This is a genomic window from Kitasatospora sp. NPDC050463, from assembly GCF_040655255.1.
Lineage (GTDB): Bacteria > Actinomycetota > Actinomycetes > Streptomycetales > Streptomycetaceae > Kitasatospora.
Genome location: NZ_JBFAJO010000074.1, coordinates 1 through 42,929 on the forward strand (window position 1 = coordinate 1; position 42,929 = coordinate 42,929).

General features: G+C 73.4%; 49 protein-coding genes. 24 read left to right on the forward strand and 25 right to left on the reverse strand.

Translation table 11 applies throughout. The features are described 5' to 3' along the window. Positions 1–322 precede the first annotated feature (322 nt). A complete protein-coding gene (locus AB0J08_RS32840; RefSeq protein ID WP_360641514.1) occupies positions 323–601 on the reverse strand; it encodes a hypothetical protein in 279 nt (92 codons plus the stop codon). Between the two features lie 151 nt (positions 602–752). Between AB0J08_RS32840 and AB0J08_RS32845 the strand changes: the two genes are divergently transcribed. Further along, positions 753–1,070, forward strand: coding sequence for a cupin (locus AB0J08_RS32845; RefSeq protein WP_360641515.1), 318 nt, complete (start codon positions 753–755; stop codon positions 1,068–1,070). On the opposite strand, the gene AB0J08_RS32850 is transcribed toward AB0J08_RS32845, so the two are convergent. Next, a complete protein-coding gene (locus AB0J08_RS32850; protein ID WP_360641516.1) occupies positions 1,060–1,650 on the reverse strand; it encodes a TetR/AcrR family transcriptional regulator in 591 nt (196 codons plus the stop codon). The genes AB0J08_RS32845 and AB0J08_RS32850 overlap by 11 nt on opposite strands. A 123-nt stretch (positions 1,651–1,773) precedes the next feature. Here AB0J08_RS32850 and AB0J08_RS32855 point away from each other — a divergent pair, with 123 nt between their 5' ends. Together AB0J08_RS32855 and AB0J08_RS32860 are read left to right on the forward strand one after the other, a co-directional pair. Further along, a complete protein-coding gene (locus tag AB0J08_RS32855) occupies positions 1,774–3,321 on the forward strand; it encodes an MFS transporter (RefSeq protein ID WP_360641517.1) in 1,548 nt (515 codons plus the stop codon). A 111-nt stretch (positions 3,322–3,432) separates the two neighbouring features. Next, complete coding sequence (locus AB0J08_RS32860) at positions 3,433–4,077, forward strand: methyltransferase domain-containing protein (protein WP_360641518.1); 645 nt, start codon at positions 3,433–3,435, stop codon at positions 4,075–4,077. Here the strand turns inward: AB0J08_RS32860 and AB0J08_RS32865 are convergent. Beyond that, positions 4,074–4,967 carry a DUF3626 domain-containing protein gene (locus AB0J08_RS32865; RefSeq protein WP_360641519.1) on the reverse strand — a complete coding sequence of 298 codons (894 nt, stop codon included), beginning with the start codon at positions 4,965–4,967 and terminating at the stop codon, positions 4,074–4,076. The genes AB0J08_RS32860 and AB0J08_RS32865 overlap by 4 nt on opposite strands. A 316-nt stretch (positions 4,968–5,283) precedes the next feature. On the opposite strand from AB0J08_RS32865, the gene tatA reads away from it, so the two are divergent. Then, complete coding sequence (gene tatA, locus AB0J08_RS32870; RefSeq protein ID WP_360641520.1) at positions 5,284–5,604, forward strand: Sec-independent protein translocase subunit TatA; 321 nt, start codon at positions 5,284–5,286, stop codon at positions 5,602–5,604. A gap of 156 nt (positions 5,605–5,760) precedes the next feature. Continuing rightward, entirely contained in the window at positions 5,761–6,372 is a 612-nt protein-coding gene (locus AB0J08_RS32875; protein ID WP_360641521.1) for a potassium channel family protein, read from the forward strand. Positions 6,373–6,391: 19 nt separating this feature from the next. On the opposite strand, the gene AB0J08_RS32880 is transcribed toward AB0J08_RS32875, so the two are convergent. Beyond that, a complete protein-coding gene (locus AB0J08_RS32880; RefSeq protein ID WP_360641522.1) occupies positions 6,392–6,760 on the reverse strand; it encodes a VOC family protein in 369 nt (122 codons plus the stop codon). Between the two features lie 197 nt (positions 6,761–6,957). On the opposite strand from AB0J08_RS32880, the gene AB0J08_RS32885 reads away from it, so the two are divergent. Next, the gene (locus AB0J08_RS32885) at positions 6,958–7,143 is read left to right on the forward strand and encodes a hypothetical protein (RefSeq protein ID WP_360641523.1); all 186 of its coding nucleotides are present in this window, start codon (positions 6,958–6,960) and stop codon (positions 7,141–7,143) included. 49 nt (positions 7,144–7,192) lie between these two features. Here the strand turns inward: AB0J08_RS32885 and AB0J08_RS32890 are convergent, their stop codons facing one another. Genes AB0J08_RS32890 through AB0J08_RS32905 form a run of 4 tightly spaced genes read right to left on the reverse strand, consistent with a single transcriptional unit; the run spans position 7,193 to position 8,350 of the window. Further along, a complete protein-coding gene (locus AB0J08_RS32890; protein WP_360641524.1) occupies positions 7,193–7,471 on the reverse strand; it encodes a hypothetical protein in 279 nt (92 codons plus the stop codon). Continuing rightward, a complete protein-coding gene (locus tag AB0J08_RS32895) occupies positions 7,468–7,707 on the reverse strand; it encodes a hypothetical protein (protein ID WP_360641525.1) in 240 nt (79 codons plus the stop codon). Before AB0J08_RS32895 ends, AB0J08_RS32890 begins: the two co-directional genes overlap by 4 nt. After that, positions 7,695–7,910, reverse strand: coding sequence for a hypothetical protein (locus tag AB0J08_RS32900; protein WP_360641526.1), 216 nt, complete (start codon positions 7,908–7,910; stop codon positions 7,695–7,697). The genes AB0J08_RS32895 and AB0J08_RS32900 overlap by 13 nt, the downstream gene beginning before the upstream one ends. Positions 7,911–7,948: 38 nt before the next feature. Next, positions 7,949–8,350 (reverse strand): ATP-binding protein, encoded by a 402-nt coding sequence (locus AB0J08_RS32905; protein ID WP_360641527.1) that lies wholly within the window; start codon positions 8,348–8,350, stop codon positions 7,949–7,951. Between the two features lie 314 nt (positions 8,351–8,664). Between AB0J08_RS32905 and AB0J08_RS32910 the strand changes: the two genes are divergently transcribed. Then, positions 8,665–9,531, forward strand: a complete 867-nt coding sequence (locus AB0J08_RS32910; protein ID WP_360641528.1) for a helix-turn-helix transcriptional regulator — start codon at positions 8,665–8,667, stop codon at positions 9,529–9,531. Next, on the forward strand, positions 9,524–9,718 hold the full coding sequence (locus AB0J08_RS32915; RefSeq protein ID WP_360641529.1) for a DUF397 domain-containing protein: 195 nt from the start codon (positions 9,524–9,526) through the stop codon (positions 9,716–9,718). Before AB0J08_RS32910 ends, AB0J08_RS32915 begins: the two co-directional genes overlap by 8 nt. A 109-nt stretch (positions 9,719–9,827) precedes the next feature. On the opposite strand, the gene AB0J08_RS32920 is transcribed toward AB0J08_RS32915, so the two are convergent. Continuing rightward, complete coding sequence (locus AB0J08_RS32920) at positions 9,828–10,028, reverse strand: hypothetical protein (RefSeq protein WP_360641530.1); 201 nt, start codon at positions 10,026–10,028, stop codon at positions 9,828–9,830. Positions 10,029–10,259: 231 nt separating this feature from the next. Here AB0J08_RS32920 and AB0J08_RS32925 point away from each other — a divergent pair, with 231 nt between their 5' ends. From AB0J08_RS32925 to AB0J08_RS32940, 4 genes are all read left to right on the forward strand, one after another. Further along, positions 10,260–11,018, forward strand: a complete 759-nt coding sequence (locus AB0J08_RS32925; RefSeq protein WP_360641531.1) for a MerR family transcriptional regulator — start codon at positions 10,260–10,262, stop codon at positions 11,016–11,018. A gap of 674 nt (positions 11,019–11,692) precedes the next feature. Next, the gene (locus tag AB0J08_RS32930) at positions 11,693–12,781 is read left to right on the forward strand and encodes a histidine kinase (RefSeq protein ID WP_360641532.1); all 1,089 of its coding nucleotides are present in this window, start codon (positions 11,693–11,695) and stop codon (positions 12,779–12,781) included. Continuing rightward, entirely contained in the window at positions 12,769–13,422 is a 654-nt protein-coding gene (locus tag AB0J08_RS32935; protein WP_360641533.1) for a response regulator transcription factor, read from the forward strand. Before AB0J08_RS32930 ends, AB0J08_RS32935 begins: the two co-directional genes overlap by 13 nt. Before the next feature lie 11 nt (positions 13,423–13,433). Further along, entirely contained in the window at positions 13,434–13,859 is a 426-nt protein-coding gene (locus AB0J08_RS32940) for a peptidoglycan-binding domain-containing protein (RefSeq protein WP_360641534.1), read from the forward strand. A 168-nt stretch (positions 13,860–14,027) separates the two neighbouring features. On the opposite strand, the gene AB0J08_RS32945 is transcribed toward AB0J08_RS32940, so the two are convergent. After that, entirely contained in the window at positions 14,028–14,375 is a 348-nt protein-coding gene (locus AB0J08_RS32945) for an antibiotic biosynthesis monooxygenase (RefSeq protein WP_360641535.1), read from the reverse strand. Positions 14,376–14,646: 271 nt separating this feature from the next. On the opposite strand from AB0J08_RS32945, the gene AB0J08_RS32950 reads away from it, so the two are divergent. Continuing rightward, the gene (locus tag AB0J08_RS32950) at positions 14,647–16,746 is read left to right on the forward strand and encodes an ATP-dependent DNA helicase (RefSeq protein ID WP_360641536.1); all 2,100 of its coding nucleotides are present in this window, start codon (positions 14,647–14,649) and stop codon (positions 16,744–16,746) included. Here the strand turns inward: AB0J08_RS32950 and AB0J08_RS32955 are convergent. The 6 genes from AB0J08_RS32955 to AB0J08_RS32980 form a co-directional block, all read right to left on the reverse strand. Next, positions 16,736–18,193 carry an FAD-dependent oxidoreductase gene (locus AB0J08_RS32955; RefSeq protein WP_360641537.1) on the reverse strand — a complete coding sequence of 486 codons (1,458 nt, stop codon included), beginning with the start codon at positions 18,191–18,193 and terminating at the stop codon, positions 16,736–16,738. The genes AB0J08_RS32950 and AB0J08_RS32955 overlap by 11 nt on opposite strands. A 135-nt stretch (positions 18,194–18,328) precedes the next feature. Further along, a complete protein-coding gene (locus AB0J08_RS32960; RefSeq protein ID WP_360641538.1) occupies positions 18,329–19,819 on the reverse strand; it encodes a protein kinase in 1,491 nt (496 codons plus the stop codon). A 15-nt stretch (positions 19,820–19,834) separates the two neighbouring features. After that, a complete protein-coding gene (locus AB0J08_RS32965) occupies positions 19,835–22,327 on the reverse strand; it encodes a glycosyltransferase (RefSeq protein WP_360641539.1) in 2,493 nt (830 codons plus the stop codon). 142 nt (positions 22,328–22,469) lie between these two features. Beyond that, on the reverse strand, positions 22,470–23,054 hold the full coding sequence (locus AB0J08_RS32970; RefSeq protein ID WP_360641540.1) for a hypothetical protein: 585 nt from the start codon (positions 23,052–23,054) through the stop codon (positions 22,470–22,472). Between the two features lie 343 nt (positions 23,055–23,397). After that, the gene (locus AB0J08_RS32975; RefSeq protein WP_360641541.1) at positions 23,398–24,459 is read right to left on the reverse strand and encodes a hypothetical protein; all 1,062 of its coding nucleotides are present in this window, start codon (positions 24,457–24,459) and stop codon (positions 23,398–23,400) included. Further along, positions 24,456–25,361 carry an RNA polymerase sigma factor gene (locus AB0J08_RS32980; RefSeq protein ID WP_360641542.1) on the reverse strand — a complete coding sequence of 302 codons (906 nt, stop codon included), beginning with the start codon at positions 25,359–25,361 and terminating at the stop codon, positions 24,456–24,458. Before AB0J08_RS32980 ends, AB0J08_RS32975 begins: the two co-directional genes overlap by 4 nt. Positions 25,362–26,042: 681 nt before the next feature. Between AB0J08_RS32980 and AB0J08_RS32985 the strand changes: the two genes are divergently transcribed. From AB0J08_RS32985 to AB0J08_RS32995, 3 genes are all read left to right on the forward strand, one after another. After that, positions 26,043–26,807, forward strand: coding sequence for a VC0807 family protein (locus AB0J08_RS32985; RefSeq protein WP_360641543.1), 765 nt, complete (start codon positions 26,043–26,045; stop codon positions 26,805–26,807). A gap of 202 nt (positions 26,808–27,009) precedes the next feature. Beyond that, complete coding sequence (locus tag AB0J08_RS32990) at positions 27,010–27,777, forward strand: tyrosine-protein phosphatase (protein WP_360641544.1); 768 nt, start codon at positions 27,010–27,012, stop codon at positions 27,775–27,777. A gap of 453 nt (positions 27,778–28,230) precedes the next feature. Beyond that, on the forward strand, positions 28,231–28,701 hold the full coding sequence (locus tag AB0J08_RS32995) for a hypothetical protein (protein ID WP_360641545.1): 471 nt from the start codon (positions 28,231–28,233) through the stop codon (positions 28,699–28,701). Between the two features lie 231 nt (positions 28,702–28,932). Here AB0J08_RS32995 and AB0J08_RS33000 read toward each other — a convergent pair whose 3' ends face one another. Further along, positions 28,933–29,505, reverse strand: a complete 573-nt coding sequence (locus AB0J08_RS33000) for a GNAT family N-acetyltransferase (RefSeq protein ID WP_360641546.1) — start codon at positions 29,503–29,505, stop codon at positions 28,933–28,935. Positions 29,506–29,549: 44 nt separating this feature from the next. Here AB0J08_RS33000 and AB0J08_RS33005 point away from each other — a divergent pair, with 44 nt between their 5' ends. The 3 genes from AB0J08_RS33005 (at position 29,550) to AB0J08_RS33015 (ending at position 31,679) form a co-directional block, all read left to right on the forward strand. Beyond that, a complete protein-coding gene (locus AB0J08_RS33005) occupies positions 29,550–29,996 on the forward strand; it encodes a GNAT family N-acetyltransferase (RefSeq protein ID WP_360641547.1) in 447 nt (148 codons plus the stop codon). 124 nt (positions 29,997–30,120) lie between these two features. Then, the gene (locus AB0J08_RS33010; protein WP_360641548.1) at positions 30,121–30,828 is read left to right on the forward strand and encodes a class I SAM-dependent methyltransferase; all 708 of its coding nucleotides are present in this window, start codon (positions 30,121–30,123) and stop codon (positions 30,826–30,828) included. 92 nt (positions 30,829–30,920) lie between these two features. Beyond that, positions 30,921–31,679, forward strand: a complete 759-nt coding sequence (locus AB0J08_RS33015; RefSeq protein ID WP_360641549.1) for a Clp protease N-terminal domain-containing protein — start codon at positions 30,921–30,923, stop codon at positions 31,677–31,679. Between the two features lie 41 nt (positions 31,680–31,720). Here the strand turns inward: AB0J08_RS33015 and AB0J08_RS33020 are convergent, their stop codons facing one another. Then, positions 31,721–32,212 carry an NUDIX hydrolase gene (locus tag AB0J08_RS33020; RefSeq protein WP_360641550.1) on the reverse strand — a complete coding sequence of 164 codons (492 nt, stop codon included), beginning with the start codon at positions 32,210–32,212 and terminating at the stop codon, positions 31,721–31,723. Positions 32,213–32,277: 65 nt separating this feature from the next. Next, complete coding sequence (locus tag AB0J08_RS33025; protein ID WP_360641551.1) at positions 32,278–32,715, reverse strand: SRPBCC domain-containing protein; 438 nt, start codon at positions 32,713–32,715, stop codon at positions 32,278–32,280. A gap of 197 nt (positions 32,716–32,912) precedes the next feature. On the opposite strand from AB0J08_RS33025, the gene AB0J08_RS33030 reads away from it, so the two are divergent. Then, positions 32,913–33,266 (forward strand): STAS domain-containing protein, encoded by a 354-nt coding sequence (locus tag AB0J08_RS33030; RefSeq protein ID WP_360641552.1) that lies wholly within the window; start codon positions 32,913–32,915, stop codon positions 33,264–33,266. Here the strand turns inward: AB0J08_RS33030 and AB0J08_RS33035 are convergent. The 5 genes from AB0J08_RS33035 to AB0J08_RS33055 form a co-directional block, all read right to left on the reverse strand. Beyond that, positions 33,177–34,151, reverse strand: coding sequence for a sigma-70 family RNA polymerase sigma factor (locus AB0J08_RS33035; RefSeq protein ID WP_360641553.1), 975 nt, complete (start codon positions 34,149–34,151; stop codon positions 33,177–33,179). The two genes, AB0J08_RS33030 and AB0J08_RS33035, sit on opposite strands and share 90 nt — an antisense overlap. A gap of 123 nt (positions 34,152–34,274) precedes the next feature. Further along, the gene (locus AB0J08_RS33040) at positions 34,275–35,516 is read right to left on the reverse strand and encodes a serine hydrolase domain-containing protein (RefSeq protein ID WP_360641554.1); all 1,242 of its coding nucleotides are present in this window, start codon (positions 35,514–35,516) and stop codon (positions 34,275–34,277) included. Positions 35,517–35,744: 228 nt separating this feature from the next. Continuing rightward, positions 35,745–36,014, reverse strand: a complete 270-nt coding sequence (locus AB0J08_RS33045; protein WP_360641555.1) for a hypothetical protein — start codon at positions 36,012–36,014, stop codon at positions 35,745–35,747. Positions 36,015–36,229: 215 nt separating this feature from the next. Next, entirely contained in the window at positions 36,230–36,496 is a 267-nt protein-coding gene (locus tag AB0J08_RS33050) for a UBP-type zinc finger domain-containing protein (protein ID WP_360641556.1), read from the reverse strand. A 97-nt stretch (positions 36,497–36,593) separates the two neighbouring features. Further along, on the reverse strand, positions 36,594–37,436 hold the full coding sequence (locus AB0J08_RS33055; RefSeq protein ID WP_360641557.1) for a helix-turn-helix transcriptional regulator: 843 nt from the start codon (positions 37,434–37,436) through the stop codon (positions 36,594–36,596). A gap of 174 nt (positions 37,437–37,610) precedes the next feature. On the opposite strand from AB0J08_RS33055, the gene AB0J08_RS33060 reads away from it, so the two are divergent. After that, positions 37,611–38,372, forward strand: coding sequence for an SDR family oxidoreductase (locus AB0J08_RS33060; RefSeq protein ID WP_360641558.1), 762 nt, complete (start codon positions 37,611–37,613; stop codon positions 38,370–38,372). A 72-nt stretch (positions 38,373–38,444) separates the two neighbouring features. Continuing rightward, positions 38,445–41,081 carry a lysylphosphatidylglycerol synthase transmembrane domain-containing protein gene (locus AB0J08_RS33065; RefSeq protein ID WP_360641559.1) on the forward strand — a complete coding sequence of 879 codons (2,637 nt, stop codon included), beginning with the start codon at positions 38,445–38,447 and terminating at the stop codon, positions 41,079–41,081. A 60-nt stretch (positions 41,082–41,141) separates the two neighbouring features. Here the strand turns inward: AB0J08_RS33065 and AB0J08_RS33070 are convergent, their stop codons facing one another. Beyond that, the gene (locus AB0J08_RS33070) at positions 41,142–41,378 is read right to left on the reverse strand and encodes a hypothetical protein (protein WP_360641560.1); all 237 of its coding nucleotides are present in this window, start codon (positions 41,376–41,378) and stop codon (positions 41,142–41,144) included. A gap of 269 nt (positions 41,379–41,647) precedes the next feature. Here AB0J08_RS33070 and AB0J08_RS33075 point away from each other — a divergent pair, with 269 nt between their 5' ends. Both AB0J08_RS33075 and AB0J08_RS33080 read left to right on the forward strand, forming a co-directional pair. After that, positions 41,648–42,289 (forward strand): methyltransferase, encoded by a 642-nt coding sequence (locus tag AB0J08_RS33075; RefSeq protein WP_360641561.1) that lies wholly within the window; start codon positions 41,648–41,650, stop codon positions 42,287–42,289. Then, positions 42,286–42,867, forward strand: a complete 582-nt coding sequence (locus tag AB0J08_RS33080) for a TrmH family RNA methyltransferase (RefSeq protein ID WP_360641562.1) — start codon at positions 42,286–42,288, stop codon at positions 42,865–42,867. The genes AB0J08_RS33075 and AB0J08_RS33080 overlap by 4 nt, the downstream gene beginning before the upstream one ends. The last annotated feature ends 62 nt before the right edge of the window (positions 42,868–42,929 follow it).

The following is a 42,929-nucleotide window of genomic DNA, read 5'->3' on the forward strand; positions in this document are numbered from 1 at the left end:
GGAGCGCCGGGAGCGCCGGGAGCGCCGGGAGCGCCGGGAGCGCCGGGAGCGCCGGCGGGCCGCACCCCCATGGCGGCCCGCCGGCGCTCCCCTGCCCGCGCGCGCCTGCCCCCGCACGACTGTCCGCGCACGGTTGCGCCGCCCGGGTGAAGCCGGGCGGCGCGGCAGCGGACGGCGGGACGGCGGGACGGTCGGACGGTCGGACGGGCGTCGGGCAGCACAGCGGTGGAACGGCAGAGCGGTGGCCGGGCACCCGATCGGCCCGGCGGCGGGCCCGGGCGAGCCAGTCGGGCTGCTCGGGCCGGCGGCGGGCCGCTCGGGCTCAGTTGGGCGAGCCCTGCTCGGCCCGCCAGGCCTGCCAGCCCGCCGCCGAGGCCGCCGACGAAGCCACCTTGGCCTGGTGCAGCGCCCGCTGCGCCATGGCCGTCGGAGGGGTGTCCAGCTGTCGGACCCAACTGCGGCCGGCCGTGGCCAGCGCCACGCACACCATGACCGCCCCGGTCGCCCCGAGCACCGCGCCGATGCCCGTGAGGGCCGCACCGCCGGCCAGCAGCGGGCGGTTGACCTGGAAGCCGCTGAGGAAACTGTTATTGGTCGCCATGGGTCCACCATGGGCGCAGTCCGCGATCCCCGCACGCCGGGTTGCTCCGGGGTGCGCGAGCCGGGTGCGTCCGCGACGCTGGCCCCAGGGCCGCCGCGAGGGGCCCGGCAGGCAGGCCCAGGAGGCCACCCCCGGCCCAGGAGGACACCCGATGGTCGATCTCGAACAGCTCGCCGTGGAGCACGCGGCCAAGGCCACCGAGAGCCCGCACGGGCGCAGCGCCCATCTGGTGGTGCATGACGGCGTACTGCGCCAGACGGTGATCGCGCTGACCGCCGGGACGGCACTGGACGAGCACAATGCGCCCGCCGCCGCGAGCATTCAGGTGCTGCGCGGCCGGGTCTCGCTCACCGTCGCCGGGCATCTGCAGGAGTTGTCCGCGGGCCAGCTGCACCCGATCCCGCAGGACCGGCACGGGCTGCTGGCCCACGTCGACTCGGTGGTGCTGCTGACGGCGGTCACGGCGTAGCGGGCCGCAGGACGGCGTCGCCGACCAGCTGCAGTCCGCGCAGGAAGTCCCGTCCGGTCGGCGCCATCTCGGGCGCGGCCAGCCACTGCGCGGCCAGGCCCACCAGCAGGGCCTGGTAGAACATGCCGCGGGCCAGTTCGTCCTCGGTGTCCGGCACCTCGGTGAGCCCCTGGAACAGTGCCGCGAGCCCGAGCCTCCCTTCCTTCTGCGCCGCGGTGAGCGCCGCCGCCAGTTCGGGTGCCCGGTCGGTCTGCACCATCGCCTCGAACTGTGCCGCCCAGAGGCCGCGGTGTTCGACGAAGGTCTCCTTCACGCCGTCCCAGACCGCGACGAACCGTTCCTCCGGGCCGTCCGCGAGTTCGTTCGCGCGTGCCACCACGGCGCCCAGTGCCCCGCCCCACTCCCCCGTGGCCTCGATCAGCGCCACGTTGAGCAGCGCCTCCTTGGAGCCGAAGTGGTAGCCGATGGCCGCCAGGCTGACGCCGGAGGCGGTGGCGATGTCACGGGCGGTGGTGCGCCCGTAGCCCTTCTCGTACAGGCAGCGCTTGGCGCCGGCCAGCAGGTCCTCACGATTTCCCATGGCGCTGATGCTACGGCCTGTCTGGACAAATGTCTTGCACGTCCGTCTCACACGGAAGCCTGAGACAAACGATTTAGACGCTCGTACTAGACAAACGTCTGACACGCCCGTACCGTCTTCCTCATGACCGCAACCACCGGCCGCGCAGGCCGTCGCGAATGGATCGGCCTGGCCGTCCTCCTGCTCCCGACCCTCGTCCTGACCATGGACATGGGCGTGCTCTTCTTCGCTGTCCCGTACATCTCCACCACGCTGGCGCCGAGCGGCACCGAGCAGCTGTGGATCATGGACATGTACTCGTTCCTGCTGGCCGGCCTGCTGATCACGATGGGCTCGCTGGGCGACCGGATCGGCCGCCGCCGGCTGCTGATGATCGGCGCCGCGGGCTTCATCGGCGCCTCGGTGCTGGCCGCCTACGCGGACGGGGCGGGCCAGCTGATCGCCGCCCGCGCCGTGCTCGGCACCGCCGGGGCGACGGTGATGCCCTCGACCCTCGCGCTGATCCGCAACATGTTCCACGACCCCAAGCAGCGGCAGATCGCCCTCGGCGCCTGGGGCGGCATCCTCACCGCCGGCGCCACGCTCGGGCCGGTGGTCGGCGGCCTCCTGCTGGACCACTTCTGGTGGGGCTCGGTCTTCCTGGTCGCCGTCCCGGTGATGGCACTGCTGCTGATCGCCGCCCCCGTCCTGCTGCCCGAGTACCGTTCCCCGCAGCGCGGCCGCTTCGACCTGCTCGGTGCCGGCCTCTCGCTGGCCGCGATCCTGCCGCTGGTCTACGGCGTCAAGACCCTCGCGGTGGACGGCTGGAGCCCGCTCGCCGCCGCGGCCGTCCCGGTCGGGCTGCTCTTCGTCGGCCTCTTCGTATGGCGCCAGCGCACCGCCGCCGACCCGCTGCTCGACCTGAGCCTGTTCCGGATCCGCGCCTTCACCGGGGCGATCACCGTCAACACGGTGGCGATGTTCGCGATGATGGGCTTCACCCTCTTCACCTCGCAGTACCTGCAGCTGGTCAAGGGCATGAGCCCGCTGACTGCCTCGCTCTGGTCGCTCGTCCCCAGCGTGGGCGTCGGTGCGGCGGTCGGTGTCAGCTCGGCGCTCGCCGGGAAGGTCCGTCCGGCGGTGCTGATGGCCGCCGGTTTCCTGGTCGGCGCGGTCGGCTTCGCGATGATGACGCAGGTCGGCCCCGACTCGCCGCTCGCCCTCATCCTCACCGCGGCGGGCGTCCTGGCCGCCGGCACCGTCGGCACCATGACCCTCACCGCCGAGATGGTCGTCTCCGCCGCGCCGATCGAGCGGGCCGGCACCGCCTCCGCGACCTCCGAGACCGCGGTCGAGCTCGGCAGCTCGCTCGGCATCGCCCTGCTCGGCGCGGCCGGCGCCGCCGTCTACCGCTCCCGGCTGGACGGCGCCCTCCCGGCCGGTCTGGACGGCGAGGCCGCCCGCACCGCCCAGGACACCCTCGGCGGCGCGGTCACCGTCGCCGCCGAGCTGCCCGGCCGCCTCGGCACCGAGCTGCTCGGCACCGCCCGCGCCGCCTTCACCGACGGCCTGCACGTGGCCGCCGTGGTCGGCCTGGTCTTCGCGGTCGGCGCCGCCATCCTGGCCTACCGCCTGATGGCCCACCTCCCCGCACACACCGCGGAATCCGCCACCGAGCCGGCCGCCGTCTGACCGGAACCCCACCCTGCGCGTCATCAAGAGCCCCCGCCCATCCGGCGGGGGCTCTCGCACGCGTGCCCGGAGGCTGTCGCGGAGCGGCTGCGGCGTGCCAGGCTGCCGGGCATGTCGCACAGTGCTGAACACGGGCGGGTCCGGGCCGGTTACAACGCCGTCGCGGAGGACTACCAGAAGCAGATCGGGGGTGAGCTGGCCCACAAGGCGGTCGACCGGGCGTTGCTCGGGGTGGTGGTGGAGGCCGCCCGGGGCGGCCTGGTGGCGGACCTCGGGTGCGGGCCGGGGCACGTGGCGGGGTGGCTGGCGAAGCAGGGCGCTTCGGTCGTCGGGATCGACCTGTCGCCGGGGATGGTGGAGATCGCCCGGCGGGAGCACCCCGCGGCGGAGTTCCGCGAGGGGGACCTGCTGCGGCTGCCCGCCGCGGACGGGGAGTTCGCGGCCGCGGTCGCGCTCTACTCGGTGATCCACCTCGAACCCGGCGAGCTGCGGCCCGCCTTCGCGGAGATGCGGCGGGTGCTGCGGCCGTCCGGCACCCTGCTGGTCTCGTTCCACCTCGGCACCGAGGTGCGGCGGCTCGACGAGTGGTGGGGACACCCGGTCGCCATCGACTTCCACTTCCTGGAGTCGGAGCGCGTCGCCGCCCTGCTGGCGGAGGCCGGGTTCACCGTCGAGGCGCGGCTGGAACGGGAGGGCCTCCCGGAGGAGGCGGCCACCCGCCGCGGCTACCTGCTGGCCCGCCGGGACGCCGGCTAGACCAGTGCCCGCTCCTCGCGGGCGGGCTCCGGCCCCTCGACCGGTGAGCCGAAGCGGGCCAGGTAGTGCCAGACCCGCTTGAGGTCCTGCGGATCGTGCCGGCCGGTGCGGACGGCGTCGCCGATGATGCGCGGGTCGAGCAGGCCGTCCTCGGCGATCGCGATGCCGAGGGCGACGAACTCGGGGCCCCGGTACTCGGGGTGACGGCTCAGCTCCTCGGTGGTCAGGCGCAGGCCCGGGTGCCATTCCAGCGCGCAGGGCAGCCGGCGGGCCCGCTCCTCGACCGGGGTGCCCCGGAAGCTCGGGTCCAGGACCAGCGCCTCCACGTCCGTGTCGAGCCGGACGGGGCCGTGCACCTGGGCCTCGATGTAGTCGTCGAGCGGGTCCGCGTCGTCCGCTTCGGCGAGGGCGATCAGGGGCATCCGGTCGGCGGTGCCGAAGTCGGTCGGGTCGAGGTAGCTGTCCGGGTAGCAGAAGGTGGCGCGGGCGAGGGCCTGCGGGGCGAGCCGGACGTGGGCCGAGCCGAAGCGCGGCGCGGCGCCGAGCGCCTTGCGGCGGAAGTTCAGCGCGCCGTACACCGGGCGTTCCTCGGCCGGGGCCTCGTCGTACGCGCCGCCGAAGATCCGGCTCTCCCAGCGCCAGCGGTCGCCGCCGGGGTGGGCGGTCAGGCCGCCGTTGCCGGTGCCGGTGACGAACTGGGAGCGGTAGACGCCGTCCCGCGCGAGCGCCTCCAGGATGTCCCGGCCGCCGTCGGCCCGGTCGGGGTGGAAGTTGAGGGTGACGCGGAGGTCGCCGCCGAGCGGGCCCCCGGTGGCGAGGGTCGCGACGTGCCGCAGGGCTCGCCGCTGGGCGGGGCTGGGGGTCGCGGGGCCGGCCGTGTCGATGCTCATCCCGGCAGTCTGGCGGAGGCCGGCCGGTCGGCGCATCCGAGTTCCCGGGGCCTGAGCCGCGGGGTGGGGCGGGGCGGTGCTCGGGGTGCCGGCGGTGGTGTTCCGTGTCCTCATCATCGGTTATGCCAATTGAGCCCGATGGCCGGAATTCACCGCGTGTTCCACACCACTAATCGCCGTCCGCCTTGGCGGCACCTGGTTTTTGACCAGCGTTTCCCGGCCGGTGTATACGTTCGCCGCCACGGGCAGGCATACTGGCCAGGTCGGGCGCTTTGCCCTCCCGTGACTATAGACAAGAAGGGACCGGTGGCCAGGGATGCTGCGGAACGGTCTTGAGCCCTGGCACCTCCTGGTGGTGCTGGCGGTCGTCATCCTGCTGTTCGGATCGAAGAAGCTGCCGGAGATGGCCCGTGGCCTCGGCAAGTCCATGCGCATTCTGAAGGCGGAGACGAAGGCCCTGCGCGAGGACGAGGCTCCGGCCGCGGACGCCGCCGCTGCCGCCGCGCCGGGCACGGCGCAGAGCACCGCCGCCCCGCAGGCGCAGGCCGCGCCGCAGCAGCCGGCCGCCCAGCAGGCGGTCGCGCCGACCAACGTGACCAAGGCCACCGAGACCCCCCGGTCCACCACCACGGCCTGAGGTTCCTCTCCGACCGAGCCCCCACCGGAAACGGCGGGGGCTTCGTCGTGTCCGGGGCGCGGGCGGCGCATGCTGCGCGTGGGCCCTTTCGGCGTGTCGGCCCGTTCGGAGCAGCCCGCCGGGCGGGTCCGGCGCCGCTGCGGCAGGCTGAGCGAGATGTCCGCGCCCCCGCTCCCGCCGCCCGCCGAGACCCGCATCGACCTGCAGGCCTGGTTCCTGCTGCTGGGTTCGTTCGGCCTGCTGATGGTCGCGTACTTCACCCTGCCGCTGCGTTACTTCGGCGAACACCGCCCGGTGCTCAGCTGGTTGCTGTTCATCGCCGGCCTGACGCTGCTGAGCGGGCTCCTGCTGGGCCGGGTCCTCGACATCCTGCGCGGGACGGGACGGCGGCCCGGGGTGTGGCTGGTCTTCCTGATCTGTCTCTCGCTGACCCTCTTCGCCGCGACGTACTACGTCATGGCCGGGACGAGCGGCGAGTTCAACGGCCTGAGCACCCGCCTCGACGCGCTCTACTTCACCATCGTCACGATGGCCACCGTCGGCTACGGCGACATCACCGCGGTCGGCCAGTGGCCCCGGCTCATCGTGATCCTGCAGATCGCCTACAACTTCGTCTTCCTGGCGGCGGCCGCCGGGACACTGACGCAGCGGGTCCGCAGCGGGCTGGAGAGCCGGGTCCGGGAGCAGGACGGGAGCGGCCGGGGCCACCGGGGCGGCCGCCGCGGTGACGGCCACCGCGGCAAGCACGGCGGTGACCACGGCGGCTGACGCGGAGTCCGGCCGACCGTCAGCCGTGGGTGGTGTCGATCACGCAGAAGCGGTTGCCGTCCGGGTCGGCGAGGACGACGAAGTCCGGATCCTCCGGATAGCGGTCCCAGTCGACGGCGCGGGCCCCCAGCGCGACCAGCCGCTCGATCTCGGCCGCCTGCTCGGCGGCGTCCGCCACGTACAGGTCGAGGTGGACGCGCGGGTACTCCTGGACGGGCGACTCGCTGAGGCCGAGTGCCAGTTGCACACCGGGCCCCTTCGCGGGCACCAGGACCACCCAGTCGTCCGCGCCCTCGTCCCGGGGGACGTAGTCCAGCGCCTCCGTCCAGAAGGCGACCGCACGCCGCACGTCCGCGACGCCCAACACGATGGATCCGATGGTCAGCACGGGCCTGATTCTGCCCGGTCGCACGCCGTGGGCGGCGGGAATTCCGGGTCGGGACGGCGCCGGACGGGGGCACGCCACCGGGACCGCCACCACGGCGGAACACGGTTCCAGGGCCCAGAGGTGTCCACCGCAGCCCTGACGGGGCCGACGGCACCCCGTTCGACCTGCCGTTCTTCATCTTCCAGGGCGACCGGGACGTGCTCACCCCGGCGGACCGCGCCAAGCGGTACTTCGACGACGTGCAGGCCCCGATCAAGGACTCCGCCCTTATCGAGGACGCCGGCCACTTCGCGTCCTTCCGGCACCCCGACCGGTTCCTCGGCCTGATGCTGGCCAAGGTGCGGCCCGTGGTCACCGGCCGTACGCACGCCACCGCCCGGTAGCGGCGGCGAGGCCCCTGCCCTGGTGGGTAGGGGCCTTCGGGTTGCCGTGTCAGGTGGGTATGCGGTGGCGGCCGGGGTTGGTGTTGCGGTGGTGGGTTTCGGGGCCGTAGTGGCCGGCCTGGCGGGCGATCCAGGCGTATTCGTGGGTGCCGTCGGGGAGTTGGCGCAGTTCCCAGCGGCCGTGGCGGGTGATGGGCGGGGGTGGGGGGTGCTGGTCGTCGTTGACCTTGAGGGCGGTGAGGACGCCGAGGGCGACGGTGGTGAGGGCGAGGGCGAGGAGGGTGAGGAGGGCGGCGCCGACGAGGAAGTTGGCGGTGCCGGTTCTCATCGGCGGATCCCCAGGACGCGGTGGCCGAGGTGGGCGGCGAGGCCGTGGAGGAGTTCGTGGGCCTGGTCGTGGGTGAGGGGGAGGGCGAGCTGTTCGCCGGGGCCGGTGTGGAGGTCGAGGTCGACGGCGAGGCGGAGCTGGACGGTGGCGTCGGGGGCGTGCTCGACGCTGAGGTAGGCGACGGTGGTGCGTTCGATGTGGATCGCTTCGGTGATCAGGGGGATCAGGACTCCCACGGCTCGTTCCTCTCGGTGTCGCGCAGCAGGTGGAGGAGGTTGAGGAGGGTGGCGACGGGGGCGTTGCCGAAGTCGATGAGGATGCGGCCGTCGACGGTGCCGCCCACGGTGGTGGCGGAGCCCCACTGGATGCCGAACCTGGCGCCTCGGGTGTGGAGTTCGCGAATCAGGGCGGTGATCTGGGTGTCGGTGTAGTCGCTCATGCGGGGGTCGTCGGGCGCGATCGGGGTGCGGCGGGCGCTCACGCGGCGGCGTCCAGCTCGAACCAGACCCTTTTGCCGTTCTTGCGCGGGTCGGTGCCGAAGCGGTGGGTGAGCGAGCGCACGAGGTGCAGGCCCCGGCCGGACAGCTCGTAGGGGTCGGCACTCTGACGCGGCTCGGGCAGGGTGGGGCTGTCGTCCGCGACCGAGACCCGCAGGGTGCGGTTCGGGAGGAGGACGACGACCACGGTCGGGGCGGGGGTGGCGCCGTGGCGCCAGGCGTTGACGTACAGCTCACACAGGGCGAGTTCGGCGTCGGCGATCAGGTCGTCCGGCCAGGCCGCGAGGGCGAGGGCGTCACGCAGCTCCTCACGGGCGGCGGACCAGTCCGGCGGCAGGGCGGAGGAGGGGCCGGGGGTTTCGGGCAGCGTGAAGGCACACATGAGGGACCTCCGAGAAGAGGATGCAGTGGGGTGTCACCGGCGGATACGTCGCCGTGAGCCAAGCCAGAACGGGACCGGGATGCCACGCATGGCTGCTCTGCGGTGCGCGGGCAGCAGGCGCCTACTGCCCTGGAAACAGGCGTTACTGACGATCCATCGGATCGATGTGAGACGACCGTAGCGCACTCGACCACAAATTTGTGGCGGCCGTCGGAAAGTTCCCCCGATGGTGGCAGCCCGCATGATCCGAACCGCGATGGACCAGCGCACCGCCAACGCGGCAGACTGAGCCCGATACCCCTAGAGAGGACGACATGGCACTTCGCGTCAACCCGACTCTTCGCCAGCGTCGCCTGGGTGCCGAGCTGCGGAAGATGCGTGAGCAAGCCGGCTTCGGGGGCAGCCAGCTCGCCCGAGCGCTTGGGATCGGGCCTGCCCAGGTCACACAGATGGAAGCAGGAAGGACCGGTATCAGCGTTGACCGCCTGCGCACGATTGCCGCAACGTGCATGTGCGTCAACGAGCAGCTGATCGATGCCCTCGCCGACATCATCACGGAACGCGGGGAAGCCGGCTGGTGGGAGGAGTATCGCGGAACCCTGTCCACGGACTTCCTCGAAGTGGCGGAGCTTGAGGGTCACGCACGAAGGCTCTCGACCTACACGATCACCTTCATCCCGGGACTCCTCCAGACCGAGGCGTACGCGTCCGCCGTATTCTCTGGCGCGCTTCCACCTCTACCCCGCCAAGAGATCGCCCTCAGGACAGCCTTTCGCATTCAAAGGCAGCGCATCGTCCGTTCCGGCAAAACGCCGTACACCGCGTTCATCCATGAGGCCGCACTGCGGATGCAGTTCAGTGGACCAAAGATCCGGGCCGAACAGCTCGACGGGCTCGTGGAAGACTCCGAGATGCCGGGCATCTCCGTTCGGGTGATTCCATTCAGCGTAGATACTCTGCCGAGCGCCACTGAGAACTTCACCTATGCCGAGGGGCCGATCCCCGAGCTGGACACCACGCAGACCGATATGGCCCCTGGATGTCAGCTCTTCGATGCCCCCGCACACCTCGCGAGGTTCCGGGCCATCCTGACCAGGACGGCATCGAGCGCACTCTCCGAAGAAGAATCGCGGGAGTTCATTCGGGCCATCAAGAAGGAAATGGATAGTGAACATGCCTAGCTCCCCTTGGCAGAAGGCCAGTTACTCCGGCGCGAATGCCGATTGCGTCGAGGTGCGCACCCTGGACGGGGTGGTCGAACTCCGTGAGTCCGACGACGGCGACGTCGTCGTCCGCACCACCCCCACCAAGTTCGCCGCCTTCCTCCAAAGCGTCAAAGCTGGCGAGTTCGACCACCTCACCGCCTAGTACTCCAGCTGTAGATCTTGATCACGACTGTCGGAGGGCCTGACGTTGGTAGTGGCCGCTCCGTGCACGGGCCTGGTGTCGTCGGCGCCAGCATGACCAACTGAGCCAGTCACAGCCGGCTGACTTCAGCGAGCCGGTGCTCGACGCCAGTGCACAGGGCATCTCGAAGGGTGCCGGAGACGGCGAGGACGAGCGGACCCTCGCCGTCGTCCGGGTCGACAACAGTCTCGGGAACATCGTCGTCAAGGACTTCCTCAAAGCTCCGACCGGTGAAGATGCCCTCCCACTCGATAGGAGTGGCTCTGTTCACGAGAGAGGGCAGCGTTTCTAAAGGGATTTGGGAGGCACCGGGGTTCTGGCCTGGGTCCGAATGGTCACGAGTTTCGGCAGCGGGCGGAGTCCGTTCCGCTTGGGATGCAGACCATGCCTGTTCGATTGTTAGGAACATGGGTCTGGGGGTTGAAGTTGCCGCTGCGGCAGCTCCTACCGTCATGGCCAGGGCCGGAGAGACCGGCCCGGCGACACACGTGCAGGAGTCGTGATGGACTGGCCGATCTCAGAGGTGGCCCGGATGTCGGGCGTGACCGCCCGGACACTGCGCCACTACGACGAGACCGGCCTACTGCCGCCGGCCCGGATCGGCGCCAACGGCCACCGCTATTACGAGGAGCACCAGCTTCTGCTGCTGCAGCAGATCCTCGTACTGCGGGCGCTGGGCGTCGGGCTGCCGGAAATCGGCCGGATCCTTGCAGCGCGGGTCGACGAGGTGGACGCCCTCCGGAGCCACCACCAGCGGCTGCTCGCCGAACGGGACCGGCTCGATGCCCTGGCCGACACCGTCTCCCGCACAATCGCCGAACTGGAGCAGTCCAGGAAGGACGGCAACCCCATGAGCATCAACCGCCCGGAGAACCTCTTCGAGGGCGTCCAGCCCTCCCACTACGAGGACAGCCTGCGCGACTTCCCCGAGCTCGCCGAAGCGGCCACCCGGCGGACCGCCACGATGGATCCGGCCGAGGTCGAGGCCGGGCAGCGCGAGCGCACGGCACAGATGATCCGGCTCGCCGAGCTCCTGACCACCGGCCTCCCGGCCGACGCCGAACCCGTTCAGGCCCAGATCGACGCCCAGTACCGGGCCCTGATGGAACTGCGCGCCGTGTCCGCCGAGGAGTACCGCGCCATCGGCCGCTCCTGCGTGGACAACGACACCTGGCGCAGCGCCTACGAAGCGATCGCCCCGGGTCTGGCCGCGTACCAGCGCGACGCCATCGAGGCATACGCCGCCACCCGGCTGTCCTGAGCGCGGCGCAACCGCCATCCCGGGACAGGCCCGCGATGGCGGTTGCGCCGTGTCACGGCGGCTGGCGAAGTTCGATCCCGAAAACCGGCTGCGACCACCTCAACAGGGTGCCGCCCGTTCTCGTGAACAACGACTCCGCTCACGAAAGACCGCCTCCCGACGAGCTGAACAATCGCTGTCGGAAGTCGTGAACAAAGCCGATAAGAGCCTCCTCGACATCGAAGTTGCCGAAGGTCAGGGACTCGAAGACCCCGTCGGGACCACCCTCCGCGACAGCAGCGGCAGGCTTCGGCGTCCGGTGCCACGAAGAACGTGATGACGATGCTCACCGGGGCACAGTGCCTGTTCCACCGGGCCCGGTCTACCCGCCAGCGGCCGGCAGAGGCCGACCTACCGACCGGAGATGCTGTCCGCCCACAGGCCGAGATCTAGATCTACAGCTGGTACTAGGTTCACCATGAGATCGGGTACAGGTTTCATGGCACCGCCCTCCTGCGGTGCCCTAGCGTCGTGCCATGACGATTCCAGCTGGACTGAGACGCACGGTCCTCCGGGCACAGCGGGACACCGGCTTTCTTGCCGCTGGTGTGCTGCCGCACCTGGCGCTGGTGCCCGTGTGGGCCTGGGCGGCGGCGACTACCGCCAGGACGGGGAACTGGCTCCTTACGGTTTCCGTGTCGGCCGCCCTGGTCCTGCTCGGCACCCCGGTGCTGACGGCCGTTCAGCGGGCTCGCTACCGGGCGCTCATCGGTGTGGACGTCCCCCGGCTCACCCCCACCGCGCCGGAACAGTGGACGTGGGCCTCGACCGGTCGGTGGCTCGCGGCGACGCGGCCTTGGCGCAAGATCGGCTACCACCTCCTGCTGGGCCCGCTGCTCGCGCTGCTGGAGCTGCTGGTGCTCGCGGTGGCAGCGGCGTGCCTGGCGGGCGTCACCGCCTACGCCTGGTCATGGGCGCTGCCGACCGGAATCCGCCAGGACTGGTTCGGCTACCTGACCCAGCTGCCGGCTTACACAGCGGCTGGACTCCTCCTCCTGTACGCCCTGCCCTGGACGGCGCGGGCGATAGCCCGGACCGAGGCGCGGCTGACGTTGGTCCTGCTCGGGCCCAGCCGGGCGCAGCGACTCCAGGAGCGGGTCGATCAGCTGGCCGTGAGCCGGACCGACTTGATCGAGGCCGTCGACGGGGAGCGCCGCCGGATCGAGCGCGACCTGCACGACGGCACCCAGCAGCGGCTGGTGTCTCTCGCGGTCAACCTGGGTCTGGCCATTGCCACCCGCCCGGACCTGCCGAGTGATGCCCGCGAGGTGATCGCGAGAGCGCATCTGGAGGCGAAGGAGGCGATCACCGAACTCAATGACCTGGTGCGGGGGCTGCACCCGGCCGTGCTCGAAGACCGCGGTCTGGACGCGGCGTTGTCCGGGCTGGCTGCCCGCACGCCCCTGCCGGTGCGGCTGCGGGTCGATCTGGAGGAGCGGGTGGCGCCCAACGTGGAGTCGGTCGCGTACTTCGTGATCTCTGAGGCGCTGACCAATGCGACGAAGCACGCCAACGCGATGCGCGCGGAGGTGATGGTCCATCAGGTGGGCGAGGTGCTGCGAGTGCGCGTTACCGACGACGGGCTGGGCGGTGCCGACGCCGCCGCCGGCACGGGGCTGACCGGGCTGGCCAAGCGGGTCGGCTCCCTCGACGGGGCCTTCCACGTCAGCAGCCCCGTTGGCGGGCCCACCACCATCACCGCGGAGCTGCCGTGCGCGCGGTGATCGCCGAGGACTCGGTGCTGTTGCGGGTCGGCCTGATCAAGGTGCTGGAGATGGGCGGGTTCCAGGTCGCCGCGGAAGCCGGCGACGCGGAGGGGCTGTTGGCGGCGGTGGCGGAGCACCGGCCCGAACTCGCCCTGATCGACGTCCGGATGCCGCCGAACTTCACCGACGAGGGGGTGCGAGCGGCGATGGAGATCCGCCAGCGCTGGCCGGGGACGGCGGTGGTGTTGCTTTCGCAGTACGTGGAGGAGCGGTACGCGGCTGACCTGCTGTCCACGAACACCAGCGGTGTGGGCTACCTGCTCAAGCAGCGGGTTGCCGATGTCGCCGACTTCGTGGCGGCAGTCCGGCGAGTGGCGGACGGGGGCACGGCCCTGGACCCGCAGGTCGTCGCCCAGTTGCTGCTGCTGCGGCGCGACAGCGACCCGCTCGCGCGGCTGACCCCCCGCGAACGGGAGGTGCTCGGCCTGATGGCCGAGGGGCGCTCCAACGCCGGCATCGCGCAGGCGCTGGTGGTCAGCGAGAGCGCCGTGGCGAAGCACATCAACAACATCTTCGCCAAGCTTGACCTGCCCCTGGCCGACGCGGACCACCGCCGCGTCCTGGCCGTGCTGCGATTCCTCGGAGCGTCCCGGGCCTGACCTTCCCATCCGTGATCACGATCTACGGCTGGAGTACCAAGAGCTGCCCCGCAGCATCTCTCACGCCTGCGATCTACTCGGTGGTACGTCTCAACCTCACAGGGCGCCCGCGTCTCAGTACCCAGGCCACCGGCATGAGACGGCCCGGGCAGTACGCCGACTACATCCAGTACGGAGACAGCGGACAGGGCGTCAGGTGCGTTCAGGCGGGCCTGAACAACTGGAACGCCTCGGCCCAGACGCACACCCAGAAGCCGTCCCTTGTTGTGGACGGCGTGTTCGGCAACGCCACCCGCAACCTGCTGATGGAGTACCAGCAGTGGCGTTACCTGGGGGTCGATGGCGTCGTTGGCCCTGACACCGGCGACACCCTCTACTACACCTGGATCGCGCCGGTCCTTTCTGGCTGCTACTCGGTCATTCCCACCAAGTCGTAAGTAGCCAGGACGCCGCATCGCTCGGCGTCGCGGTTCGAAGTGTCGGTACCCCCGGAACGGGATACCGACACTTCTGCTGCCGGTGATGCAGGAGAGTGCACTCGGAATCGACATCCTCAGGGTCTCCGGCGGGCCGCGCGAGATCGTCCCGGTGTGCCCGGTACCTACCTACAGATCTGCCGGGCGGAGGAACCCGTAGGCGCGCTCGACCTTCGCCACGTGGACCGCGAACGAGGCATACCAGTGCTCGCGCCCGTGCGCACGGGTCAGCGCGTGCTCCGCGTGACCCCGCCAGGCCGCGATCGACTCCTCGTCGCTCCAGTAGGACACCGTGATCCCCAGACCGTCCGCGCCGCGAGCCGAATCGACGCCGAGGAAACCCGGCTGGTCGGCGGCCAGCTTCAGCATCTGCTCGGCCCTGTCCCCGTAGCCCTCGTCACCTGCGGTCCGCACGGAAGTGAACACCACCGCGTAGTAGGGCGGCGCGGGCAGCGATGCGGGCGCGAGATCGGCCACGAAGTCCTCCAACAGGCAGCGACGGGGGTACCGCCTCAAACGATCTCGCACACCCGCCCGACCCCACAACCCCGTTGCCCGTGACCGACCCACGCGCCGGGCCGGTGCCACGACCTCACCGCGGCCCGCGGCCCGCGCCCACCGGATCATCCGGATCTGCGAACGCTCGAAGGTCACATTCGACCCCGTTCGGTCAATATTTACTTTTCCGGAACACCTCTGCATAGTGGCGCCTCGACATAGGGGCGGGTCGAGCCGAGGGGGCCATTTTTTGTCTCAGATCAACGATGTCGCCGCACGCGAGATGGAACTCGAACGAGTCCAGGTCTCCGTCATAGGTGAGCTGTTCGACGAGCGACTGGCCGGGGCGCGGGAGCAGTTGGCGGGCGTGCTCGCGGCGTCGTCCGACGGCGCGGGCGCGGCGTACGAGAGGGACTTGGCGGCCGGGCGGCTGTCGGGGGAGATCCGTCGGCTGGAGGGGGCCGAGGACGGGTTGGTCTTCGGCCGGATCGACCTCGCGGACGGCACCGTCCTGCGGATCGGGCGGCTCGGGCTGCACCGGGACTCGGACGAGCTGCCGGTGCTGGTGGACTGGCGGGCCGAGGCCGCGCGGCCCTTCTACGAGGCGACGCCGATCCACCCCATGAGGCTGCGGCGCCGCCGCCATCTGCGGCTGGCGGGCCGCACGGTGGTCGGAGTCAGCGATGAGCTGCTCGACGGTTCCGCACCGACCGGACAGGACGTGATCGGTGACGGTCCGTTGACGGCGGCGCTCCAGGAGCGGCGCACGGGGCGGATGGGTGCGGCGGTCGCCACGCTGCAGACCGAGCAGGACGCCATCGTCCGGTCGCCGCACCGCGGGGTCACGGTGGTGCAGGGCGGTCCGGGCACCGGAAAGACGGTGGTGGCGCTGCACCGCGCCGCGTACGTGCTGTACGCGTTCCCGAAGGCGGCCGAGCGCGGCGTGCTCGTCGTGGGGCCGAACGCGCGGTTCCTCGACTACATCTGTCAGGTCCTGCCCTCGCTCGGGGAGAACGACGTCGTCCTGGCGACCTGCGAGGAACTGGCCGGCGTCACACCGGGCGCCGCGGACTCCTTCGAGGCGGCGCGTCTCAAGGGCAGTGCCGAACTGGCCGACGCGCTGGCCGCGGTGGTCCGCTCACGGCAGGCCCCGGACGACGACTTCGAGGCCCGGGTCGGGCAGGAGTGGATCCGTCTGGCGGACGAGGACGTCGCGCTGGCCCGGGAGGCGGCCCGGACCAGCGGTCTCGCGCACAACCGGGCGCGTCGGCTGTTCAAGGAGCTGCTGGTCGACGCCGTCGTCCGTGAACTCGCCCGCAGCGGCGCCGAGGCGCTCGAACAGATCGACGCCCAGGTCGCGCAGCTGACCGGCCTCGACTTCGACCGGATCGCGGCCGCGGACCTGCGCCGTCTCGGGGTCGACGACGTGCCCGCCACCGGCGGCGACGAGTTCGACGCCGATGCCATGCGCGCCGAACTCCTGGACGACGCCCTGCTCGACCGGGCCGTCGAGGGCCTGTGGCCGCGGCTCACGCCCGGCGACGTGGTCGACGCCCTGCTGACGGAAGCCGACGCGCTGGACGCGCACCTGCGGCAGTTCACCGACGACCAGCGGGCCCTGCTGCGGCGAACGCCCGGTGCCCCCTGGACGGACGCCGACGTGGCGCTCCTCGACGAGGCGGCGAGCCTGGTCGACGGCCCGCCCGAGCACACCTTCGGACACGTCGTCGTCGACGAGGCGCAGGAACTCACCGTCCTGCAGTGGCGGATGATCGTGCGCCGCTGCCCGGGCAGGTCGATGACCCTGGTCGGAGACTTCGCCCAGGCGGGCCCGGCGACGGCGGCCCGGGACTGGAAGGAGGCCCTCGGCCCGCACCTCGGACACCGCTTCGACCTGCGCACCCTGACCGTCGGCTACCGGACCACCCAGGAGATCCTCGCCACCACGGAGGAGTTGCTCGCCCGGATCGCCCCGGGCCGCCCACCGATCCGATCGATCCGGCGCGGCGAGGTGCCCCGCACCCTCGCCACGACCCCGGAGTCGCTCGTCACCGCCCTCCTGCGGGAACTGCGGGAACAGGGCGCCGCGTACCCCGGCGAGTTGCTCGGGGTGATCTGCGCCGACGACAGGACGGAGCGGCTCGCAGCCGCGGGGATCGAGCGGCATGCCCGCCTGGTGCCGGCCTCGCAGGCGCGCGGCCTGGAGTTCGACGCCACCGTCGTGGTCGACCCGGACGGGATCACCGCCGCCCGGCCCGGCGGTGAGCGCGACCTCTACGTCGCCCTCACCCGGGCCACCAAGCGACTGTGCACGATCACCGTCCCGCCCACCGTGGAAGTCACGGGCTGAGGACGGCCCGGGCGGTCGGCGCCGGCACCCCGGCGGCGGTCGTCGTCTCCGGCCGACGGGGCGCCGGCACCGCCCGGCCGGCGACGAGTGCGTCCCACTGGTCCCGGGTGGGGCCGTCGTGCTCCGGCTCGAAGTCCGGACGGCCTGCCAGCCAGGCGGTGACGTGCCGGTCCACCTCGTCGGTGCCGTAGGCGTCCTGGGCCGGTCGCACGAGATGGCGCACCTGGGCCCGGGCCCGCATGACGACGGGGTCCTCGAAGGCGCAGGCGGCCACGGCGGCGGCCCGCCGGTCCGTGAGCGGTGCGCTCTCGGCGAGGCGTTCCCCGTTGACGCGGTCGGCCGTCACCTGCGCGTCGAACCACGGGCGCAGGGCCTGCGCCGTCCAGGCGTGGTAGCCGGCGGGGTCCGCGGCCGTCTCGTCGGCATGGGCGGCGAGGTACTGGGCCGCCCGCAGGCCGAAGGACACGCCGTGGCCCGAGGTGGGGTTGGTGTGGATGAGGCTGTCCCCGGCGTTGACCAGCCCGGTGACGACGGGTCCGTCGTCGTCGACGAGGGAGGTCCAGCGGTTGTCCAGGCCGGCCATCGCCAGGACGGCCGACTGCGGTTCGGGGGCCAGGTCGAGCCAGGCGGCGCTGGCGGGGAAGAGGCGGGCGACGGCCTCGAACACGGCGGGGTCGGTGAGCGCGCCACGGGTCGGATCACCCGTGGAGAGCACCAGGTTCACCGCGAAGGTGTCGTTGTCGGAAGGGAAGACACCGGCGAACGCGAACGGGGCGGCCGAGCCGTTCTTCACCCGCCCGGGGTCGCGCGGGCCGTCCGCCCGCAGCCGGTACCAGCGGCACAGATAGGCGAGCCCGGTGCGGTGGCTCTCGACCACGGGCGGGCGGCAGCCGGCCGCGACCAGCCAGGCGGGGACCGGCGAGCGGCGACCGGACGCGTCGACGACGAGGTCCGCCCGGTGCGAGTCCCCGCCGACCCGCACGCCGGTGACCCGGGCCGGGCGGCCCTCCTCGACCGTGAGGGCGTCCACCCGGCGGCCCCGCCGCACCTCGACGGTGGGTTCCCGCCGGACGGCCGCGGTCAGGGCGGCCTCCAGCACGATGCGGCGGGTGCGCAGGGTCACCAGCTCCTCGTCGCCGGGCCGGTGCGGCGGATGCTCGTCGAACCAGTCGAAGTCGTGGTACTCCCGGGCCCCGCGCGCCAGCAGGTCCGCGTAGACGTCGGGGACCTCGGCGCGCAACACGGTGCGCACGGGCGCGAGGAGCGAGTGGGGCTGGACGGCCTGCGGGATCCGGGGCCTGGGCCAGTGGAAGAAGTCCTGGTGCGGGTCGTCCCCGGCCTGCCGCGCGTCCTGCTCGAACAAGGTCACCGCGTGACCCCGCCGACCGAGCATGAGCGCCGTCCCCAGCCCGCTGATACCTCCGCCGATCACTGCAACCCGCGCCACTGAGCTCCCCTTCGCGTCGTGTTGCGAAACGAGCCTACTGCCCGACGATCTTCGATCGGGCACCGGCACCGGCCGTCACGGCGCGGGCGGGGGGCGCGGGCGGGGGGCGCGGGGCGGTGCTCCCCCGTCCCCGGATCAGTCGTTCTGGTCGAGGGCGGCGGAGGCGTTGAGGGAGGTGATCAACGCGCTGAGGCGGGCGTTCCAGTTCTGGGACGTCGGCCCGTCGATCGCGTGCTTCTTGGCGAGGTCCCGGACCGTCTTCTGGGCGTTCTTCAACTCCTGCACGGCGTCGTCCTCCTTCCCCTGGTTCAGGCGCGCGGCGGCGTCGTCGAGGGTGTGCAGGAGGTCGATCTGGCGGTCGCGTTCCTTGGTCAGCTGGGCCTGGGCGACCACCTGGCGAAGCGCGTTGAGCTGAACGGCGGGGGTCTGACCGCGCGGCGGGGTCGGGGTCGCCGACGGGGTCGGGGTCGCCGGCGGGGTGGGAGTGACGGGCGCGGGAGACGTGGGCGTCGGGGCGGCCGAGGCGGTCCGGGTCGGCCTGGGCGGCGGCGCGGCGGTGGGGGTGCCCGGGTCGTCGAAGGCGGTGAGCGCGAGCATCGCCGCTCCCGCGACCCCCACCAGGCCCAGCGCGCCGAAGATCAACGGTTTGCGACGGCTCTCCCGGACGGGCTCGTCCACCACCGGGGGCGCGGACGGGACGGGCGCCATCACCGAGGTCGCGGCGGGGGCCGGCCGGCCGGGGACGGGCGGCAGCAGCTGGGTGGCCGCACCGGTGGCGAGCAGTTCACCGGTCGGGTCGGCGAACGCCAGCCCGGGTATGCAGGCGAGCAGTTCCGCACGGGCGACCGCGGCGTCCACCGGCCGGTCCGCCGGGTTCTTCGCGAGCAGGCGGAGCACCACCGCGTCCAGCGCCGCCGGCACGCCCGCCCGTCTCGCGGAGGGCGGCAACGGGGCCTCGCTGACGTGTTTGAACGCGATCGCCACCGGGGTCTCGGCCGTGAACGGGGTCGCGCCGGTGAGCATCTCGGTCAGCACGCAGCCGACCGCGTACAGGTCGGTGCGGCCGTCGAGTTCGGAGGCCGTCGCCTGCTCGGGCGAGAGGTAGGCCGCCGTGCCGAGGACGGACGCGGTCTGGGTGAGGTTGCCGGAGGAGCCTGCCCTGGCGATGCCGAAGTCGACGACCTTCACGCCGCCGTCGTTCGTGATCATGATGTTGCCGGGCTTGATGTCACGGTGCACCAGCCCGGCGCCGTGCGCGACGGTCAGCGCCTCGCAGACGGCCGCCGCGATGCCGACCGCCCGTTCCACCGGGAGCCCGGGCTGCTGGGCGAGCAGCGCGGCCAGCGAGAGGCCGTGCACCAGCTCCATGACGATGTAGGGCGAGCCCTGGTCCACGCCGGAGTCGAAGACCATCACGATCCTCGGGTGCACCAGCATGGCGGCGTGCTGCGCCTCCCGGGCGAACCGCTCGGCGAAGCGCGGATCGTCGGCGAGGCCCCCGTTGAGGACCTTGACGGCCACCTGGCGGCCCAGCACGTGGTCCACGCCCCGCCAGACGGTGGCCATCCCGCCGACGCCGATCGACTCGACGAGTTCGTACCGTCCGTTAAGCGCCCGTCCGATCACCTGGAACCGCTCCCCTCACGTGCCCTGCCCGGGGCCCCGGACCGCCTCGTGCACGTGTGCACGATAGCCCCCGGCGGCGACGTGCCCCGGTGGAGCGTGCGTCGGGGCCCCGTGGCCTGGGGCGTCGTACCCGGGGGCGTCGTACCCGGGAGCCCGGTACCCCGGGGCCTGGAACGCCGGGGCCTCGCCGTACGCCGGGGCCTGGTACTCCGACGCGCCGTAGCCCGGGGCCTCGTCGTACGCCGACGCGCCGTAGCCCGGGGCCTGGTCGTACGCCGGAGCCTCCTCGTACGCCGGGGCGTCGTGACGCAGGGCCTCCTGGGCCGTGCCCTCCTGGACCGGCACCCGCAGGCTGCCGTACCGCTGCATCCGCTGCCAGCGCAGCCGGGAACCCGCCAGCGCGGTGAACACCGACTGGATCACCACCAGGTACATCAGTTGCCGGTAGACGAACTGCTGCAACGGCAGGCTCCAGAGCGGGCCGAGCCGCTCCCGGTCCAGCCGGAAGGCGTAGACGCCCATCAGCAGCTGAAGCAGCAGGAACGCCAGCCAGAGCCCGACGATCCGCACCGGGTCGAGGAAGGCCAGCCCGTACAGCGCGAAGACGTCCACCACCGGGGCGAGCAGCGGCAGCAGCACCTGGAACATCAGCAGGTAGCCGAGGCCGCGCCGGCCCAGCTTGCCCGCCTGCCCGCGCTGGCGCAGCGCGCCCCGGTGCTTCCACATCGCCTGCAGGGTGCCGTAGCACCAGCGGTAGCGCTGCCGCCACAGGGCGCTCAGCGAGGCCGGAGCCTCGGTCCAGGCCTTGGCCCGCTCCTCGTAGACCACCCGCCAGCCGTCCCGGCAGAGCGCCATGGTGAGGTCGGTGTCCTCGGCCAGGGTCTCGTCGCCGACACCGCCGACGTCCAGCACCGCCGAACGGCGGAACGCTCCGACCGCGCCGGGGACGGTGGGCATGCACTCGGCGAGGTCGAAGAGCCGGCGGTCCAGGTTGAAGCCGACCACGTACTCGATGTGCTGCCAGCGGCCGAGCAGACCGCCCCGGTTGACCACCTTGGCATTGCCGGAGACGGCGCCCACCGACGGGTCGCCGAAGGGCTGCACCAGCATCCGGACGGCGTCCGGCTCGAAGACGGTGTCGCCGTCGACCATCACCAGCAGCTCGGCCCGGGCGGCGGCGATACCGGTATTTAGCGCGGCCGGCTTGCCCGCGTTCTCCTGCCGGATCACCCGGACGTGGGGCAGCCGGAGCGACTCCACCAGATCGGCGGTGCCGTCCGTGGAGCCGTCGTCGACCACGATGATCTCGACCGGGTGGTCGGAGGCGAGCAGCGAACGGACGGCCGCCTCGATGCCCGCCGACTCGTTGTAGGCGGGCACGATCACGCTGACCGGCTCGGTGACCGGCGGGCCCCAGGGCCGGCGGCGGCGAAGCTTCTTGTGCCGGCGGGCGGCGACCAGGACGGCGATCGCGCGCAGCACGCTGACCGCGCCCGCCGCGTAGAGCAGCCAGCCCAGCACGGTGAGCGTCCAGTCGCCCGTCCCCAGGAGCCAGATCAGGGCGAGGCCCTGCCAGTGCTCGGCCCCGGAGGCCGGGTGGACCGGGTCGGGCAGGCCGACCGACTCGCTGACGGTGGTGAAGCGCAGGCCCCGGGCCTTCAGCCGGGGCAGCAGGGAGTCCAGCGCGGCGACGGTCTGCCAGCGGTTGCCGCCCCCGTCGTGCATCAGCACGATCCGGCCCTCCGTGCCGGGCCCCGCATCGGCCGCGTCGACGATCTCGTCCACGCCCGGGCGGCGCCAGTCCTGACTGTCCAGGGTGGTGAGCACGGAGAGGTAGCCCTCGCGCCCGGCCTGCTGGACGGCGGCCCAGCCCGGGTCGTCCAGCGCCTCGGCGGTGGACGAGTACGGCGGGCGCAGCAGCGAGCTGGTCACCCCGGCGGCGCCGGCCAGGGTCAGCTGGCTCTCCCGCAGCTCCAGCGAGCGGCGCCACTCGGACTGCGCGCCTAGGTCGGTGTGGGTGAAGGTGTGCACGCCGAGCTGGTGGCCCTCGGCGACGATCCGGCGGATCAGGTCGGGGTGCGCGGCGGCCTGGGTCCCGACCACGAAGAAGGTGGCGTGCACGCCGTTGCGGCGCAGGGTGTCCAGGACCTCCGGGGTCCAGCGCGGGTCCGGGCCGTCGTCGAAGGTGAGCGCGACGGTGCCGGGCGCGGGCCCGGCGGTACGGGGTTGCGAGCCGTCCGCGTCGATCACCGGGCCGCCGGTGCGGACCTGCTCGGGAACGGTGGCCGCACCGACCGGGCGGGCGGCCTGGTCGGGACGGGCGTCGTAGAGGTGCTGGGTGTAGCCCTGGATCAGCAGGGTGGCGGCCAGGGTGAGCAGCAGGGCGGTCAGCAGCAGCCAGTGGGTGCGCAGCGGGCCCTGACGGACGACGCCGCGCCGGCCGCGGCGGGCGGGCGCGGCGGCGACGGGCCCGGGACGGGCGGCTCTGCGGCGGCGGGAGGTGCTCACGTGGGGGCGCTTTCGGGAGACCGGGCCTCGAAAGGGCCGGGTGCGGGCCGAGCGGGGCCCGGGTACGGATACGGCCCGGGCTGGGCTGGGCTGGGCAGGGCAGGGCGTCGGCGGCGGGACCGGAGCGGGACGGACGGCCCGGTCAGGGCGTCGGGGAGGCCTTCCCGGGCTTGCCGCCGGAGTTGCCGGAGTTGCCCGGCGCGTCGGTGGGCCGGCCGTGCCCGGGGGTGGCGGAGGCGGTGGCCCCTCCGTTGCCGCTGCCGCTCGGAGTGGCGGGACCGGGCGACGGTGTGGAACCGGCTGCCTGGTCGGACGGTCGTACGGTGACCGCGACCGGCGCGGTGGTCCGGCGGCCGGCCTCCGTGGGCCGCGCCGGAGCGGGCTGCACACTGTCCGGCCCGGGTTCGCCGGTGATCGTCGACACCGGAGGCACCGGCTCGTCGGCCGGCGCGGGCGGGGCGACACTCGGCGGGGCCGGCAGCGGCAGGAAGGGCGCGCTGACGGTGGGGCCGCCGAGCACCGTGCTGGCGAGCAGCACCAGGTAGCCGGCGGCCGGCACGGCGAGCAGCAGACCGAGTCGGCGGACCCGCCGCTGGCGGCGGCCGGAGGAGTCCACGAACACCGGGGCGGCGGTGGTCTCGGCGGCCTGCCGGGAGGGGGTGGCGGCCGGGGAACCGGGCAGCGGTTCCCCGGCCGCCGGCTCGTGGTCGTACAAGGTGACGGTCACGGTCGGGTCCAGGTCTGGTCTGGTTCGCGGTGCGCGGGTGTGCGGTGTGCAGGCGTACGGGGTGCGGGTGTGCGGGTGCGCTGGTGTGCGCCCTGCGGCCCGCCCGACTGCGGGGCGGGCGGGCCGTGGGGCGCGGCCCTGGCCGGGCCGGCGGCGCGTCCGGGGTGCGCCGTCCGGTCCGGCCGGAGCCGGCCGGGTGGACGGTTGGCACGGGGGAGCCGACCGGCCACCCGGAGTCTGCGGGTGGTGAGGGTGGAGCGGTCCTGCGGTGGAGCGGGTGGAGCAGTCCGGATGAGCGACGAGCCCGGGGGGATTCGCTCGCCGCTCATCCGGAGTTCTGGGGTTACCTCCTGGGGGAGGAGTCGGCGGACTGCCCGGAGCGGTCGGGCTTCGGCAGGACGCCGGGGAGCGTCGGCACCGCGGTCGGCGTCGGGCCGGTCCCGCTCCCGCCGCCGGCGGAGCCGTTGTTCCCGTCGTCGTTCTTGCCGTCGCCGGGCCTGCCGTCGTCCTTCTTTCCGCCGTCGGTGCTGCCGGGGCGTGGCGTGGAGGTGGCGCCCTGACGGTCGTCGTCCTTGCGCCGCAGGACCTCCCCGCAGTACTCCTCCACCTTCTCCGGAGCGCCGGCCTCCGCGACCAGCACGCCGAACTGCGGGTCCGCGACCAGCAGGTTCGGGCGCTCGCCCTTGCCCTTCCGGGCGGTGTAGCCCTGGCAGAGCGCGACCAGCACGGCCCTGCTCTGCGGGCCCCCGGCCTCCGGGGAGGCCTGGGGCGAGACGCCCGGCGACGGCGGCTTCACCGCGCCGGTGGACGGACCGGCGGTGGACGCCCCGGCGGACGGCCCGCCGGTGGACGGCCCGGTGGAGGGCCGCTGCGTGGCCGGACCGCCGCCCGGTGCGGCGGACGAGGCGCCCGGGGTGGAGGAGGCCGTGGCGGGCGCCAGCAGCGAACGCCTCGGCTCCTCGGAACCGCCGCCGAGCGGGGACGGCAGGTTACCCGTCCCGGCCGCGACCGCCACACCGCCGAGCGCAGTGGCTCCGAGCACGACGGCGACAGCCTTCGTGCTGAAGGCCCTGGCCAGCGCGGCGGTTGCCATCGATCGTCTCCGGACGGGTGCGAGTGGAGCGGGAACAGCAGGGACAGGTGCGAGACGGGCCTCCCGGAACGCGGCCAGGGCGGCCTCCTCACCGGCCAGTTCGTCCGCCACCGCTGGGGCGGCGGCGGCGGCCAACACGTGGGCGACCCGCCCTCCCGGCCCGCCATCGGGCAGGAGGGGCCCGGTCGACCCGGCGCTGGCGCCCGGTCCGGTGAGTGAGGCGTCCTGCCCGGCCGACGGGCCGCCCACGGCACCGCCGAGCAACTGCTCGGCCGTGTCACGGTCGATCCGACGGGATCGGTTGGTGCTCATCTCATGTCCTTCAGCGTCGCGGCCCTGCGTTCTGTCACACCCTGCGGAGGAATTCTTTTGGTGCCGTCCTCCGCGCTCCGTCCGCCGCCTCTCCCGGCACTCCCCGCCCCGGCCGGTCCGGCACGCCCCGCCGGCGACTGGGCCGGCTGCCCGGACGGCCCGGTCGTCGGCCGCTGCGCCGGAATCCCCACACCCGCCGCGAGGGGCTGCTCCAGCAGCTTGGCCAGCCGCTTCAGCCCCCGGTGCGCGGCCATCCGCACGCTGCCGGACTTCTTGCCGAGCACCCGCGCGGCGCTCTCCGCGTCCAGCTCCATCACGACCCGCAACAGCACCGCCTCGGCCTGGTCGCGCGGCAGCCGGGAGATCAGGGCCAGCGCGTCCGCCGTGCCGACGGCGGCCATCGCCGCGCCGGCGGTGTCCTCCCCGGCGGCCAGCTCGGCCAGGTACTCGAACGGCAGGTCCGCGACCGGGCGGCGCCGACGGGCCCGCAGGTGGTCCAGCGCGCGGTTACGGGCGATGGTGGCGGCCCAGCCGCGGAACCCGTCCCCGTCGCCGGAGAAGGTCCGCAGGTCGCGGGCGATCTGCAGCCAGGCCTCGGAGGCGATGTCCTCGGCGTCCTGGGCGTCCTCGGGCCGACCGCCCACCAGTACCCGGAGGTAGCGGAGCAGGCCCGGCTGGACGCTCCGGAACAGCAGCCGGAACGCCTCCTCGTCCCCGTCCTGGGCCGCCCGCACGGTCTCCGACAGGTCGGCGGCGGTGCCCGGCCCGGCGGGCAGGACCGGGGGCGGTCCCACCGCCCCGCTGGACGGCGAGTCGGGTGGGGGGCCGCCGGACATCGGTGCCGGACCGGACCGGCCGACGGGGTTGTCGGTGCCCGCTCCGGGGCGCTCTGCACTCTGCACCCGCCACATCATGCGCCATGCGCGCCGTCCGTCCGACCCGCCCGGCCCTCCGCGACGCGCTCCCACGCCCTCGCACTCCCCGCTCGCGGGCCGTCGCCTGCGCCCCCTGTCCGCCGGCACGCCCTGGTGGAAGCCGCTCGCGCCCGGGGTCCCGCTGTGGCTCGGCCGGGGCTCGGCCGGGGCTCGGTCGCGTCCGCCACTACGGCCTGGCCGAGCTGCTGCGCCGGGTCGAACGGGACCGCGGCGGCACCGGCGAGACCTACCTGGCCCCCGCCGACCCGGAGCAGGTCGACGCCGTCCTGCTGGCCGCCTCGGTGGCCCGGATCCAGCGCGCCGAACCGGTCGACGAGGAGCTCGTCCTGACCGGCGCCCGGACCGGGGCGGACGCGCTCGCCCGGACCGTCCTGCGGGGCGTCGGCCCACGGGTTCCTCTCCGCGGGGGACGAGCGCTTCCACGCGGAGCGCTGCCTGGACACCCTCGGCCGCGGACTCTGGACCGTCGACCCCTCCGCCGAATGAACGCGCAGGTCAGCGGCGCTGTCATGGTGCGTGCCGTGACAACTGTCATGCGGATCCCGCAACGGACGACACTGCTCTGACGGAGGGTCGACTCGGGAGACTGAAGGCACGACGCGGGCACCCGGCCCGCAGGTCGAGCACCAGTCCGGGGAGGAACCCACGATGAGCCAGACCCTCAGCGCCGCCGCCGCTTCCACCGCCACCACCACCGCCGTCACCACCACTGCCGTCACCACCACTGCCGCCGCCACCACTGCCGCCGCCAAGGCGCCGAACCCGCTGGCCGCCACGCTCCGCCCGCTCGCCCTGGACGTCGCCGCCCCGCTGGTCGGCTACTACCTGCTGCACTCCGCGTTCGGGATGAGCGAGTTCGCCGCCCTCGCCTGGAGCGGCGTCATCCCGGCCGGCCGGACGGTCGTCGGGCTGGTCCGCGAGCGGAAGCTCAACCTGTGGGCCTCGATGATGCTCGGCGTGAACGCGGTCGGCCTGGCACTCACCACCGTGACCGGCGACGCGCGGCTGATGCTCGCCAAGGACGGCGCCCTGAGCGGCACCCTCGCGCTGGCGATCCTGGTCTCCACCGTGCTCGGCCGGCCGATGATGTCCCCGATGCTGATGCCCTTCCTGACCAAGGGCGACCAGGACCGCTCCGCCGCCTGGCAGCGGCTGGCCGACGGCCGGGCGGCCCGCTCGCGCTCCTTCCGCCGCTACGAGCGACTGTTCTCCGGCATCTGGGGCACCGCCCTGCTGACCGAGTGCGTGGCCCGGGTGGTCGGCGCCTTCACCCTGCCGGTGTCGACCATGGCCTGGCTGTCCACCGTGTTCCTGATCGGCGCGATCGCCGCCGGGTCGGTGCTCGGCCACCGCGCCGCCGACCCGATGGAGAAGCTGGTCCGCACCGAAGCCGCCGAGCCCACCGGCCGCTGAGGACACCCCCTCGCACCACCAACACCCGCAGCACCGCCCGCACCGCACCGCCCGCACCGCACCGCCGAACCCACACGCCCGCACCCGCACCACCCGGCTCCCTGCTGACGGCCGGTCGCACGGCCGAGGAACCATCGGGTGAGCCCCGGAGTCCTCATATAACGAGGGGGTAACGGACCCCCGGTGAGAAACGGGGAGCCTGATGAGCCGGACGCACGCGCTGACCACCACCGAGGACCGCACGCTCGTCTGGGACGGCTGCCTCAACGTCCGCGACCTCGGCGGCCTGCGCACCGGCGACGGCACCCGCACCACCCACGGCGCGATCGTCCGCGCCGACAACCTCGACCGCCTCACCGCCGAAGGCTGGGACACCCTCCTCGACCACGGCATACGCACCGTCGTCGACCTGCGCGACATCGAGGAGTACCGGCCGCTCCTCCCGCTCCCCGACGACGTCGAGCTGGTCCGCGTCCCGCTGGACGAACTCGCCGGCCCCGCCTGGTGGGAGACGTACGGACGACTGGACGGCACCCCGCTCGCACTGCGCCCCTACCTCGACCACTGCCCGCGCGCCGCCGCCGAACTGATCGCCACCGTGGCCGGCGCCGGACCCGGCGGGCTGGTCGTGCACTGCGGCGCCGGCCGTGACCGCACCGGCCTGGCCGCCCTGCTGCTGCTCGCCCTCGCAGGCGTCGAGCCGTCCGAGATCGTCGCGGACTACCTGCTCAGCACGGCCAACGTCCGCCCGCTGTACGGCATGCTCGGCCTGCCGGACCAGTACCGCCGGATCGACGCGGTGCTCGCCGAGGCCGGCACCACCGCCGAGGCCGCCGTCCACGCCACCCTGGACGGCTTCGACCCGGCCGGCTACCTGCTCGCCGCCGGTGTCGACCCGGCGGACATCGCCGCCGTCCGCGCCCGCCTGCTGGGCTCCCACCCGGCCGACGCACGGCCCGCCCGGCACTGACGGGCCGACGGGTCCGGACCGGCCACCAGCGGACCGACCACTAGACGAGTCATCCCGAAGTGATCAGTCTTCACATACAGTGCGGTGAGCAAGGCGTCCAGCGTCATTCGTCACAGAACGATCTTGGCCGCCCTGTCTGTCTCTCCGGCTGCCGGCGGGGGCCTGCCCGATTGCTCGGCTTCACGCTTGAGCAGGCCGACAAGCCACGGGAGACCGGACGTCGCCGCCATGGCCGCCCGTGCTGGATCCCCCGGTCCGCGCTGTGGCCAAGAGCGCCCAGGGCAGCGCGAAGATCTCAGATCTTCCGCCGTCTGCCGCCCGCCGTTGTCGAAGGCGGCGACGACCTGGCCGCGTCCCGGCCCCGGCCCCGGCCCCGGCCCCGGCCCCGGCCCCAGCCCGAGATTGCCTGAACCCCGTGCCGTCTTCACGCCATCGATGTCATAGTCGGACGTTGTGTGGACAACGCTTGCGCCGCTCATCGGCGTCCTCCTCGGCGGGCTCATGTCGATGCTGGCCCAGCGCTCGGCAGGACGCGCCTTGGAACGCGGCGAGGCGCGCCGCAGTGCTCGTGAACATGCCGAGGCGCGCCGCAACGAGCGGCTTACTCACCTCATCGAATTTCTGTCTGCGGTGCAGGAAGCTGAACGAGTCGCAGTGGATCGGTATCACCACAACCTGGCTGACGAGCAGTGGCAGGCCCGGGCACGGCAGGTCCTTGACAGGGTGTGGGTGATGCAGAAGACGATCCACGTACTGTGCGCATCCGAGGTCGGCGAAGCGGCACGCAGCCTCGCGTGGGCAGTGCAGGAGGTGATCAGGAAGGGCCCTGAAGATCGGGAAGATCCGCAGGACGAGAAGGTCTGGGCGCACATCCGTCCGAGCCGACAGGCATTCCTTGATCTCGTGCGCGACCAGCTGAGTTGAACCCCGGAGCGATTCGGCAGCTGTCGTGAGCGACCCGGGACACGCAGCACCAGCTCCGGCCTCCATTGCGCGGCGAGCGTCATCTACTTCGTCGGCTTCTCAGGGGATGCGAAGCCCGCCTTGGCGCGGGAGGCCTGCATGTCCACTGACCAGCAGCAGACCCCGAATAGCCCCTTGGCCCATCGACAAGCTGATCACGATCGATTCGGAATGACTCGTCTAGCGGACCGGCTACCAGAGCCGGTCGATCTCGCCCGGGTGAAGGGCGATCCGGCTGTCCGGGAAGTCCGCGCGATGCCGGCGGGCGCGCTCCGTGAAGAAGCCGGCCATGGCCACCTTGTCGAAGCCCTCCTGGTCGCTGGGAAAGGGCAGTCGCGGTGTCCCGCCGACCAGCACCGCGCCCGGCAGCCGCTCCCAGCCGGCACCCTCGTAGAAGTGCTGGAGCACCCGGTCACAGGTGAAGAGCCCGAGGTCCGCGCCGCTCTCCGCGATGACGGCGCGGGCCGCCGCCACCAGCCGCCGCCCGTACCCGCGGCCGCGCCGCACCCGGTCGGTGACCACGGCGCTCAGCCCGCACGCCGCGTACGTCCGCCCGGCGTGCTCCAGCCGCTTGGAGAGCAGGTCGAGCGCGGCGACCACCCGGGCACCGTCCAGCAGCAGCATCGACACCGGGCGCAGCGCCGGATCGTGTACCGGCTCGGTGGACGGCGCCGGCGGGCCGGGCCAGGCCTGGTCCTGCAACTCGGCGACCTGGAGCTTGAGTTCCCCCGGCACCGCGGTCTCCGGCAGCGTGACTATGCGCATGCCCCTCCCTGGGTCGCCTCCGCCGGGCCTGGCAGACTCCGGGCGTGATCTTCCGTACCGCGACCCGCCAGGACCTGCCCGCCGTCATCGCGCTGCTCACCGACGAGGAGGGGGTGACCGACCCCGCCACCGTCCAGGTCGACGAAGCCTACGCCCGCGCCTTCGCCGCCGTGGACGCGGACGCCCGCAACGAGTTGCTGGTGCTCGACGAGGGCGACGGCACCGTGCTCGGCTGCCTCCAGCTCACCTACGTCCCCGGCCTCGGCCGGCACGGCGAGGAGCGCGCGCTGATCGAGGCCGTCCGGGTGCGCGCGGACCGCCGGGGCGGCGGCCTCGGGCGCGACCTGCTCACCCGGGCCGTCGGGCGGGCCCGGGAGCGCGGTTGCACCCTGGTCCAGCTCACCAGCAACAAGCGGCGCACCGAGGCGCACCGGTTCTACGCCTCGCTCGGCTTCGCGCGCAGCCACGACGGGTTCAAGCTGTCCCTCTGACGCCGAGCCGGGGCGCGTGCAGCGGGCCCGGGGGCGGCGGCAGCGGCCCCGGGCCACGACCCGACCCGACCGGGCGCCGGTAAATCGTTCGCGACCGTTCGGCCCCGGCGGAGATACTCGGGCCATGGTGCTCTTCTCCGACTTCGACACGCGCAACTACCCGACCGTGGACGTCCGTACGGGCTACGCCCAGTGGGTGGAGACGTACGAGAGAACGGTCGAGGACGCCATGGACCTCGCCGTGCTGGACCGGCTCACGACCCCCGCCTGGGCGGCGGTGACGCGCGCGGCCGACCTCGGCTGCGGCACCGGCCGCACGGGCGCCTGGCTGCGCGGGAAGGCCGCCGACGGCCTGGTCCTGGACGGGGTGGACCTCACCCCCGAGATGCTGGCGGTCGCCGAGGGCAAGGCCGTCCACGACAGCCTCACCGAGGCCGACGTCGCCGCCACCGGGCTGCCGGGCGGCGGCTACGACCTGGTGATCTCCTCCCTGATCGACGAGCACCTGGCCGACCTCGGCCCGCTCTACCGGGAGGCGTTCCGACTGGCCCGCCCGGGCGGCCGCTGCGTCCTGGTCGGCCTGCACCCGTACTTCATCATGGCGGCCGGCATGCCGACCCACTTCACCAGCACCGCCGGGGACGACATCGCCATCACCACCCACGTCCACCTGGTCTCCGACCACCTGAGCGCCGGGCTGGCGGCCGGCTGGCGGCTGGTGGAGATGGCCGAGGCGGTCGTGGACGACGCCTGGATCGCGCTGAAGCCCAAGTGGGAGAAGTACCGCAGCCACCCGGTCTCGGCCGCGTACGTCTGGGAGAAGACCGTCTGAGCGCGGGCCCCTGCGGGGGTTTCCGGGACACAACTCCCCTCATCGTCAACCGATGATTGACGACTCTCGGGTCGACAACCTACGGTTGACGCATGGAGAATCCCGTCGTTCCCAAGACCACTCCCCTGCGCCTCGACGACCTGATCGACGCGATCAAGAAGGTCCACTCCGACGCGCTCGACCAGCTCTCCGACGCGGTCATCGCCGCCGACGCCCTCGGCGAGCTGGCCGACCACCTCATCGGCCACTTCGTCGACCAGGCCCGCCGCTCCGGCGCGTCCTGGACCGACATCGGCCGCAGCATGGGCGTCAGCAAGCAGGCCGCCCAGAAGCGCTTCGTCCCCAAGGACCCGGGCGCACCCAGCGATCTGGATCCGAGCCAGGGCTTCAGCCGCTTCACCGAACGCGCCCGGCACGTCGTGATGGCCTCCCAGGAGGAGGCCCGCGCGGCCGGCAACGCCGAGATCGGCACCGTGCACCTCCTGCTCGGCCTGCTCGTCGAGCCGGAGGGCCTGGCCGTCAAGGCGCTGGCCGCCCAGGGCATCACCCCGAAAGCCGTCCGGGAGGCCTCGGCCGCCGCCCTGCCCGCCGCCGTCGAGGAGGTGCCCGGGCTCATCCCGTACGACACCGAGGGCAAGAAGGTGCTGGAGCTGACCTTCCGGGAGGCGCTCAAGCTCGGCCACAACTACGTCGGCACCGAGCACATCCTGCTGGCACTGCTGGAGCAGGCGAACGGCACCGGCCCGCTCGCCGACCTCGGCGTGGACAAGCCCGAGGTCGAGACCTTCACCGCGGAGGCCGTAGCGGCCTACATCGCGGCGAGTGCCGCGAGTGCCGCCTCGCCGGAGTGACCCGGCTCCGTGGGCCCCGGTCCGCCGGGGCCCACGACCGGTCAGAACCCGGACACGTGCGTGGAGATGATCCGCACCCGCCCGTCGGCGGCCGCCTCCATCGCCGCGCGCAGCCGCAACGAGCGCGCCGGGCCGAGGAGTTCGAGCGCCTCCTGGTCGGTCGCCCAGCGGTGGTCGTCCAGCTCGCCGGCCGGGACGGTCACGGGGGTGCCGTCCGGGACGGTGCCGAAGTCGAACAGGAAGTGCTCGGCCGGGTGGTCGAGTTCGCCCGAGGGGTGGGTCCAGGAGACGGCGAGCAGCTCGCCGGCCGGGCGGACGATCCCGGTCTCCTCGGTCAGCTCCCGCTCGGCACACTCGACCGGGCCCTCGCCGAGGTCGATCGTGCCGCCCGGAAACTGCCAGTGCTCGCGGTACCCGGCCTTCACGATCAGGATCCGGCCGGACTCGTCCCGCAGCACGCAGCCCGCGGCCGCGTAGATCCGCGGCAGCGACGCCAGCCACTCTTCGCGGGACTTCAACGGCTCAGCCGACACAGCGGGCCTCCTACGGCGCGGGGATCTCTACCGCCCCACTCTGCCACCCGTCCGGGAGCAGGCGGTCAGGCCTGGCCCAGGAGGTGCTCGACCAGGCGGTCGAAGCTGGAGTTGAGGCCCGCCTCGGCCTCCGGGCCGCAGTACATGGCCGGCACCTCGGTCTGGTGCAGGACGACCCTGGTCCGCCCGTCACCGAGGTCCGTCAGGCTCAGGGTCGAGCGCAGCCCGACGCTGTCCTCCTTGAAGGCCAGCAGCTCGCCCGGCCGGATGTCGGTGATCTCGCCCGTCACCGGGTAACGGTCCCCGGTCGCCTCGATCACCATGGTGCTGTCGTAGCGCCCGCCCACCTTCGGCTCGATGGTCACGGTGTCCAGCGGGACGTGGGTGCCGACCGGGCCCCAGAAGCGGACGAACTGCTCGGGCTCGGTGTACGCCCGGAAGACGACCGCCGGGGCGGCGGGCAGCTCGCGGGTGATGGTCAGCTCGCCGAGGTTCTCGGTCATGGTGTGTCCTCCGTGTGCTCGCGGTGCGGTGTGTTGCTTTCACAGGGGTAGACCGGGGCCGGCCGCGAAACTCATCGCTCCGACGGAAAGTATTTCGAGAACCTCTTCGAGAACTTCTTCGAGGGCTTCGGCGGAGAGATCCTCGGCGACTTCGCCGCGGGCCGATGAGCCGAGGCCGCCGGACCGGTCTGCCCTGCATGAACACCCACCCGAACACCCACCCGAACATCCATCCCGGCGCGCACCCGAACACCCACCGGGAACCCGCCACCGGCCCGGCACTGACCTGCGACCTCGGTGCCCTCACCGCCCCCGACCTGGCCGTCGTCGACGCCCTCGCCCGGCTCCGGCTCGCCGCCGGGCGCCACGGCGTGCGGGTCGTCCTGAAGAACGCGAGCGGCCCCATGCGGGAGCTGCTCGCGTTCAGCGGCCTGGCCGGCGTCCTGCCCGTCGACGGGACGCTAGGCGTCCAGCCGGGGCGGGAGGCCGAAGAGCGGGAAGAGGGTGTCGGTGTCCAGGAAGTTGGTGAGTCCGGTGATCCGGCCCGCTGACACCTCCAGCACGATCAGCGCCCACGGTTCGTGCCCGCCCGCCGGGCTCGGCCGGTACTGCCCGAAGGCCGGGCTGCCGTTGGCCTCCACCGGGACGAGCCGCGAGCCCCGGCAGCCGTGGCCCGGGCCGAGCATCCACTCGCGGATGTCGGCGTGCCCGGTCAGCCACAGCTCGTACGGCGGCATGTTGAGCGTGACGTCCTCGTGCAGCAGCGCCGCCAGCCCGTCCATGTCGTACGCCTCGAAGGCGCTGACGTAGCGGGCCAGCAGCGCGCGGTGGTCGTCGTCCAGCGCGGGCGCCGCGCGGGTGGCCGGGGCGTCCGCCGCCAGCACCGCCCGGGCCCGCTGGAGCGCGCTGTTGACGGAGGCGACGGTGACCCCGAGCAGCTCGGCGACCTCGGCCGCCTTCCAGCCCAGCACCTCCCGCAGGATCAGCACCGCCCGCTGCCGGGGCGCGAGCCGCTGCAGCACCGCGACGAACGCCAGCCGCACGGACTCGCGCTGGGCGGCCACGTCGGCCGGGTCCCCCGTCTCGGGCAGGATCCGGCCGTCCGGCGCCGGCCCGATCCACGTCACCTCGGGCAGCCGGGCGTCGGTGGCGGTGGCCACGGTGGACGGCCCGGCCAGGTCCATCGGCCGGGCCCGGCCGTTGCGGCCGTTCAGCGCGTCCAGGCAGACGTTGGTGGCGATCCGGTACAGCCAGGAGCGCAACGCTGCCCGGCCCTCGAACCCCTGGTGGCCGCGCCAGGCGCGGACCATCGTCTCCTGCACCGCGTCCTCGGCCTCGAAGACCGAGCCGAGCATCCGGTAGCAGTAGCCGGTCAGCTCCGTCCGGTACCGCTCCAGCTGGAGCTCGACCGGCTCGTCCGTCATCAGGTCGGCCATCGTGCGCGCCCCCGTGTCCTCGCCCCGCCAGTGATCACGAGGAACGTACCGCAGGGCACCGACAACCGGCCGGCCGGAGCGGCCCGGTCCGCCCGGTCCGACGGAGCACCCGGGTCAACCGGGTCAACCGGCCTTCGGGTACTCCTGGCCCGAGTCGAAGGAGGTGGTCACGATCTGCCACACCTTCGGGAACTCCGCGCCGGAGAGGCCGGTCGGGTTCAGCGAGTAGACCACCTTGCGACTGAGGTCCCTGGTGGCGAAGACACCGCTGGCGTAGCCCGGCCGGGAGCCGGTCTTGCCCCAGACCTGGGCGCCGTTGGGCAGGGTGGCGCTCATCAGGCCCTTGCTGAAGCAGGCGTGGCCGGCGGTCGGGCCGATCTCGCAGTTCTTGTTGCGGTGGTTGGGCACGTCCGGCACGTCGAACAGCTCGGCCTGCTGGGCGGGCGGGAGCAGCCGGCCGCGCAGCAGCGCCGTCATGAAGCGGTCCAGGTCGGCGGCGGAGGAGATCATGCCGCCCTCCGCCCACGGCCAGGGGCTCTGCTCGGTCACGTCCACCCGTCGCCGGACGCCGTCCGGGCCGGTGACGTCCACCGAGGCCGGCGCGTGCGGGCCCGGCAGGGCGAGGTCGTCGCGGTCCGGGACGACGGTGTCGTGCAGGCCGAGCGGGCGGGCGATCCTGGTCTGCACCTCCCGGGCGAAGGACCGGCCGGTGACCTTCTCGACCAGCAGCCCGGCGACGAAGGTGTTGATGCCGTTGTACTGCTGCGCGGTGCCCGGCGCGAAGCCCATCGGCTGCGCGACGGCGTCCGCCACCACCTGGGCGGGCGTCCAGGAGTCCGCCTTGTGCGCGGCGAACCAGCTCTCCGTGCCGTCCCCGGAGGTCAGACCGCCGCCTCCCGGCAGGCCGCTGGTGTGGTCGAGCAACTGACCGACGGTGACCGGTGGGTAGGACGCCGGCAGCAGCCCCGGCAGGTACTGCTGGACGGTGCCGTCCAGGTCGAGCCGCCGCTCGGCGGCGAGCTGGAGGACGACGGTGGCGGTGAACACCTTGGAGATGCTGCCGATCCGGAACCGGGCGTCCGCCGGCACCCCGGCCCCCGCCGTACCGGACCACTGGCCACCCCGGCCGCCGACCCGGACCAGCGCGCCGGTGATGCCCTCGCTCGGCAGGTCCGCCAGCGTGCCCGCCAGCGCCGCGCGGTCCGGCTGGCCGGCCAGCCGGACGGCGACGGCGGCCGAGCTCGCGTCGCCCGCCGGGCGGGCGTCCGCCAGCGCCGGGGTCGCGATGCCCGCGATCCCGGCGGCCAGCAGTGCGCCGGAGACGGCGAGAGTGCTCCAACGGCGTTCGCGTACGGGGGTCTTCATCGGCTTGCTCTCCACGGTGACTCGTCGGCGGTGACGCTCTGTCCGGGAACGAGTCTTGTGGGAGCCGGGTGCAGCGGCCATCCGGGACGGCCCCCCAGCCGCCCCGGAGCCGACCCCGAGACACCCCCGGCGTGGTCCTGAGTGTGCGTCAGGGGCGGGCGCCGCGATCGGCGCCCGCCCCTGACGCAGGGCGACCGGCCCCGCACGCCTCTCGGCGCGCCTCCCGGTTCAGTGCGCGGAGTGCTTCTCCGCGCCCCGGTGGCGGTGGCCCTTGAGTTCGGCGTGCAGCGCGGGGGCGGAGTGCATGGCCGCCGTCCCGGAGTCCTGCCCGCCGTGCCGGAAGGCACCGCCGGAGCCGAACCCGGCGGCGGCTCGTGGCGCACGGCCGCCGAGCTTCGGGGGGAGCGGCCCGGGGCTCGTCACCATGCCCCGGCGCTCCAGCAGGTCCTGGGTGCCGCGGCGAAGCTTGTCGGTGCTGCTCGGTGTTCGCTTGGTCATCGTCGACCTCCCTTCGGCGGTCACCGGCCACGGGGCGTCGACCGGGAGGGCCGCACGGGCGTTATGTCCGGAATTCAGTCGGGTTACACCTACCCACCGCCGAAGACGCCGGGCCGAACGAGCGGCGCGGGCCGGCCGAACGGCTCGGGCCGAACGCGCGGCTCAGGCCGAACGCGCGGCGCGGGCGAGGGCCGTGGGCTCGGCGGGGCCGGGGCTCAGCCGATGACCTCGTGGACGAAGCACCAGCGCCAGTCCTCCCCCGGCTCGTACGAGCGGATCACCGGGTGGGAGGTGTTGTGGAAGTGCGCGGTGGCGTGCTTCTGCGGCGAGAAGTCGCAGCAGCCGATGTGACCGCAGTCCAGGCAGAGCCGCAGGTGCACCCAGTCCCGGCGGCCCGCGGCCAGGCAGTCGGCGCAGCCGTCGATGGGCGGCAGGGGCGTGATGTCCCGGGGTGCCGCGGTGAGGTCTTCGCAGGCGCTCATGCACGCAGAGTAGTGACGGCCGCCCCGACCGGACGTCCAAGACACGCCCGGGCGACCCGGCTCGACGCCCCGGCGGGCCGGCCCGGTCCGCACGGACTCACTCCGCGGCGACCGGCGCCCCCGGAGCCGTCCAGCTCGCCAGCATCGCGAGCTTCTGCGCGGTCGGGGATCCCGGCGGAGCGGTGTAGGTGACGAGCAACTGGTCGGCGGAGCCGTTCACGGCCAGGGTCTCGTAACCGAAGTCGAGCTCGCCGGCCAGCGGATGGTGGATCAGCTTGACGCCGTGGGTCTTCTGCTTCACCTGGTGGTCGGCCCAGAGTCGGCGGAACTCCTCGCTGCGCACCGACAGTTCGCCCACCAGCGCGGCCAGCCTGGGGTCCTCCGGGTACCGGCCGGCGTCCAGGCGCAGATACGCCACCGTCTCGGCCGCGACCGCGTCCCACTGCGGATAGAACTCGCGCGCCGCCGGATCGAGGAAGGCGTACCGGGCGGCGTTGCGCTGCTCCGGCGGGACGGCGGAGAAGCCCTGCACCGCGTCGCCGAGGGCGTTCCAGGCGAGCACGTCCATCCGGCGGCCGAGGACGAAGGCCGGCACCCCGGCCATCAGGTCCAGCAGCAGCCGGGTGCCCTCCCGGACCTGCTGTCCGCCGCGCACCGCGGCGGCCGGGCGCGGCGGGCGGGCCAGCACGTGCAGGTGCGCCGCCTCCACCTCGTCCAGCCGCAGCACCCGGGCCACCGCGGCCAGCACCGCGTCGGAGGCGCCGGCACCCCGGCCCTGCTCCAGCCGGATGTAGTAGTCCACGCTGACCCCGGCGAGCTGCGCGACCTCCTCACGGCGCAGGCCCCGCACCCGGCGGCGGCCGTGCGAGGGCAGGCCCACCTCCTCGGGCTGGATCCGGGCCCGGCGCGAGCGGAGGAAGTCCCCGACGGTGTTCTCCATGCCCGCAGCGTAGCCCCGGCTCCGCGGCGCGAGGGTGGTACCGGCGTTCCCAGGAACGGCACTCCCAGGACGGGCCTTCCCAGGACATCGGCGGCCCTGGCTGGCCCGATCGGGCCCGCGCAGAGTGGTCCCGGTCAGCCCGACCGCAAGGACCACGCACGAAAGCAGGACCTCATGAGCTACGCCGCCCTCGCCACCCGCACCGCCGTCGTCACCGGAGCCGCCAGCGGCATGGGCGAGGCCACCGCCCGCCTGCTCGCCGCCGGTGGGGCCCGGGTCGCCCTGCTGGCCCGCCGGACGGAGCGGCTGGACGCGCTGGCCGCCGAGATCACCGCGGCCGGCGGCCGGGCGCTCGCCGTCACCACCGACCTCACCGACCAGGCCTCGGTGGACGCCGCCGTCAAGGCCGTCCACGACGCGTACGGCCCGGTCGACCTGGTCGTCAACAACGCGGGCGTGATGCTGCCCAACCCCGTCGCCGACGGCCGGCTCGACGAGTGGACCCGCATGATCGACACCAACCTCACCGGCGTGCTGCGGATCATCCGCGCCTTCACCGCCGACCTCACCGCGGCCGCCGACGAGGGCCGCACCGCGGACCTCGTGAACGTCTCCTCGATCGCCTCACACGTCGTGTTCCCCGACTACGCCGTGTACGGGGCCACCAAGGCCGCGGTCACCCAGCTCTCCGGCGCGCTCCGCACCGAACTGGGCCCGCGCGACGTCCGGGTCAGCGCCATCGAGCCCGGGCTGACCGACACCGAACTCGGCGGGCACATCGACAACCCGGTGCTGCGCGAGCAGCTGGGCGGGATGTTCGACGCGATCCCGGCGATGACCGCCGAGGACATCGCCGACCTGATCGCCTACACCGTCACCCGCCCCCGTCACGTCAACCTCCGCCACCTCGTCGTCCTGCCGACCCGGCAGGCCTGAGCCCGGTCGGGCCCACCCGGGTTCCCCCACCGGCCGACGGGCCGCCGTGGGAGCATGCCAACCGTGGCGATCGTGGCGGGGAGTACGAACAGCGACACCGGCGGTGCCCGGACGGACGATCCGCCCGGGTACGCCGGCGTACCCGAGCCGGCCGACGTACCCGAGCCGGCCGGTTCCGAACTCCCGCCGGACATACCGGCGGACCGGCCCGGCGCTCCCGGGCCGGCCCCCACCGGCCGGATCCGCCAGCCGGTGGCGCTGATCCGACTGCTCGTGGGCCTCGCCGCGATCACGCTGACCCTGCTGCTCGCCGACTACGCCCGCGCCACCACCAGCGGCATCGCCGCCGACGTCGCCCAGGCTGCCCGGCTGGTGCCGCGCCCGCTCGCCGCGATCGCGGGCGGCCTCTCCACCGCCGCCCTGCTGCTGGTCCCGGTCTGGTCGGCGATGCGCCGGCTGCTCTCGGCCGTGCCCGACCGGCGGCGCATCCTCCAGCACCTCTCCGACGGCCTGCTCGCCGCCGTCCTCGCCTACGGCGCCGCCCTCGCCGTGGACCTCGGGGTCGACGAGCTCGCCCCCGCCTCACTGGTCGCCGCCCTCACCCAGCCGCTGCCCGGCCACACCCTCGCCCACACCGAACCGGTCTACGGCTACCTCGCGCCCGTGCTCGCCTTCATGACCGCCTCCGCCGCCCGCGAGCACCGGGTCCCCCGGATCGTCCTGTCCGTCTCCGCCCTCGCCGGGCTGGCCGCCGGCTACGCCACCCCGACCGCCCTGCTGCTCGGCCTGCTGATCGGCTGGACGGCCGCCCACGGCACCCTCTACGCCGTCGGCACTCCCGACCCCCGGCCCCGGCCCGCCCAGCTCCTGCAGAGCCTGCGCGACGCGGGCCTGCGCCCCATCGCCGCCCACCCCGCCGGCCCCGACCGCTACCTGGTCCGCCAGGAGGCCGGCCGCCCCGACCTCGACGTCCAGCTGCTCGACCGGCAGGCCGTCACCGCTGCCCTGGTCCAGCGCGCCTGGCGCCGGCTGCGGCTGCGCACCGCCCCGCACCCCCGGGCGCTGCGCTCACTGCGCACCGGGCTGGAACACGAGGCCCTGGTCTCCTACGCGGCCGTCGCCGCCGGCGTCCGCACCCGCCGGATCGCCGCCACCGCCGGGCTGTGCCGCGACAGCGCCCTGGTCGCGTACGAGTACCTGCCCGGCCGCACCCTGGACCAGCTCGCCGACGACGAGCTGACCGACCGGCTGCTCACCGACGCCTGGTCCCAGCTCGCCCTGCTCCAGCGGCGGGAGATCTCGCACCGGGCCCTCGTCCCCTCCTCGCTCCTGGTCGACCGGGCCGGCGCGGTGCACCTGGTGGACCTCGCGGACGGCGACATCGCGGCCGGTGAGCTGGTGCTGCGCTGCGACATCGCCCAGCTGCTCACCACCCTCGCCCTGCGCGTCGGCGCCGAGCGGTCGGTGCGCACCGCGGTGGCGGTGCTCGGCCCGGACGTCGTCGGCGCCGCCCTTCCGCTGCTGCAGCCGATCGCCCTCGCCCGCACCACCCGGAGCGCCCTGAAGCAGGCCGCCCGGGCACACTGCGCCGCCCCGGCTCCCGCCACTGCCACCGCCACCGCCACTGCCACCGCCACTGCCACTGCCACCGGAAGCGGCGCCGGCCCGGCCGACGCCCCCGCCGCTCCGCCACCGCCCGGCGAGCTGCTGGACGCCATCCGCGCCGAAGTCCTGCGGACCCAGCCGCAGGCCCCCGTCCGAGCGGTGAAGGTGGAGCGCCTGCGCCCCCGGACACTGCTGGCGGTGGCCGGCGGCGTGGTCGCCGGGTGGCTGCTGCTGCCCCAGCTGTTCGCGTCCGAGCAGAACCCGATCGCCGCCGTGGCCGACGCCGACCCGATCTGGCTGGCGCTCGCCGTGCTGGCCGCGGTCGCCAGCCACTTCACCGCCGCGATGGGCTTCGTCGGCTTCGTCCCCGAGCGGCTGGACTTCCGCAACGCCGTGCTCGCCCAGCTGGCCGGCTCCTTCGTGAAGCTGGTCTCGCCCGGCGGCGTCGGCGGGGTGGCCCTGAACACCCGCTTCCTCCAACGGGCCGGCATCCCGACCGCCCAGGCACTGTCCAGCGTCGGCGTGGGCCAGCTCTTCGGGCTCGTCCTGCACCTGTTGCAGCTCGGCGCCTTCGTCTATCTGCTGGACCTCGAACCCGGCGGCTCCGAGCTGGACGCGCTGCCGGCCGTGGTGAGCGGCCTGGCCGGGGCGGGGGTGCTGCTGGCCGGGGTCTCCGCCGTGCCACCGGCCCGTCGCTGGCTGGCCGCGCGGCTGCGGCCGCTGACCTCAGAGGTACTGCCCCGACTGCTGGAGCTGCTGCGCAGCCCCGGGCGGCTGGCCGTCGGCGTGGCCGGCCAGCTGCTGGTCTCGCTCTGCCTGGTCGCCTGCCTGTACTGCTGCGTCCGGGCGGTCGGCCGCGAACCGGCCTTCGCCTCGGTGGCGGTGGTCTTCCTGATCGGCAACGCGGTCGGCAACGCGGCGCCGACCCCGGGCGGGGCCGGCGCCGTGGACAGCGCGCTGGTGACGCTGCTGGAGCACACCGCGTCGATGGAGGAGGGCGGCGCGCTGGCGGGCGTCGCGCTCTACCGCCTGCTGACCCTGGTACTGCCGGTGCTGCCGGGCTGGGCAGCCTTCGCCTGGCTGCAACGGCGCGGAGCGCTGTGACCGCCTGAGGCCGGTTCGCGCTGAGCACTGTGCCCGGTTCGCGCGCGCCCCCGCTCGCGGCTACTCCCGGTTCTCGTCCTCGGCCGCTTCCCGGTACTCGTCCTCGTCGAGCTCGACGACCCGGCTCTGCTCGACGACGTCCGCGACCTCGGTCGCCGGGTCGGCGCCGAGCGCACGCCGCTCCGCCAGCTCGTCGTACTCGTCGTACTCGTCGCCCTCGTCGGCCTCGACGGCCTCGACGTCAAGCTCCACCGCCTCGGCGACCTCGGCCGGGTAGTCCTCGTAATTCTGCGGCATGGCGTCCGTCCTTGCTGCTCGGAGGCTCCCACGGGGCCCGTTGGGGGTACTGGAAGTATCCGTCGACGGCCGCTCGGACGCGATGCGCCACCGGGCCTTCGGCGTGTTGTCCGGTCCCGGCCCGCAGCCTGCGGACCGCCTCCCGCCTGCCCGGCCGTCCGCGCGCAAAACGGGGCCGCGGCCACCGGGGGTACGATCAGTGCCGTACCAGCAGGGCTTACCCTCACCCACCCGGTGGCCCCGAAGCCCTTACGAACGACGGGGAAATCATGTCCGGCTCGCACTACTTCACCGGTGCACCCGAGGTCGCCAGCGAGCGGCGTCCGATCACGGTCACCCTGCCGGACGTCACCCTGGAACTGACCACCGACGCCGGCGTGTTCTCCCGCAGCCGGCTCGACCCCGGCACCCGGATCCTGCTGGAGCACGCGCCGCCGCCCCGGGTGCGCGGCCCGATCCTGGACATCGGCTGCGGCTACGGCCCGATCGCACTGACCTGGGCGACCAGGCGCAAGCGGCTGCCGGTCTGGGCGGTCGACGTGAACACCCGCGCGCTGGAGCTGGTCCGGCTCAACGCGGAGGCGCTCGGCCTGGGCAACGTGCAGGCCGCGCTGCCGGAGAACGTCCCCGAGGACCAGCGGTTCGCGGCGATCTACTCCAACCCGCCGATCCGGGTCGGCAAGGCCGAACTGCGCCGGCTGCTGCACCAGTGGCTCGGCCGGCTCACCCCGGACGGCTCGGCGTTCCTGGTGGTCCAGAAGCACCTGGGCTCGGACTCGCTGCAGAAGTGGCTGAACGACCAGGGCTACCCGACCACCCGCGTCACGTCGGTCAACGGGTTCCGAATTCTGGAAGCGCGGCCCCGCCCGGAGGGCGCGGGCCCCGAGAGTGGACGAGGTACGACGTCGTGAAGCAGCTCCGCGGGACCGAACTGAAGCGGCTGCACCGCCAGTGGCGGCGCAGCAACGAGTTCCGGCTCGCGCTGATCCTGGAGAACCTCCAGTCCCCGTTCAACGTCGGCTCGGTGGTCCGGACCGGCGCCGCGATGGGCGCCGAGAAGCTGTACCTCACCGGCGACACCCCGTCGGTGCGCTCCTCCGGTGCCCAGAAGGCCGCGATGGGCACCGACAAGTACCTCAAGGTGGAGCACTTTCCCACCGTCGCCGAGGCGGTGGCCGCGGCCAAGGCGGACGGCTTCAAGGTGGTCGGTCTGGAGCTGGCGGACGACGCGGTGCCGATGTTCGCCGCCGAGCTGACCCCGGCGGTGGCCTTCGTGCTGGGCCACGAGGACCGCGGGATCACCCCCGATGCGCTCGCGCTCTGCGACCAGGTGGTCTTCGTCCCGCAGCTCGGCCGGGTCGGCTCGCTGAACGTCTCCGCCGCCGCGACGGTGGCCTGCTACGAGGCGCGCCGCCAGGGGTACGCGATCAGCGGCACCCCCGACGGCAGCGACGCCGGCGGCCTGGACCTGGACCTCGACGACGAGTGACCCCGGTGGGAGAGGGCGGGCCGCCCTCCCGGGTGAAGCGGCGGTGGAAACCAGTCGTGGAC

Bases quoted from the DNA above. Each gene is read 5' to 3' on its own strand.
- AB0J08_RS32925 (WP_360641531.1), top strand. From the start codon at position 10,260: ATGGACTGGCCGATCTCAGAGGTGGCCCGGATGTCGGGCGTGACCGCC.
- AB0J08_RS32845 (WP_360641515.1), top strand. From the start codon at position 753: ATGGTCGATCTCGAACAGCTCGCCGTGGAGCACGCGGCCAAGGCCACC.
- AB0J08_RS32910 (WP_360641528.1), top strand. From the start codon at position 8,665: ATGGCACTTCGCGTCAACCCGACTCTTCGCCAGCGTCGCCTGGGTGCC.
- AB0J08_RS32840 (WP_360641514.1), bottom strand. From the start codon at position 601: ATGGCGACCAATAACAGTTTCCTCAGCGGCTTCCAGGTCAACCGCCCG.
- AB0J08_RS32985 (WP_360641543.1), top strand. From the start codon at position 26,043: ATGAGCCAGACCCTCAGCGCCGCCGCCGCTTCCACCGCCACCACCACC.
- AB0J08_RS33035 (WP_360641553.1), bottom strand. From the start codon at position 34,151: ATGGCCGACCTGATGACGGACGAGCCGGTCGAGCTCCAGCTGGAGCGG.
- AB0J08_RS32865 (WP_360641519.1), bottom strand. From the start codon at position 4,967: ATGAGCATCGACACGGCCGGCCCCGCGACCCCCAGCCCCGCCCAGCGG.
- AB0J08_RS32860 (WP_360641518.1), top strand. From the start codon at position 3,433: ATGTCGCACAGTGCTGAACACGGGCGGGTCCGGGCCGGTTACAACGCC.
- AB0J08_RS32850 (WP_360641516.1), bottom strand. From the start codon at position 1,650: ATGGGAAATCGTGAGGACCTGCTGGCCGGCGCCAAGCGCTGCCTGTAC.
- AB0J08_RS33075 (WP_360641561.1), top strand. From the start codon at position 41,648: ATGTCCGGCTCGCACTACTTCACCGGTGCACCCGAGGTCGCCAGCGAG.
- AB0J08_RS32905 (WP_360641527.1), bottom strand. From the start codon at position 8,350: ATGTGTGCCTTCACGCTGCCCGAAACCCCCGGCCCCTCCTCCGCCCTG.
- AB0J08_RS33040 (WP_360641554.1), bottom strand. From the start codon at position 35,516: ATGAAGACCCCCGTACGCGAACGCCGTTGGAGCACTCTCGCCGTCTCC.
- AB0J08_RS33060 (WP_360641558.1), top strand. From the start codon at position 37,611: ATGAGCTACGCCGCCCTCGCCACCCGCACCGCCGTCGTCACCGGAGCC.
- AB0J08_RS33045 (WP_360641555.1), bottom strand. From the start codon at position 36,014: ATGACCAAGCGAACACCGAGCAGCACCGACAAGCTTCGCCGCGGCACC.
- AB0J08_RS33070 (WP_360641560.1), bottom strand. From the start codon at position 41,378: ATGCCGCAGAATTACGAGGACTACCCGGCCGAGGTCGCCGAGGCGGTG.
- AB0J08_RS32915 (WP_360641529.1), top strand. From the start codon at position 9,524: ATGCCTAGCTCCCCTTGGCAGAAGGCCAGTTACTCCGGCGCGAATGCC.
- AB0J08_RS33000 (WP_360641546.1), bottom strand. From the start codon at position 29,505: ATGCGCATAGTCACGCTGCCGGAGACCGCGGTGCCGGGGGAACTCAAG.
- AB0J08_RS33025 (WP_360641551.1), bottom strand. From the start codon at position 32,715: ATGACCGAGAACCTCGGCGAGCTGACCATCACCCGCGAGCTGCCCGCC.
- tatA (WP_360641520.1), top strand. From the start codon at position 5,284: ATGCTGCGGAACGGTCTTGAGCCCTGGCACCTCCTGGTGGTGCTGGCG.
- AB0J08_RS33010 (WP_360641548.1), top strand. From the start codon at position 30,121: ATGGTGCTCTTCTCCGACTTCGACACGCGCAACTACCCGACCGTGGAC.
- AB0J08_RS32900 (WP_360641526.1), bottom strand. From the start codon at position 7,910: ATGAGCGACTACACCGACACCCAGATCACCGCCCTGATTCGCGAACTC.
- AB0J08_RS33055 (WP_360641557.1), bottom strand. From the start codon at position 37,436: ATGGAGAACACCGTCGGGGACTTCCTCCGCTCGCGCCGGGCCCGGATC.
- AB0J08_RS32975 (WP_360641541.1), bottom strand. From the start codon at position 24,459: ATGAGCACCAACCGATCCCGTCGGATCGACCGTGACACGGCCGAGCAG.
- AB0J08_RS33050 (WP_360641556.1), bottom strand. From the start codon at position 36,496: ATGAGCGCCTGCGAAGACCTCACCGCGGCACCCCGGGACATCACGCCC.
- AB0J08_RS32875 (WP_360641521.1), top strand. From the start codon at position 5,761: ATGTCCGCGCCCCCGCTCCCGCCGCCCGCCGAGACCCGCATCGACCTG.
- AB0J08_RS33030 (WP_360641552.1), top strand. From the start codon at position 32,913: ATGAACACCCACCCGAACACCCACCCGAACATCCATCCCGGCGCGCAC.
- AB0J08_RS32990 (WP_360641544.1), top strand. From the start codon at position 27,010: ATGAGCCGGACGCACGCGCTGACCACCACCGAGGACCGCACGCTCGTC.
- AB0J08_RS32890 (WP_360641524.1), bottom strand. From the start codon at position 7,471: ATGAGAACCGGCACCGCCAACTTCCTCGTCGGCGCCGCCCTCCTCACC.
- AB0J08_RS33015 (WP_360641549.1), top strand. From the start codon at position 30,921: ATGGAGAATCCCGTCGTTCCCAAGACCACTCCCCTGCGCCTCGACGAC.
- AB0J08_RS32855 (WP_360641517.1), top strand. From the start codon at position 1,774: ATGACCGCAACCACCGGCCGCGCAGGCCGTCGCGAATGGATCGGCCTG.